This is a genomic window from Arthrobacter sp. B6 (genome assembly GCF_001663775.1).
Classification (GTDB): domain Bacteria; phylum Actinomycetota; class Actinomycetes; order Actinomycetales; family Micrococcaceae; genus Arthrobacter.
This window is the reverse complement of the sequence record NZ_KV467168.1, coordinates 1,924,268-1,978,874: the sequence shown is the minus strand read 5'-3', so window position 1 is coordinate 1,978,874 and position 54,607 is coordinate 1,924,268. Positions and strand designations below refer to the sequence as shown.

Sequence of the window (54,607 nt, the reverse complement as noted above, 5' to 3'; positions counted from 1 at the left end):
ACCGTCAGCGCACACGCGATCTCCGAGACGACGGCCATCTCCTGGGCGGTGTGCTGGCCCGGGTCCGTCGCCGGGGCGGCCAGGGCTTGGGACTTCGCGGCAAACCCGGCGGCGAAGCGCACTTTCCTGGCGGCCAGCATGGCCTCCAGCCGGGCCGTCTCTTCAAGCCCGTCCAGGCACGCCTCTGCCTGATCACGAAGCGGGTTAAGACCGGTGGATTCAGGGCGGCCCTCGCTGCGGTCCACCAGCACCGCAAGCGCAGCCGTGGAAGCCAACATGGCCTCCAGGGAATCCACTCGTGCTTCGCTGTCCATACCCCCATCATCCAGCGAGGCACGACAAAACCCGCGAAGCAAAAGGCCTATGTGGATAACCCGCGGACACCTTCCCTAAAGCACTCCCCACAAAGCTCCCAGCCGCGTCAGCAGGGGCCTCAAGTGTACGTTCGCGCTGCTCGTGGCTGCCGGTAGGGGCCTCAAGTGTACGTTCGCGCTGCTCGTGGCTGCCGGTAGGGGCCTCAAGTGTACGTTCGCGCTCTGTGGGGGGGCCGGTCAGCCGAAGACCAGGTGCGCCGCGCTGAAGATGGCCAGCCCGGCCAGTGAGCCCACCACCGTTCCGTTGATCCGAATGAACTGCAGATCCTTGCCCACCTGGAGTTCGATCTTTTGCGACGTCTCCTCGGCATCCCAGCGGGCCACGGTATCGGTGATCACTCCGGCGATGTCCGAGCGGTATGTCCGCACCAGGTAACCCGCCGCGTCGCCGATCCAGGCGTTGACCTTGCCGGCAAGTTCGGCGTCGTTGACAAGGCGTGAGCCAAAGTCCCGGACTGCCGCCTTGAACTTCACAGTCAGCTCGCTGTCAGGATCGTCCACCGCGGTGAGCAGGGCGTTCTTCACGGTGCCCCAGGTTCGGGAAGCCAGTTCGCGGACCTCCGGATCTCCGAGGACCTGGGCCTTGATGTCCTCCGCGCGCGCGATCATCACAGGATCGTGCTGGAGGTCCTGCGCAAGGTCGTTAAGGTACTTGTCGATCGACTGCCGCACCTGGTGGTTGGGGTCGGACTGCACGGCGCGGGTGAACTTGAGGATCTCCACGTAGACCTTGTCGCCAACGAGCCCGTCAACAAACTGCGGAACCCAGGTGGGGGAACGGTCCGAGACCAGGCGGGTAACGGTTTCGTGGTTATCGTCCACCCAGTCGGCGGCGCGGTCCACCAGCAGATCCACCAGCTGGTGGTGGTGGCCTTCGGCGAAAATCCGCTCGGCCATCCTGCCCACGGGAGGTCCCCACGGCGGAGCCAGCAGATGCTTGCGCACCATTCCTTCAATAACTGCCTGGACGTCGTCGTCGTTCAACACCTTGAAGGCGCCGCGGATGACGGCAGCACCCTCCTTCGCCACCCGTTCGGCGCCGCCGGGACCGGACAGCCATTCGCCTGCCTTGCGGGCGATGTTCATGCTGGCCAGCTTGTCCTGCACCACCTGCTCGGACAGGAAATTGGTCTCCACGAACTCGCCCAGCGATGCCCCGATCTGGTCCTTCCGCCGCGGAATGATGGCGGTGTGCGGAATCTTGATCCCCATCGGGTACTTGAACAGCGCAGTGACGGCGAACCAGTCAGCCAGTGCGCCCACCATGCCGCCCTCCGCGGCCGCCCGGACGTACTGCAGCCACGGATATTCTTTTTGGAACGCGAACGCGAACACAAAAATGACCGCCATGGCGATGAGCAGGCCCAGTGCCAACAACTTCATTTTCCGCAGCGCTGCCGCCTTTTCGGCGTCACCGGCACTCAGTTTATGGCCGACGACGGCGGCGCCCCTTTGGGCGGGCTCGTCGGGCCGGGCGGGGTCCTGCCGGGTAATTGGCTCAGAGTTCACCTGCATGTGCCAAGCCTAGTCCCGCATACGATCCTCCGGTCCGCTACCGTGTCTGCATGACCATCGACGAGTCTGCACCCCACCGGCCCCTGGTCTTTGCCCACCGGGGCGCCAGCGCCGCCTTTGCTGAACACACGCGGGCCGCCTACCTCCAGGCACTGGCCGACGGCGCCGACGGCGTTGAGTGCGACGTCCACCTCACCAGGGACCAGCACGTTGTCCTGCTTCACGATGCGAACCTGGACCGCACCTCGGACGGCACGGGCCCGGTTGCAGAGCGTACGCTCCGGGAGTTGAGGCAGTTGGACTTCTCGTCCTGGAAAGGCGTTCGGATCCCTGAGGAATACGGAGCCCGGTCGGCGCAGTTCCTCACGCTCGCTGAGCTCCTTGGCCTCCTCCGCACCGCCGGACGGCCCGTGGGGCTGGCCATTGAGCTGAAGCACCCCAGCCCCTACCAGCTCAAACTGGAGGACCGCGTCCTGGGCGTGCTCCGCAGTGAAGGCTGGGACCCCCGGACTTCAACGGTGGACAACGTCCGGGTGACCTTCATGAGCTTCAGCCCGGATTCGGTGAAGCACCTGCTCCGCACGGTGCCCGCGGAGTTCATCTGCCAGTTGGTTGACGAAATAGACGTCAACGAAATCCGCGAGGGGCTGGGCCTGGGTCCACTCACCGGCGGGGCTATCGCCAACGTCATGAAGGCAGCCCAGCTGGAAGGCGAACGTATCCTCGATGACTGCGAAGTGAGGCTGGCCGGGCCGGGCATTGATTATGTTCGCCACCATGCCCGGACTGTGCAGCGCTGGCTGGACTCGGGCCGCCGCTTCCGGGTGTGGACTGTGGATTCCGAGCGGGACGTGGCGCTCTGCCAGGGCCTTGGCATTCACGAGATCACCACGAACATGCCCGCCCGGGTGCTGTCCCAGCTTTAGGCTGACCGCCACGGCCGGTTCCGCCGCGGACCCGGCCGAACGGGCCCGCGTGGCTGTGGTTGAGTGGAACCATGCCTTTTTACTGGCCCGGCGCCGTTCATTGGTCCGGCGCAGCCACCCAGAGCCTCTCTGCGGCAGCCCTGAGCGCGCTGCTGCTGTCCAGCGCCGTGAAGCATTTCCGGGACCCCGGTTTCTACCGCCAGGTGGTCCCGGGCTACCTTTGCCGCCTTGACGGGCAGGGCTCTGCTGGCGCAGCAGGCGGAAAGCGGCCCCTGGCGGTGATGACCCGGGAGGAGTGGATCGCGCTGAGCGGCCTTGTGGAGGCCGGTGCCGCCGTCGGACTTCTTATCCCCGCGGCGCGCCGCGCCACGGCCACCGGTGTTGCCGTTCTCCTTGGCGTGTTCCTGGCTGGACACGTGGAGGCAGTCCGCCGTGCGTATGGTCCGAGTGGTTCGCCGGCCCAGCGCAAGGTCCACACCGTCCGTTTGCCCCTGCAGGTGCCGCTTATTTTGTGGGCGTGGAGTGTCCGGAACGCTGGCCGGCGGCGGAGTGCATGAAACTCCTGACTTCCCCGGCAGTCCGCGTGGGACTCTCCATCAGCATCGCCACCGGACTTTACGGGGTTTCCTTCGGCGCGTTATCTGTGACCTCGGGACTGGACTTTTGGCAGACCATGGCGCTGAGCCTCCTGCTGTTCAGCGGCGGGTCGCAGTTCGCGTTTATCGGAGTGGTTGCCGGCGGGGGATCCGGCGTCGCGGCCATGAGTGCAGCTACCCTCCTGGGCATGCGTAACGGCATCTACGGCATGCAGCTTAACGCACTCCTCCACCCCACGGGCTGGCGCAAGTACGTGGCAGCGCAGCTCACCATCGACGAGTCGACCGCAACCAGCACAGGCCAGACAGATCCGGACGAACAGCTGCGCGGCTTCTGGGCTGCAGGAATCGGCATCTACGTGCTGTGGAATCTCTTCACCGCCGTGGGAGCCCTCGCCGGGGCGGGGCTGGGCGATCCGAAGCAATGGGGGCTGGACGGGGCCGCCGTTGCAGCCTTCCTGGCTCTCCTGTGGCCTCGGCTGAAGGGCCGGGAGCCGGTGGCCATCGCCGTCGCCTGCGCCCTGGCTACGGTGCTTGCGGTGCCCTTCGTGCCAGCTGGGGTGCCCATCCTGATCGCTGCCTTGGTGGCCGCCGTGATCGGCTGGTTCAGCCACGGCCGCAGCGACGAGGGCCTGGAACCCGACGTTGACCCCTACGCCGAGCACCACCACGGCTCGCACGGACACCACGGCTCCCACGGACACCACGGCTCCGCCGGTCCTACGAAGGCGGGCGCATGAGCCTCTGGATCTGGTTGCTGCTGGCGTGCGCCCTTGCGTATGCGTGGAAACTGGCGGGCTATTTTGTTCCGGCGAGGCTCCTCAAAAACCCGCGCATGTCCCGCGTGGCAGGCACCATGACCATCGGCCTGCTTGCTTCGCTGACGGTGGTGAATGCGGTGGCGTCCGGCCAGTCCCTGGCGGCAGATGCCAGGCTGGGAGCCCTTGCTGCGGCCGCCGTCGCGCTTGTTTTGAGGGCCCCGTTCCTGGTGGTGGTACTGGCCGGTGCCGGAACCGCCGCGGTCCTTCGGCTCATCGGATGGAACTGACAGGCGCCTTTCGAAGCAGTGGGCCTCTGTGACGCGGAATACGGCGGCGGTATTATGGGGGTGGCTATGCAGCTGGCCATGGACCTATCTTTGGAGCGGAAACCATGGAAAACCCCCTGCACACAGCCGGCAACAGACCCGGGGCGCAAGAAAAATTGGCATCCCCCAAACGACGCGCGGGATTACCTGTGAAAAGGTTCTTCTCCCGCTTCAGGTCGCTGTCAGACGTCCCCGCGTCGGACTTGGAGTTGCTCTCAGAGCGCATCACCCTGGCGCTGGACCTGGGGCATGAGCCCGACGTCTCGGCCCTCCATGCAGCGGTACGTCATGAACTGCGTAACCGGGATGCAGCGCTTAACGATTGACCTTTTCGGGACTGATGTATGGTCCACTGAAGAGGGCCGCCGTCCAGTCAGGCGGCCGGAAGGAGGAACATCATGAATGAACAGCCGCATGAAACGGCCCAGGATGATGGCGCCGACGCCACGACCACCAGCAGCCACGCCAAGGTGCGTCCCGCCTATTATGAGTCCGGCGGCTCAGAGTCCACCCGGGAACTTCGCGACCAGTCGCGGCGCCGGCGGGAGGCCGAAGAAAAGCTTCAGCAGCACCTGCTTGAAGCCAAAGAACATACGCCCCATTCCGATACTCACCCGGGTTCTTCCCCGGACGACGACGCCAAACCGGACGACGACGCCAGCTAGAAGAATCGGGAACTGACGCCTTGCCTGCGCCGTCCGCTTAGACCCGCCAGGCTCAGTCCCGCGGGCCTGCATGTGCGGTCAGGCTACCCCGTGGGCAGCGTCACCGACCGAGCCTGCCCGTCGGCCGCTTTCTTCAACGGCGAGTTCATACCAGACCTGGGCGCCGAATTCCGGAGTTTCCGTATCAAGGTTTTGGAACAGCGCGTCCAGCAGATTGGCCAGTTCTTCGGCCGGAAGGTTCGGGAGTACTTCTTCCGGCCCGCGGGGGTCGTTGATGAAATGGGACAGCTGTGGCCCGTTCATCGCGGCGTGATTTCGTCGGGTCGGATACGCAGGAATCTGTTCATGGGTCGCTCCATCTGGGACTTCAGAGGCTGGCTGCGTAACCCCACTTGAGTCTATTCCAACGAATGGATGGCCACAATGGCTCGAGCAGCGCCTAGCTGAATGGGCGGCCCGTGACGTACTCGCCAGGCAGCTGGCTGGACGGCAGTTGGGCTGCGGGCAGCGGGACGTGTGCCGGAAGTGGCCGGTGCGGCCGCTCCGCGCGGATGGCGTCCTCAATGAGCGCCACTGGTCGGCGCCAGGCGTCCGAACCCGGCTCCATCGTGTCCACGACGCCGATCAACATGGCGAGCAGCCGGAAGATGTCAGTCATGGAGATGTCAGGGCGGAGCGTGCCCTGCCCTTGGCCTCGTCCCAGCAGGATCCCGATGGAATCGATCAGGGATCCGGTGATCCCGGTGAGGAGCTGCCGGCGCCCTGCCACGGCGCCGAGCAGGTTCGCGTCCGTGCTGGCTGCAGCCATGATCGCTTCGATGACCCGGAACAGGCCCGCGGCCGCGTCGATGTCCGCCAGGGCGTCGTCGATGACCGGATCCACCGTCAGCCTTAGCTGCCGATTGAGGGCCGCCAGGACCAGTTCCTCCTTGTCCGCGAAGTTGCGGAAGAGGGTTGCAGGTCCGACACCGGCCGTGGCGGCAATGGTCTGCAGCGGCACTTCCGGGCCAAATTCCTGGAAGCATTGCCGGGCCGCTGTGATGATCTTGTCCACGTTGCGCGCGGCGTCTGCGCGGAGTGGTTTGCGGGCGACTGCGATGCTCATGCGATCAGGTTAGCAACGCTGCCGGGGGTGATCACCGTTACTGGAGGGTAGGCGGATTTGTGACGTTCGCGGGCGGCGCGGGCCAGTTTCCATCACTTCCGCCGTGGCACACTGGCTGTATGTTGCTTGCATTTTCTGTTGCCCCGTCCGGCACGCCCAGCAGCGGTGCCCGCCCCACCGATGCGTCAGTGCACGACGCCGTCGCCGCCGCCGTGAAAATCGTTCGGGAGTCGGGGCTGCCCAACCGGACGGATTCCATGTTCACCACCATCGAGGGCGAATGGGATGAGGTTTTCGACGTGGTGAAGAAGGCCACCGAGGCGGTGGGCCAGTTCGGCAGCCGGGTCTCCCTGGTCATCAAGGCGGACATCCGGCCCGGCTACACCGGTGAGCTGACCGCCAAAGTGGATCGGCTGGAAAGCGCCCTCGCAGCCGACGACTAACAGCGTTAGTGCCCGTCAGCTCAGGGAGTCTCCTTGGCAGCACACCAATGGCCGGGCGGTTATGTCTGGACCCACGCCTGCCCCCATGCCAGACTGTGGCCATGTTTGAGCACAAGCCCCAACCCGGCTGGATCGCAGTGGAGGAATACCTGACCGAGGCAGTGGTCCATCCCAACGGATCGCTGCAGCGGGCGGTGCAATCCGCCGTCGACGCCGGCATGCCGCCGATCGAAGTGGCGCCCAACGCCGGGAAGCTGCTCAAGCTTCTTGTCCAAATGTCCGGGGCGCGGCGGGTGTTGGAGATCGGCACACTGGCGGGCTTCAGCACTATCTGGATGGCCCAGGGGCTTCCCGACGACGGCCGGCTGGTCACGTGCGAATATCTTCCCAAACATGCGGACGTGGCCAGGTCCAACCTGGACGCCGCCGGAGTGGGCCACAAAGTGGACATCCGGATCGGTGCCGCGCTCGATTCGCTGGCCGCATTGGAGGCAGAAGGCCACGAGCCGTTCGATTTTGTCTTCATTGATGCGGACAAGGAGAACGACTCCAGGTACCTCGACTGGGCAGTCCGGCTGGGCCGCCCGGGCGCCACCGTGATCCTGGACAATGCCGTATGGGAAGGGGCCGTGCTGGAGCCTTCCCTGGACCCGGTGAACGCGCCGGGGATCATCGGCGCGCTGGAACTGCTGGGGAGCCACCCGAAGCTTGACGCCACGGTGATCCAGACAGTCGGCTCGAAGGGGTGGGACGGGTTCGCCCTTGCCGTGATCCGCTGACCGCGGGGGGCTGAACTGCGCCCTCAGGAAACTGCTAAGTATGCTTAGAACAAGTTCCCGTCCGGATCCCCGGACGGTCCGGAAAGCCTGCAGCGGAGGTATTTGATGAAAGCGTCACCCACCCTGGCCAGCAACCTTCAGAGGGTTCTCACTGACCTGATTGAACTGCATATGCAGGGCAAGCAGGCGCATTGGAACATCGTGGGAACCAACTTCCGCGACCTCCACCTGCAACTGGACGAGATCATTGAGGCCGCCCGGCAGTTTGCGGACGATGCGGCGGAGCGGATGCGGGCCCTGCATGCCCTTCCGGACGGCCGGAGCGCAACCGTTTCCGGGGACACACGGCTGGACGAGTTCCCCGCAGGGCTGATGTCCACCAAGGACGCCGTCAAGCTGGTCACGGCCAGGCTGGAACGGACGGTCCAGACCGTGCGGGATGTCCACGACGAAGTGGATGAGGAAGACCCCACCAGCGCGGACCTGCTTCACGCCGTCATCGAACGCCTGGAGCAGCTGGCGTGGATGGTCAACGCGGAGACGATGACGCCGTCGGCCAAAGTCACCGAGCCGGCCGACAAGTAGGGGTGCAGGCAGGCCGGCGCCCATGAAGGAAAACATCACACGGACCGATCCGGAGGCGACCGTCCGTCCACGGGCTGTCAGCTTCCCTTCGCCCCGGACCGGAGAAGCGCAGGGCGGATTGAAGCCGCGGGGTTCAAAGCATGGCGGTCCCCAGCCAAGCGGATCCGAGCCGGATCCCGGCCCCGGCATAGTTCCGTTGCTCGACGCCGTGGCTTCGGCAGTGGGGGACGTGCCGGCACTACTGGAGCTGGCCCGGGCCGCGGGACGTGCCTGGCCGCAGCCGGGCCAGGGCAGCACCGCCACGCACTGGGAGTTGCTGGCCTCCGTCGCCGCAGTGGATGTCGCCGCGGGACGGATCTTCGAACCGCACCTGGATGCGATGGCCATCCTCGCCCAGTCGGGCAGGGACCCGGGCCGGGTTGACGGCGCGTGGGGTGTGTTCGCCGCCGAAGGCCCCGGCGCCAGGCTCGAGGCCAAAGAAGGTGATTCCGGGATCCTCCTGGGCGGTTCCAAACCGTGGTGCTCGCTGGCACCGCTGCTGGACCATGCCGTGATTACCGCCCACACCGAAAACGGCGGCAGGGCTGCCTTCGCCGTGGACCTGCACCACCCGGGCGTGACCTGCGAGGAGCCGGCCTGGGTTGCCCGCGGGCTGCAGGAGATCCCCAGCGGGACCGTGCACTTCAGCCAGGTACCGGCAGAACAGCTGGGTGGAGACGGCTGGTACTTCAGCCGTCCTGGCTTCGCCTGGGGCGGTATGGGCGTGGCCGCGTGCTGGCTCGGCGGGGCGGTAGCCGTCGCAAGGGACTACAAAGAATCCCTGCGCGACGCTGCGGACCGGGGCCGTGAACCGGACCAGATAGCGCTCGCCTGACTCGGCGAGGCGGACCGCATCCTGACGTCCACGCTCCAGTACCTGGCTCAGACAGCGGCTCTGATCGACGACGGCGGACTGGCCGGCGGTGACCACTCCACGGCCGGCGGTGACCACCACGCAGGCGCGGATCGGAGCGCGTGGAGCGAAGCGCTGCGCGTCCGCGGTACGGTGGCTGCCGCCGTCGAACGCGTCCTGTCCCTCGTCACGCGGAACCGCGGACCGGCACCACTGGCGTTCGAAGAACCGTACGCAAAGCGGATGGCCGACCTGGCGCTTTACGTGCGCCAGCACCACGCCCAGCGGGACGACGCGCAGCTCGGGGCGCTGACCCTCAAGGGGGAGCAGCCCTGGTGACGTTCTCGCACACCGACGAGGGGACGGCAGAAGCCGACTGGGCCGGCAGCGGGCTGGCTGCCGTCGCCGAATTGCCGCTTGCACCGGAGGAGCTGGCCGGGCTGAGGTTTGTGGTCCTGGCAGCCCATCCCGACGACGAAACGCTGGGGGCCGGCGGGCTGCTGGCGAAGCTGCACAGCGCGGGAGCCGACGTCGAAATTCTGTTGTTTACCGCGGGAGAGGGCTCGCATCCCGACTCCATGACCGTCTCGCCGGGTCAGCTGGGAACCACCCGCGTCAACGAATTTGGCGCGGCCCTGGCGGCCTTGGGCCACACCGGTAACTGGCGTTTCCTGGGACTCCCGGACAGTGGGTTGGCCGGGCACGCTGCGGAGATCGCCGCCCATCTGGGTGAGGCCGCCAGCCGCCATTCCGGTCCGCCGGACCAGCTGGTGATTGTGGCTCCGTACCGCAACGACGGCCACGCGGACCACGACGCCCTCGGCGCTGCCGCGGCGCAGGTTGCCCGCGACGGGGGTCACGGACTGCTGGAATACCCCATCTGGTACTGGTTGTGGGCAACGCCTGCCCACCCCGAGTGGGAGTCCTGGACCCGGTTTCCGCTGGACCCGGCAGCACAGGCCGCCAAGGCGGCTGCGATGCGCGCCCATGCCAGCCAGGTGCTCCCGTTATCACCCCTTCCGGGGGACGAAGCCTTGTTGAGCGCGCACTTCCTCCGCCACTTTGAGCGCTCCTTTGAGGCGTTTGCGTGGACGCCCGCCCAAACCAGTGCTGCCGCGCCGCACAGCAGCGCCGACGCCGAACGTATCTTTGACGGGGTCCATTCGGCCGCTGATGACCCGTGGAAATACACCACCAGCTGGTACGAACACCGGAAGCGCGCCCTGACCCTGGCCGCGCTGCCCCAGGAACACTACCGCTCCGGCCTTGAGATCGGCTGTTCAATCGGCACACTCACCGTTGAGCTCGCCGGCCGTTGCGCAAGCCTCCTCGCCGTGGACGCCAGCAGTGCCGCCCTTACTCGGGCCGCAGAACGGCTGGCCACGTTCCCTGGTGTGACACTGCGGCAACTCACGCTCCCCGGGTCATGGCCGGACGGCACCTATGACCTGGTGGTCGTTTCCGAGGTGGGCTATTACCTGTCGCCGGCCGAGTTCGGGCTGCTCCTGGAACGCATTGAGGACTCCATGAAGCCGGGCGGCACCCTCCTGCTGTGCCACTGGCGGCACCCGGTCTCCGGCTGGGAGCTCGACGGCGAGACGGTCCACGCGCTGGCACGGGACCATCTGCGCTGGCCCACCGCCGGCCTGTACCGGGAGCGGGATTTTGTGCTGGAAACGTTGGTGGCGCCGGGTGCCCGGGAGTCTCCGGGGGGTCCTTTTGACTGACTTGCCGCGGGAACCGTGCATGGACCGCGTCGAGCAGGTTGCCGTAGTGGTGCCGGTCCATAACGAGGAGCAGTACCTGCCCCGGGCCCTCACTGGAATCCGGACGGCGGTCAACGCGCTGCAGGCGAACCGGCTGCACGTCACCGCCACCATTGTGGTTGTCCTCGACAGCTGCACCGACGGCTCCCGCGGGATCGCGGCCCGGTTCACGGCAGTGGATACGCGGTTCAGGGCGCTGGAGGTTGACTTCCGGAGTGTGGGCAAAAGCCGTCGCGCAGGCGTCGAGGCGTTTCTGGCTTCGTATCCGCGGGCCGCAACGCCACCACCCGGGACTCCTCGATCCTCCCGGTTGTGGCTGGCCAACACGGACGCCGATTCGTGCGTTCCCGTGAACTGGCTGATACGCCAGGTCGAGCTGGCAGATGCGGGCGCGGACGCCGTGCTCGGTTCAGTGGAGCCGGATCCGGAGGGCACGGACCCCGAGATATTGAAGCGCTGGCACGCCAGGCATCCCTTTCAGGAGCACCATCCGCACGTCTATGGAGCCAATTTCGGGGTGCGGGGCTCGGCCTACGAGCTGTCCGGCGGGTTCCCGCGCCAGCGATCGCACGAGGACCGGGCTCTCGTGGAGCAAGTGCGCCGCCACGGGCTCATGGTCCGGGCGACCGACAGCATCAGGGTACTGATCTCGGGCCGCATCCATGCCAGGGCGCCGCACGGTTTTGCCGCCTATCTTTTCGCCTTGGGACTGGAGCCTGCCTTGGCAGTGGAGGGGTGAAGCGGTCGGCGGATCCACGGGCGCCCCGAAAAACAATGGGGCCGGGACAGCAGGCTTGCCCGCTGTCCCGGCCCGCTGTCCCAGCCCGTGGGTCGGGTAATTAGAAGGATCAGTCCTTCTTGAAGGCGTCCTTGACTTTCTCACCGGCCTGCTTCAGGTCAGCCTTGGACTGGTCCGTCTTTCCTTCGGCCTCGAGGCGCTCATCGTCTGAGGCCTTGCCTGCAGCTTCCTTGGCCTTTCCGCCCATCTTCTCGGCGGTGTTTTCGATCTTGTCATCCAAACCCATGGTGATTCTCCCTACGGTTTGTTGCGGCGGCGGAATGCCGCCGGTGGTAATTCAATGCTAGCCAGCAATGGCAGCGGCAAACAGTCCCGGGAACGGCGGGAGGACAGCAACAAACGGGAGGAATCGAATCGAGGGGGCCGACGGCGACTGGGGGGACTGGCCTCGGTCTCAGAAGAGGCCATCTCACCGCCGACCCCGCTTCACGCCCGCGCCACCAAAGACCCGGGCAAACTAACAGGACCTGTTCACTCTGATTTTCCTCCAAGTTGGGACGCCTGCCTAGCCCCGCCGTTTCCCGTCGCCGGTCCCGTCCTCGGTGCTGCCCCTACGCCCGGAGCGCTCTTGCTGGCCGGCGTCCCTGTCGCGGTCCTGGCTGTCCCCGGCGTCGCCATTGTGGCTCTCACGGAGTTCGCGGCCGTGGCGGATGTCTTCCTCCTCCTGTTTCTGCATCTTCTCGCTCTTCTTGGTGTCGCGGGGAGGCAGTTGGATGGTTTCCTCAGCCTCGATGCCGGCCTGGAGTTGGCGTCCGCGTTCCATCTCGGCATCGAACTCCGCGCCGAACAGCAGCGACATGTTCAGAATCCAGAGCCACAGGAGCATCACGATCACGCCGCCCAGTGCGCCATATGTCTTGTTGTAGTTGCCGAAATTGGCCACGTAGAAGGCGAACCCCAGCGAGGCCAGAACAAATATGACCAGGGCGATAAAGGAGCCCATGCTCATCCACCGGAACTTGGGCTGCTTCACGTTGGGGGTGGCGTAGTACAGGACGGCGATGATCACGATAACGAGCGCAACGATCACCGGCCACTTCGCAATGTTCCAGATGGTGAGTAAAGTCCCGCTGAGCCCGATGGCGCCTCCCACGGCCTCCGATACCGGTCCGCTCAGGACCAGCATGCCGGCGAGCAAGGCCACAATGACCACCGCAAGCAGGGTGACCGCAAGCATTGTTCCGCGCAGCTTCACGAACGGCCGGCCCTCGTCCACTTCGTAGATGCGGTTCATTGCGCGGCCAAACGCGCCGACGTACCCGGAGGCCGACCACAGCGCGGTGGCGAGGCCGAGGAACAGCGTGAGGCCGGCTGCGGGCGAAGCGGCAAGTTCCTCTACTGGGCCGCTGACTGTATCAACAGTGTCCGCGGGGGCGATGCCGCGGACGATCTCCAGAAGGACCGCTGTCGTCTCTTCCGGGTCGCCAAAAATCCCCACCAGCGAAACCAGTGCCAGCAGTGCCGGGAACAGGGACAGCACGGCAAAGTAGGTGAGGGCCGCGGCAAGATCCGGGCACTGGTCCTTCGAGAACTCCCGCAGGGTCTTCTTGGCGATGTACTTCCAGGACGGTTTGCTGACGTCAGTGGGACTGTCCGCCTTGCGCGGATCGTCCGGTGCAGGGGCTTTGGATGCCTTGGCAGTGCTGGTTTCGGGGGCATCATGAGTTGCCATGGGTGAGTCCTCTCCCGCAGTGAAAAGCGGAGGTGAAAACAGACAGGCCGGCGCCGCCGGGGGAGGCGGCAACCGGCCTGTCTGCTGCTAGTAGTCAGGCGTTTTGGACGTGGTCTTTGGCGTCTGTGGCTTTGTCGCGGACGTCGGCTGCTGCGCCTTGGCCTTCGGCTTTGACGTGTTCGGCGGCGTCGGTGGCGGTGGCTTTGACGTTTTCCATGGCTTCCTGGGCGGGTTCCTTCAGTCCCTGGGCCATGTCCTTGGCGGCGTCGGTGAGTTCGGTGGTGAGTGGTTCGGCCGCGGTTTTGAGGGCGTCGGCTGCTTCGCGTTCCTTTTCGCTGGCCGGGATCAGGGAGGACAGCAGCATGCCGGCGCCGAAGGCGATCAGGCCTGCGGCCAGGGGGTTGCCCTGGGTTTTGGCTTTGACCTGCTGGGGTGCCTCGCCGATGGCGTGGCCGGCGTCGCCGAGGGTGGAGCCGACGGCGTCTCCGGCGTTGGTCATGGCGTTGCCGGTGTTCCCGGCCCGGGTGTGCAGGGTGGTGGTGGCGTCGTCGGCTGCTCCCATGATTTTGTCCTTCACTCCGAAGACGGCGTCTTTCACTTTGTCGGTTTGGCGGTGGACGATGTTGGAGGGGGTGACTTTGTCGGCCACGGCGTCCACGTTGGTGCCCAGCCGGGCTCGGGTTGCTTCAATGTCTGAACGGATTGCGTCCGGGTTTTCGCTCATCGTTTTACCTCACCGGGTTTCAGGGTTGGGGGGATTTCTGAGAGGGTTTCCCCTGTTTGGGGCATGCCTTTGATTTGTTTGAGTTCCTTGCGGCCGATGGAGGCCAGGATGGCGGCGATGATGCCCCAGATCACGGCGACGACGACGGCGGACCAGCCCAGTCCCATCAGCTCGCCCAGGGCGTACCAGAGGGCGATGGAGAGGAAGAGCAGGACGAAGTGCCCGGCGACGCCGGCGCCGGCGAGCATGCCGCCGCCTTTGCCGGCCTTGGTGGCGGACTGCTTCAGTTCGGCCTTGGCGAGTTCCACTTCCTGGCGCATCAGCGTGGACAGGTCGCGGGTCACCTCACCCAGCAGATCACCCAGGGACGTGTTGTCCGCCTTCTCATGAGCCGCCGAAGGGGGAGTTTCCGGCATCTGCGTACTCATCACGGCCTGCCAGTCTGGCCGTCCGTGGAACGGTCCTTGGTCAGGGGGTCGGTGCCCAAGGGGTCATCGGCAAGGTCCTGGTCCCGGAGCGGATCGTCGGCGAGCCGGTTACCTGACCACGGTTCCTCCACCAACTGAGGGCTGTCCAGCGGGCTGGCGGCGCTGGAAGCGCCGGCGGGGCTGTATTGTCCGGCACTGCCGGGAGCGCCGCCGTCGTACCCTGCGGTTGTGGTGGCCGGGCCGGGAACCTGGACCGGAGGCGGCGGTACGGCGCCGCCAGACGGGGTGTAGCCGCCCGGGCCGCTGCTGTAGCTGTCGGTCCCGTACTGGCTGGCCGCGCCGTTGCCGCTGGGCCGGTAATCGCCGGCGCCGCGTGCCGCCGTCGTGCCTGGCTCCGGTGCACCGGCGCTCAGGCTGCGGGTGAGCCGGCCGGCGAGGACTCCGGCGCCTGCCGCAAGGAGAAGGAAAGTGCCGGGACGCTGCCGGGCGAAGGACTTGACTTCGTTCAGGAGTGATCCCGGATCCCGTCCGTCCAGCCAAGACGCCACGGATGAGGACCGGTCAGCCGCCTGTCGGACCAAGTCGCTGGCGACGCCATTCTGGTCGGACGCCTGGGCCATGGCGCGCAGTTCATCCGAGACGGAACGGAGCCCGTCCGCAACTTTCTGCTGCTGGGTGCCGGCCTGTTCCGTAAGGTCGGTACGTGCCTGGGAAAGGAGGTTCTTGGCGTTGTACTTGGCCTCTGAGGCCACATTCGCAGCCTCCGTCTTGGCCGTTTCGGCGACGCTCTGGGCCGAATCCTTTGCGGTGCGGGCGACGTCACCGGCCTCGCCCTTCACAGCGTCCTTAACGGCGTCCTTGCGGGACGATCCGTCGGCGTCGCCTGAGGCGGAAGAGGGGCTGCCCGTCGGAGGAGTGGGCTGCGCAGCGGCGGGGAAGGTGGTAGCGCTCCGCTCTCCAGTGCTCATTGGATTGGCCGGAGGGACCGGGTTGGTGGTGTCCTCAGGCCATTGGTTCTCTGTCATCTTTGCTCTCTCTTTCCAAGAAGGCGGGTTGTTGATCAAGAACCAGCGATACTGGCCGTAAAATAGTAAGCATGATTACTAACATAAGGTAAGTACCCTTGGTAAATAACTTTATGCAACTTCCGGGGCGCCATCTTGATTCGGTTGCTGCCGGGCTGTCGTAACAACAGAGGAAGAGGTGGGTGGCGTTGGAACCATGGGTTTGGGTGGTAGTTGCAATTGTTGTGGTGGTGCTTGTTGTGCTGCTTCTGGTGACGGGGCGGCGCCGTAAGGCAATCCAGCAAAAGCGGGACGAGTCGCACCGGGAGAAGGCGGCCGAAATCCGCCGCAAGGCCGAAAATATTGAACTGGATGCGCGCGAAAACGAGGCCCGGGCCACGCGTGCCAGGGCCGACGCCGAGCAGGCCCAGGTGGAAGCCGCCAGGCTGCGCCAGGAAGCGGACCTGCGCGCCACCGAGGTGAAGTCCCTGCGGGACGACGTTGAACAGCACACCCGGAAGGCCGATGAGGTCGACCCGGATGCTGGAACCCGCAAAGCGCGCGAGGGTGCCGTCCCGACGCGCGGGGACGTCCGCGACGACCGCGCTGGGGACACCCACGCTGAGGGGGCGCGGACGGCTGACACCCGGACTGGCCCGGCGCCGACCCGCGACGCCGACAGCGACGGTGTCCGCACCGACGGGGCGCGCGCCGATGAAGCCCGCAGGGACCGGGAAAACCCGCGTTCGGGAATCTAGCCCGGGGGCAGTTGGTCCGGGCCAGCTAGTCCCGCGGCTTCAGGACGGGGGAAGGGGCAACCCCTTCCCCCGTTGCCATGCCGTCCAGGACCTGCGCGATGGCGTCGATGGAGGAAACCCGGGGTTCCCAGTCGAGCAGCCGGCGGGCCCGTCCGGTATCCATGACCGGCGCGCCGGCGGCCATGTCGATCCAGCCCGAATCCGACGGCTGGATGTGGAGCTTCCACGTCAAACCGACCAGCCGGTGAAGCAGGGACATGGGGATGGGCAGGATCCGGCGCGCGTGCAGGAGCCTGGCCAGCTCCTGCGGCGTGATGACGGGTTCGGCGGCGATGTTGAAGGCCCCCGACTCGCCGCGGACCAGCACGCGCCAATACGCCTCGGCGGCGTCGTCCCCATGGACGGCCTGGAAGATCAGGTCGTCCGGGGCCGGCAGGATGGGAACCTTAAGACGCCGGGGCAGCAGCCGGGGGATGAGCGGCCCCAGGAAATACCGTCCGATCTCGCTGCCGGCATTCCGTTGGAAAATGAGCGCCGTCCTGAGCCGTGCCACCCTGATGCCGGGATGGTCCGCCTCGAACTGGTCAAGCAGGCGTTCCTGTTCGGCCTTATGCCTGCTGTAGTGCGAACCGGGAATCCCCGTGGCCGGCCACGATTCGTCCGTTCGCCGGTCCTTGGGGGCCCTGCTGTAGGCGCCCATTGATGAGGCGCACACGATCTGTCCCACACCGGCTTGGCCGGCAGCTTCCAAAACGTGGGCCGTACCGGTGACGTTCGTCCGGTGCAGCTGATCCAGGTCCCGGTTAGGCTGGATTTGCCAGGCCAGGTGCACCACCGCATCCACGCCCGCCAGTGCTGTGCGGAGAAGCGGAAGGTCCGATTCCACGCCGACGTCCAGGGTGTGCCATTCCACTCCCCTGTAGGGCGCCCGCGAGGTGTCCGGAACCCTCCGGGTGATGCCCACCAGTTCCAGGGATCCGGGTTTCGATTCGAGTTGGCGTTGGAGATTGTGGAGGAGCGCGGTCCCCACGTTGCCGCTGGCTCCGGTGACTGCAATTCGCATGAGGGGTTTCTCCTTCACTTGGCCGCCTGGGTGTGCAGGCACATCGAGCCTATCTACGGAAGCATTGTTTAATAAGCAGCCTTATGATTTCCTTCTTCTAAGTCTTGCCGCAGGCTTTCGGACCCAGACCGAGGGAACCAACGACAATGCCCGATTTTCTACCCTCATTTGCCTTGGATCAAGCCCCAATGCCGCCACAAGGCGGCCCCCGGGGGCTGGCTCCGAGGGGCGGACAACTCCGCGAGACCTTTGAGAATGAGCTGGTTCTTGAATACCTTGACCTCGCCGAGGCCCTGGCTGCCCGCTTTGAAGCCCGGGGCAGGGAGCGCGCCGACCTGAACCAGGTCGCGTACCTCGGGCTCGTCAAGGCCGCGAGGGGGTTCGATCCGGCCAAGGGAGACAGCTTCCCCGCCTACGCGGCCCCGACAATCAGTGGGGAACTGAAGCGGTATCTCCGCGACCGCAGCTGGGTGGTCCGCCCACCCCGGCATATCCAGGATCTCCGCACGCGCCTGTACCGGGTGGAACCGGAGTTGGCCCAGGCCCTGGGCCGGACACCCAGCATCGCAGAACTCGCACAGGAGCTGGGCACGGATCCCGGCGACGTGCTGGAGGCGTTCTGTGCCTCCAGCAGCCTGCACCCGGACTCCCTCGACGCCGTCAATCCCCACAGCGATTCAGTGCCGGTAGCCGAAATGCTGGCCGCGCCTGATTCGCCACTGGACCGATTGGAGGAGTTGGCCTGCCTGCGCGAGGCAATGCAGGACCTCGACCCTGCGGATCGCGAATTGTTGTATCGGCGCTACTTCTGCGAGGAGACGCAGGTGCAGCTGGGGGAGCGCCTTGGCATGTCCCAGATGCAGGTGTCCCGCCGGCTTGCCCGGGTCCTGGTTGCGCTGCAACGAAGGCTGCAGGAGGGCAGCTACGCGGAGTCCAGCCTTTCTGCAGCCGCCAGCACGTCGTCGGCCGAGACAGCGAGAAGGGCAGGATCCGGCCGGTCCGCGAAAGGATCCCCCAGCCGCACTTCCGGTCGCGTCAAAACCAGGTGAGGTCCCGGCGGGGGTCCCCACCGTTCAGGTCCAACCGGCCCGAACAGTACGACGGAGGGCCGCCGGTAGGCGGACGCCAGATGGGCAGCGCCGGTGTCGGCCGAAATCACCAGTCGCGCCCCGGCCACGCATGCTGCAAAAGCCTGCAGGTCCACGCGTCCGGCCAGGACCGCGGTTTCGGGAAGGCCTGCCCGCCGGCAGACCTCAAGGGCCCGGTCCCGCTCCGGAGCGCTCCCGGTAAACACCACACGGTGCCCGTCTTCTGACAGGTGCCTGGCGACGTGGGCGAACCGGTCGGCAGGCCAGAGCCTGCTTGCAAAAGCGGCGCCCACGTGGATCACCGTGGCGCCGGGGAACTCCGTAGGCCGCGCAGGGGTGAGCAATCCGCATTCGAGCGGATCGGCGTCGATCCCGTGCCATTGCAGGAGCCGGGTCCAGCGCTCCCGCTCATGCATGTCCTCGATCCATTCCGGTCCGTCGCCGAAACTTCCGTGGTGCTGCAGGACAGCACGTGCCCCGATGGCCTGCAGGAGTTGGCTGCTCTGCGGGCCCTTGCCATGGAGGTTCACCGCAATGTCCACGTTGCCCGGGTTACAGGGAAGAGGCTGATCCAGGCCGGGTACCGGCAAGAGCTCCACACCGCCGACCAACTCCACGACGCCGGCCAGCCACCCGGGGGCCGCGTACACAAGTCGGTGCCCCGGATAAGCCCTTCGCAGGGCATGCAGCGCGGGTACGGCGACCAGGAGATCGCCCAAAGCCAGGGCGCGCAGTACCAGCAGCTGGGGGCGCCCGTCAGGTGCCGCCGTCGGCATGGTCAATCCTCCACCTCCCCTGCAGCCCCTAGACCCGCGCAGTCCTGCCAGGGCCACCGCCGATCAGCGCGAACGTACACTTGGGGCCCTTGGCAGCGGGGCCGCAACTGTACGTTCGCGATGCCGTGTCAGAGGAGTCTAGCCCGCGGAAACGGACTCGGTTGTTTAGGAGCAGCGGCCCGGGGGAACAAGGTGGGTATGGGAAGCTCCGAAACCCCGCAGCTCAAGGCTGTCCTGTTCGACCGGGACGGGACCTTGGTGGTTGACGTGCCCTACAACGGCGACCCTGCCCTGGTCCAACCGATGCCGGGAGTCAAGGACGTCCTGGACGAAGTCCGCCGGCAGGGCCTGGCCACGGGTGTGGTCAGCAACCAGTCCGGGGTGGGCCGCGGCCTCCTGGACCGGGCGCAGGTGGACGGGGTCAATGCCCGCGTGGAGCAGCTCCTGGGGCCGTTCGACGTCTGGGAAATCTGTCCGCATGTGGCAGAGGACGCGTGCACGTGCCGTAAGCCCGCTCCCGGAATGGTACACAGCGCCTGCAGCAAACTGGGACTGGAAACCTCTCAAGTAGCACTGATCGGGGACATCGGCTCAGACGTCCAGGCTGCGGAGGCCGCTGGGGCTGTCGGCGTCCTGGTTCCCACTCCCGTGACGCGCCCCGAAGAAGTGGCCAGCGCCCGGCTGGTGGCGCCGGACCTTGCCGGAGCAGTCCGCCTCCTGCTGGAGCCGGCCTGATGGCCCGGGTCCTGGTGGCGCGCCTGGACAGTGCCGGCGACGTCCTGCTCGCGGGGCCGGCCGTGCGCGCTGTGGCAAACGGCCGGCGTCCCGACGCCGGACCGCCCAATGACGTAGTGATGCTGTGCGGGCGCCAGGGCGAAGCGGCAGCGGCACTGCTGCCCGGAGTCACGGAGGCCTATACCTGGGACAGCCCCTGGATCATGAATCCAGCCCCCGCCATGACCGGGCCGCACGCTGACCGCCTGATTGACTATGTCCGGGATTCCCGCATCACCCAGGCCGTGATCCTGACGTCCTTCCACCAGTCCCCACTGCCGCTGGCCCTGCTGTTGCGGCTGGGCGGCGTGGAACACATCACCGGTGCGTCCACGGATTATGCGGGCTCGCTCCTGGACGTCAGGCTCCGGCCGGGCGAGGACTTTCCGGAGGAACAGCCGGAGGCCGAACGGGCTTTGGGGATCGCCCGTGCCGCCGGCTACCGTCTCCCGCCCGGGGATGACGGCAAACTGAAGGTCAAAACCGTCCCCGAGGTCAAAGACCTGGTGGGCGCAGGCCCCTATGTGGTGGTCCATCCCGGCGCCGCCGTACCCGCCAGGGCCTGGCCGCCCCTTCACCACGCCGCCGCCGTCGAACTCCTGGAAGGTGCGGGACACCGCGTGGTGGTGACCGGCGGCCCATCGGAAACGTCACTGACCGCAACTGTTGCGGGCCCTTCCGCCCTTGACCTGGGCGGCCGCACCGATTTGTCCACGCTTTCCGGTGTCCTCGCCGGGGCGGACGCCGTGGTCACGGGCAACACGGGTCCTGCCCACCTCGCCGCAGCCGTGGGGACCCCGGTTGCGTGCCTCTTCGCACCGGTGGTTCCGGCCGTGCAATGGGCACCGTACGGTGTCCCGCTGGAGCTTCTGGGGGACCAGCACGCACCCTGCCGGCTCACGCGCGCACGGGTCTGCCCCGTACCGGGCCACCCCTGCCTCAGCTCGGTCTCACCCGAGGACGTGGTCCAGGCAGTGGAACGGCTGATCGGCGGAGTGTCGTCCTTCAGCACCCACCTCAGTACGCGCAGAAAGGACCGCAGCTGATGAGGATACTTCTGTGGCATGTCCACGGGTCCTGGACTGATGCGTTTGTCCGCGGCCGTCATGACTACCTTGTGCCGGCCCTGCCCGAGGGCGGGCCATGGGGCCTGGGACGCGCGGGCCGGGACTGGCCGGCCTCCGTGCGGGAGGTGGCACTGGCCGGTCTCGACGCCGACGCGGTCGACGCCGTCGTCCTGCAACGGCCCGAGGAAATCACCGAAGTGGCCAAGGCCCTGGGGCGGCAGCCTGGGGTTGAACTGCCGGCAGTGTACGTGGAGCACAACACCCCCAAAGGCGACTTCCCCTTCACCAGGCATCCGCTCGCCGACCAGCGCGACATCCCCGTGGTGCATGTGACGCACTTCAACCGGCTGGCCTGGGACAGCGGCAGCGCGGCTTCCGTGGTCATCGAACACGGCATCCCGGATCCCGGGCACCTGTATACCGGCGAACTTCCGGAACTAGGAGTGGTCGTCAACGAACCGGTGCGAAGGGGGAGGGTGACGGGGACGGACCTGCTTCCGGCCTTCGCGGCGGTTGCGCCCCTGCAGGTCTTCGGCATAAAAACGGAGGGCCTTGCGGCCGCGATTGGCGTGGAAAGCGCCCGGCTGACGGCCCGCGGCGATCTGCGGACGCGTGAACTGCACCGCGAACTGGCCCGCTGCCGTATCTACGTGCACCCCATGCGGTGGACCTCCCTTGGCCTGTCCCTCCTGGAGGCCATGCACCTGGGCATGCCGGTCCTGGCCCTGGCCGTCACCGAAGCTCCCCGCGCGGTGCCCCCGGAAGCCGGTGCGGTGTCCGCCGACGTCGACGAACTGCTCCGCTGCGCCCGTCGCCTGATGGCCAACCCGGAAGAAGCACGACGGCGGGGCCTCGCCGCCCGCGAGGCGGCGCTGGAGCGCTACGGCCTGGGCCGCTTCCTGGACCGCTGGGACGAGGTCCTCGCGGACCTGCACGCCCACCCTGCACATAACGGGCAGCGGCCGCACACCACACGCCTGGACGAGCAGATCCTTATTCCGGCGCGAGAGAGGAACATCCGATGAAAATCTCGATGGTATCCGAGCATGCCAGCCCGCTGGCCGCATTGGGCGGGGTGGACGCCGGCGGGCAGAATGTCCACGTTGCCGCACTGTCCGATGCCCTGGCACGGCGTGGCCACACCGTGACCGTGTATACGCGGCGGGACGCGGAGGATCTGCCGGCACGCGTGAACGTGGGGCCGCGGCTGGAAGTGGTGCACGTGGACGCCGGACCTCCCGTCCACGTCCCCAAGGACGAGCTTCTCCCCTATATGGGAGACCTCGCGGAAGGCATCGCCAAAGACTGGGGGCAGCGGCCGCCGGATGTGGTGCACGGGCACTTTTGGATGTCCGGGCTGGCTGCCCTTGACGCGGCCAGGCAAGCCGCCCGGCGGGACGACCCGCAGGCCGGCCCGGGGGACGATGCCGGATATAGGATTCCAGTCATCCAGACCTTCCACGCGCTGGGGACTGTGAAGCGCAGGCACCAGGGCAACGAGGACAGCAGCCCGCCACAGCGGCGCTGGCTGGAACCTGCGGTTGGCAGGTCCGCGGACAGGATCATTGCCACCTGCTCCGACGAAGTGTTCGAACTAAAAGCGATGGGAATCGACACCGGCAAGGTATCCATCGCCCCGTGCGGGGTGGACCTTGGCCTCTTTTCCGCGGACGGTCCGCCGGCACCGAAGCCCCGGACACACCGGATCCTGTCCGTCGGCAGGCTGGTACCACGCAAAGGCGTGGACCTGGTGATCCGGGCGCTCCCGCACCTCGCGGCGGCGGGATTCCACGACGTCCAACTCCTCATCGTCGGCGGCGGCGCCGAGCCCGGGGTGCTCCACGCCGATGCGGAAGTCCGCCGCCTCCTGGAGCTTGCCCACGAGCTGGGTGTTGCCGGAAAAGTGACCATTCAGGGGCAGGTGCCGCGCGGCGGGATGCCCGGGATCTTCCGCAGCGCCGACGCCGTGGTGTGTACCCCCTGGTACGAACCGTTCGGCATCGTTCCGCTCGAGGCCATGGCCTGCGGGGTGCCGGTCGTGGCCGCAGCCGTGGGCGGTCTCCAGGACACCGTGCTTGACCACGGCACCGGGCTGCACGTGCCGCCGCGCGATCCGGAAGCCATTGCCGAAGCCCTGGCCATCCTGCTTGGCAACCCGGGCCTCCGCGCGGAAATGGGGGCCGCCGGGCAGGCCCGCGCACGGACGCGGTATTCCTGGGACCGGGTAGCCGCGGAGACGGAGAAGGCCTACCAGCTGGCCATGGCGGAACAGCCTGCCACCTTGGGTATGGAAGGGGCAGCACTGTGACCGCCGAATGGTCCCTCCGCGAAGCCGACCTTCAGGGCATCGCCTTTTCAGCCGCCCTGCCGGGACTGGAGGCGGCGGACCTCGAAGCTGTGGATACCGTTGCGCTGGATACGGAGTCCGCGGACGTCGTGCGGCGGCACCTGGACAACGTACTTCCGGCACTGGAATCCCTCCGCGCGCAATCCGGCAGGCTCGCTGCCTGGGGCGTGGACCTGGCGCAGCGCCTCCTCAGCGGCCAGCGGCTCCTGGCAGCCGGAAACGGCGGCTCGGCCGCGGAGGCCCAGCATCTGACAGCCGAACTCGTGGGCAGGTTCGACGGCGAGCGGGCCCCCTTTTCGGCCATCTCCCTGCATGCCGAAACGTCGGCCCTGACGGCGCTCGCCAACGATTACGGCTTCGAGCAGGTGTTCGCCAGGCAGGTCCGGGCCCACGGCCGAACCGGCGACGTGCTGCTGCTGCTTTCCACCAGTGGCCAGAGCCCCAACCTGCTGCGGGCGGTGGAAGCGGCCGCCGGCCTTAACGTCACCACGTGGGCGCTCACCGGCCCCGGGCCCAATCCGCTGGCCAACGCCTGCGACGAGGCGGTGATGCTCGATGCCCTGAACGCCAATGCGCAGGAGGGCCACCTGATCGCCCTGCACGCCATCTGCCGGGCTTTTGACCTTGAGGTCCGCCGGCGGAGTTCCGGGATCCAGGATGGACGCACGGACGTGGAATGGGGTGCCGAGCGATGAGGATCGTGGTGGTGGGCGACGTGATCCTTGACGTTGACCTGTCCGGGGATGCGACCCGGCTCAGCCCCGACGCGCCCGTTCCGGTAGTCGACGTGACCGGCGTGAAGCGCCGCGCGGGCGGAGCAGGGCTGGTGGCCCGGATGCTTGCGGGGGATGGCTGGCCGGTCACCCTGGTCACCGTGCTGGCAGACGACGACGCCGGGCGGCAGCTGGAGGCGGCGCTCGCAGGGATCCGCCTTGTGGCCGGTCCAAGCACCTTTCCGACGCCGGTCAAGACCCGTGTCCGGGCTGGAACCCATCCCGTGGTCCGGTTCGACCAGGGCTGTGGGCGGGTGCCTGTGCCGGACGTCACGCCGGCCATGCTGCGGGCACTGGAAAAGGCCGGCGCCATCATCGTTGCCGACTATGGCCGTGGCGTGGCGGCCAACCCCCAGCTCCGGGAACTCCTGGCCAGGCTGGCCGAGGAGGTGCCGATCGTGTGGGATCCGCACCCGGCGGGCGCGCATCCCGTGCCGGGGGTCGCCGTCGTCACTCCCAACCTGGCCGAGGCGCACAAGGCGGCTGGGAGCGGCGGCGACAAATTTGTGGGATCTGCCTCCGCCGACGGGGCCGCCGAGGTGGCCGGCATCCTGCTGGACCAGTGGAGCAGCCACGCCGTTTTGGTGACCACTGGCGAACACGGGGCAACTCTCCTTCGGCAGCGTGACCGGATGCCGCGGCCGATTGCGGCGCCCCGGGTGGAGGCAGGCGATCCCTGCGGGGCGGGGGACCGGCTTGCGGCAAGCCTGGCCGTGCACCTGGTCGCTGGACGGGACCTGGAGGACTCCGCCGTCCTCGCTGTCCACGAGGCCGCGAACTTCCTGGCCGCCGGAGGAGTAGCGTCTTTGCCCGAGCCCGGCGTGCCTGCCAAACGCAGGCACCGCACCACCGAGCCCCTCCTGCTGGCCCGCAGCGTGCGGGAAAACGGAGGAACTGTGGTGGCCACCGGCGGCTGCTTCGACCTGCTGCACGCCGGCCACGTCAGATCGCTGACGGCTGCCAGCGAACTGGGTGACTGCCTGGTTGTCTGCCTCAACTCGGACGCCTCCGTACACCGGCTCAAGGGCGAACAGCGGCCCATCATGAACCAGCAGGACCGGGCCGAACTGCTGCTGGCCCTGGAATGCGTGGACGCCGTCATGATCTTTGACGAGGACACCCCTGAGGCCGCGCTGGACCGCCTGCGGCCGGACATCTGGGTGAAGGGCGATGACTATAAAGGCGCCAAGCTTCCGGAGGCCGAGCTCGTGGCGGGCTGGGGCGGGCGCTGCATGACGGTGCCCTACTATCCTGCGCGTTCCACCACCGGACTGGCCGAGGCCCTGCGAAAGGTCAGCTGAAGGGCCGGGCCAGCCAAAAGGCACGGTCAGCTGAAGCCGATAGGCATCCGTAATTCTCAACCGAAAGGAACACCATGAACACAGAGACACCCTGGCCTGGCCGCGTCCTGGTCACCGGAGGAGCCTCCGGACTGGGGGCCGCCGTCGTTGACGCTGTGCTGAAGGCAGGCGGAACGCCGGTGGTCCTGGACCGGGACATCAGTACCGTCTCAGCAGTGAAGGCCTTCGAGGTTGACGTCGCTGACCGGCTTGCCGTGGAGCAGGCGGTGCGGGAGGCCGCGGAGTCCCTGGGCGGCCTGGAGGCGGTGGTCACGGCCGCCGGCATCGACCGCTGCGGCAAACTGGCCGACGTCGCAGCCGATGAGTGGGAGAAGGTGATCGGCGTCAATCTCCTGGGCACGGTCTCTGTGGTCCGTGCCGCCCTGCCCTACCTCGTGGAATCACGGGGGAGGGTTGTCACGGTGGCCTCCACGCTGGGAAAGAGGGCAGTGGCCGACGCCACGGCCTATTGCGCGTCCAAGTTCGGCGTGGTGGGCTTCAGCCACGCCCTCGCCGCGGAAACCGGCGGCCGGATTGGCGTCACCACCATGATCCCGGGCGGGATGAACACCCACTTTTTTGACGACCGGACCGAGCAGTACAAACCCCAGGACGACTCCAGGCTCAACAGCCCGGGCAACGTGGCGCAGGCCATCCTGTTCGTGCTCTCCCAGCCACCCGGCTGCGAGGTGCGCGAGATGCTGATCTGCCACGCGGAGGAGGGTTCCTGGCCCTAGGCCCGAGTGGCCGGGACGGGCTGGCCTTCCAGCAGGCTCCTGACGTCCTGGTACACGTCGGCCGGCCGGATGCCCGCCACCAGGCAGTCATCGTGCGGACAGCGGGGCGCGGTCCATCCCACCTGCGTCACGTCCGCGCCGCACACCGGGCAGTTTGTGGTCCAGGACAGCTGGAGCCGGTGCCTGCCGCGGCCCAGGGGAGCGGAGGTCAGGGCGTTCCCCGCCCAGTAGATCCCCACCGTGGCTGTGCCGAGTGCCTGCGCGAGGTGCCGCGGACCGCTGTCGTTGGCCAGCACCAGATCGGCGCGGGCCAGCAGGGCCGCCAGTTCCCCAAGCCCCAGCTTCCCGGCCACTGAGGCCACGGGGACCACTGGGCCTTCTGAGGCCACTGAACCGGGACCTGTTCCGGCGGAAGGCCCGACGGCGGCGGCCACCACTGCTTCCGCCAGCCCGGTTTCGCTCCGGTCACCGACCACCAGGACCCGGCAGCCGTCGTCGGCCGCTGCCCGGGCCACAGCGCCGAAACTGGCCGCCGGCCAGCGGCGGCGGGGATCGCTGGCGCCGGGGTGGATCACCAGCAACGGACTGCCCTCCGGCGGCAGGGCCGCGCCGAGGGTCGCAGGCAGTTGGGCCGCGAACCTCCCCTGCGGCTGAAGCTGCGCTTCGAGTGCAGCCGGCGGGGCTCCGGCCAGGCCCGCGACTTCAAGGGCGCGCATCGGCTCGTGCTGGTAATAGCTGTAGGGCAGGGTCCGCTCCAGCGGCACGGCGTCCGGCGTCGCGGAGCCCACCGTGTGGCGGGCCTGCAGCCGCAGCAGGAACGGGTTGGAAAACCGGCCGCCGCCATGCAATTGGACGGCCAGGTCAAACTTCCGGGCGCGGGCGGCGAGGACGAACCGCTCGACGGCGGACGCGTCCTCGGGGCCCGGACGCACCCCCTCGGCGAAAGGCAGCACCATCACGTCGTCCACCGGGCTCCGCACCTCCGCCAGCAGGGACTCCTGCAGCGGCGTCCCCAGGAGCGTCACCGTCGACCCGGGATACGCCTTCTTCAACGCGGACACCGCCGGAAGCGCAAACATCAGGTCACCCAGGCCGCCGCCGCGCAGCACTGCGATCCTGGCGACTCCGGAAAAGGCGTCCAGCACCGGTCCGACGCCCCGGGTGGTCTCTTCCATGCCTTGCTCGTTCACTCCGGCCTTCCTTCCACACCGTGCGCCCCCGCCTGCGCCTTCCGCGTGGTGCCACCCTACGGACGCGCTGCCCCGCTGGCTAGGGGCGTATTCTGCCCCAGCATCCAACGTGTAAACATCCGCTGCCGGGGTACGGGACCCCAAGGAGAAGTACGTACGGAGGAGTTCCATGCATACGACCACCACACCCACAACGTCCGTCGACCAGCCGCTTAACGGCTCCGGACTAACCATCAGCGATCCCCGCACCGGGGAATATCTGTGGTCCGTTCCGGAAGCCGGACCCGAGGCGGTGACCCACGCCGTCGAGGTGGCCCGCAGCGCGGCCGTCAGCTGGGCCGCCGTCGCACCGGGGGAACGGGGTGCGGCCCTCCGGACCGCTGCCCGGGCGCTCGACGCCGCCGCACAGGAATTGGCCGGCCTCAACAGCAGCGAAACCGGACGCCCCCTGGAGGAAGCCCTGGCCGGGATCCAGGCCGGAGTCTCCACCCTGGAGCAATATGCCGAAGTGGGCCCCTTGCACCGCGGCCACAGCCTGCTCGGCAACAGGTCTGCCTCGGACTACACGGTGGCCGAACCCCGCGGCGTGGCCGTACTCCTCACCCCGTGGAACGATCCGGTAGCTGTGGCGTGCGGACTGATCGGCGCAGCCCTGGTCACCGGCAACACCGTGGTCCACAAGCCCAGCGAGCGCTGCCCACGCCTCGGCGAGGCCCTGGGTGAAGTGCTGGCGCCCGCCTTTCCGCCGGGGGTGCTGCTCACCGTGTCCGGCGCGGCCGGAGTGGGAGCCCTCCTGGCCCAGTCAGCCGTCGACGTCATTGCCCATGTCGGCGCCAGCGCGTCGGGGGAACGGATCGCCCGTGCCGCGGTCCAGACCGGGGCCCACGTGATCCGGGAGAACGGCGGGAACGATCCCCTGGTGGTGGACCGGGATGTGGACCCGGGATGGGCGGCCGAGCAGGCTGCCGTGGGTGCCTTCAGCAACAGCGGACAGATCTGCACCTCGGTGGAACGGATCTACGTCCATGAGGCCGTTGCGGCCGAATTCTGCGCCGCCCTGGAAGCCGAAGCGGCGCTGCGCAACAGTAACGGCACCGTGGCGCCGCTGGTGGACACCAAACTGCGTGACGTTGTACATGCCCAGGTGTCGGAGGCGCTGAAGCTGGGGGCTCGCGCTGTGGAAGGCGGGGGTGTACCGGAAGGGCCCGGGGCCTTCTACCCGGCAACCGTCCTGCTCGGCTGTACCGACGCCATGCAGGTGATGACGGAGGAAACCTTCGGCCCGGTTGCCGCGGTCCGCGTGGTCCGCAGCTTCGACGAGGGGCTGCAGCTTGCGCGCAGCGGCCGGTACGGGCTGGCCGCCACGGTCCTGACGGGGAGCGTCGCCCACGTGCAGCAGGCCATTGCGGCGCTGCCAGTGGGCACCGTAAAGATCAACGAAGTGTTTGGCGGCGCACCCGGCGGATCGGCCCAGCCCCGGGGCGCCAGCGGTGAGGGTTTCGGCTACGGTCCGGAGCTGCTGGATGAATTCACCCGCGTCAAGGTGGTGCACGTGGCGGCCCCGCCTCCGTTTGCCCTCCACCTGCCCGACGAGCCGCTGCCGGAACCGGTGCCGGCCGAACAGGTGCTGGCGGAGCAGGTCCAGCGCGAACGGGAGCTGTCTGGGGAGGGACAGCCATGAGTCCGGCGGACGACGGCGCCTGGGACCTTTCCAGCCAGCGGGGACTCTCCGAATGGCTGCCTCGCCGCCTCGCGGCTGAACGGCCGGCCATCACCGTGATCGGCGACGTGATGCTGGACGGCTGGTGGAGCGGGACCATCGAGCGGCTGTGCCGGGAGGCGCCGGCACCCGTGGTGGAGGTGGCCACCCGGGACTTCGCCCCCGGAGGGGCAGCCAATACCGCCATGAACCTCGCGGCGCTCGGGGCCCGGGTTTCGGTGGCCGGCATCATCGGAACGGACGACGCCGGGAATACGCTTCAAAGGAAGCTTCAGGATGCCGGGATCGACGTCCGCCACCTCCACACCCATCCGGGCATGGTCACCACCACGAAAATCCGGATCAGCAGCGGGGGGCAGGTGATGCTGCGGATCGATGATTCAGCGAAAGCCATCCCGGCCGAGGCGCTGGCCGCGCTCGCCGCGTCGGTGCGTGACGCCGTCGGGCATCAGGACGCGGTGATGGTGTGCGACTACGGAACCGGGGTCCTGGCCGGGCCGGTCCGCGAGGCCCTGGTCGAGGCGCTGGCCGGGCCTGAAGACCACCCTGAGCCTGCGGAACCGTACGGAGGGCAAGGAGAGTCCGGCGGCCTGCAAACCGCCGGACCCCGGCCGCTGACGGTGGTGGACGCCCACGATCCCCTGCCTTGGGCGCTGTTGCGGCCGGACCTGGTCACCCCCAATGCCCAGGAAGCCGCCCGCCTGCTGGGCCTGCGCCTGCCGGATGGTCCGGACCGGGTGGCTGCCGTCAGCCGGCACGGGGACGCCCTGTGCGCTGCCACCGGTGGGCGGGCCGTGGTGGTGACCCTGGACCGGGACGGAACGGCACTTTTCTCGGCGGACGGCGGCACGCACCGGACGTGGGCGCGGCCGGCCGCGGAGAAGCAGGCCTCCGGCGCCGGCGACACGTTTGTCGCAGCCCTGGCCCTGGCCCGCTCGGCCGGACTCCCGCTGACGGCAAGCCTGGACCTGGCCCAGGCCGCGGCGGACGTGGTGGTCCACCAGCCGGGCACATCGGTCTGCAGCACCGCCCAGCTGAGCCGGTACCTGGCGAGTTTCGCGGACACGGCGCTCAGCATCGACGAGCTTGCCCTGGAGCTCGAGGCGCACAAGGCCCAGGGCCAGCGGATTGTGCTGACAAACGGCTGCTTCGACGTGCTGCACAAGGGCCACACCCGCTACCTGAACCAGGCCAAACAGCTGGGCGACATCCTGGTGGTGGCGCTGAACAGCGACGACTCAGTCCGCAGGCTGAAGGGACCGGACCGGCCCATCAACACCGAGGCGGACCGGGCGGCGGTCATTGCTGCCCTGAGCTGCGTCGACTACGTCACGGTCTTCGACACCCCCACGGCCAGCCCGCTGATCCGGCGGCTCCGGCCGGAGGTGTACGCCAAAGGCGGCGACTACACGCCGGACATGCTCCAGGAATCAGGGGCCGTGGAGGAATACGGCGGACGGGTGGCCATCCTGGACTACGTGGCGGAACACTCCACGTCGGCCGTGGTCAATCGCATCAGGGCGGGCGAGGGAGCAGGGCAGGTCCACTAGGAGACTGCTGAATTAGCGGGATGTTGGGGCGGGCGGAACGCCGCCAATGGCCGTCTAGCGGCGTGTTCTGGTCAGCACCCTTGGGTGCGACAACGGGGTCGTTCCGCCCGCTTGCGTACATTCTGCCGCAGATCTGGGGTGTCATCCAGCGATTTTTACCGATGGATCCGGTCCGGCGGGCGGTTCATCCCAGCGCCCATGATCCCTTGTTCGTGGTGAGTCCGAGGGCCAGCAGGCGTCGCAGGTTTAGTCCCGCGATTCGTAGGTGCAGCCAGGCGTTGTTCCGTTTGATGCCGCGGTGGGGAACGCGTCGGTTGCCGCGGGTGAGCCAGGCGATGGACCGCTCGACCATCGGGCGGTGCCTGCGGTAAGCGTCCCGGAAGGCCGGGTCCGCGGCGCGTTGACGGTGCTCGCGCTGCAGCGCGTCGTGTTCGTGGAGATCGAGCTTGCGTCCCCGCGGTGAGGCGGTACACCGGTGCCGGAGGGGGCAGCCGGTGCAGGCGGCGCCGAACGTGACCCGCCGTTTGGCGGTGATGTTCCTGGTGATACCGTTCGGGCAGGTTGCGGTGCCGGCTGCTTCATCGACGGTGAAGTCATCGAGGGTGAACCCGCCCTCGACGGCAGGGCGAAGCGGCCACGGTTTGATCACCGGGGTATGGCCGGTGCGGGCGAGAGCGGCGAGCATTTCCCCGGAACCGTAGGCCGAGTCGGCCAGGACGTCCACGCTGGTGCCGGCGATCGTGGGATCCATGGAGATCAGCCGGGCACCAACGGTCCCGTCACTGTTCTCCGGCCCGGAGGCCTTGGTCAGCTCCACGGCGGTGATCAGTCCGGTATCGGGCTCGATGACAAGATGGGCCTTGAATCCATCCTGCTGCCGGGACTGGGTTTTATGCGCGTGCCGGGTCTCCGGATCCACGGTGGAGATCATCCGGTCCGGGGCGACCTTGCGGGCGATACGCCACCGCCCGTCGGTCCCGTCCGAATCCTCGGCCGGTTCCACGTCCTGCCCGGCGACCAGTGCGAGCAGCGCGTACGCATCGGCCGCCCTGCCGTCCAAGGTCTCGGGATCGACCGCGGCCAGCAGCGCCAGCGCGTCGGTGACCAGCGCCGAAACCAGCCCTTCCTTGGCATCCTGGTCATCCCAGGCGATGTCCGGTTTGCCGGTGCGCGTGTAGTCATAGCCTGTGGCCTGGCTGGCCAGCAGTTCCCGGCCGCCGGGGAGGTCACGGCCGAAGCGGCGGATCCCCGCGATCAGCTGCGTGATGGTGTCCTGCCTCGCGACCGCGTCATCCAACACTGTTGAATCCACAGCCCGCCGGCGTTTGCCCTTCAGGACCCCGGTCTCCGCGACGACCTCGGCGATAGCTTCCATGATCCGGTGCGGGTTCCCGGAACCGGCCAGACGCCTGCGCCAGTACGTCAGGGTGCTCGGGTGGAACGCGGTATCGGTCAGCCCGTACCCGCACGCGGCTTTCCAACGCAGATCAAAGGTTAAAGCCTCGGCTGTTTCCCGGTCAGAGAGGCCCTGCAACGACTGCAACACCAGCACCGAGCCGATCACCGGAGCCGGAACCGAAGGCCGGCCCCGCCGCGACGGAAACAGGTCCTCCATCATCGAATCCGGAAACAACCGCCCCCGATGCTTGGCCAGAAAAGCGAAGACACTGCCCGGAGCCAACAACTCTCCGGCCAGCGCCTCCACATCCAAATACCCGCGTTGCGCGTCCTCGCGTCCCTGCATAAGACCAGTCTTAACCACCAGACACGTGAGTCCAGCCGACGCGCCCCAACCTTGACTAATTCAGCAGTCTCCTAGGCAACACCTCCCGATGATCCCTTTAGAGAATCCGGCCCGGCAGCTCGCCGGGTCATCCCGGCGGCAGGCCACCCCGCGTGGTTGCCGTCAACTAATGTTGAACCATGACTGAAGCGGCACACGGATAATGGCAAAACGCGGAAAGTCAGGCAGCCGGAACACCCAGCGTCCGGCGGCGGGAGTCATCGAGGTGCCCAAGGGGACCCGGCTGGACGGGCCCGTTGAAGGCGTCTACTACATTGATACCGGCGACTGCGAGCTCATCGCTGACCAGGACAATTCCAACGGCTGGCTCCTGAAGATCAACGGCGTCATGAGCTCCCACATTGACCTCGCCGATCCGCTCTTCCTCGATTTTGAGTACATGCGCTGGATGGCGGCACTGATCGAGTCACGCTGGCCTCCGACGTCCGGAAAGGGCGGGTCAAAGGACAGCGGGCCGCACCGGCTGCGCGGGCTGCACCTCGGCGGCGGGGCCTGTTCACTGGCCCGCTACTTCCACGCCGCCTACCCCGATGCGCGGCAGGTGGTGGTGGAGCTCGACGGCAAGCTGGCCGAGTACGTCCGCGGCTGGTTCGACCTCCCCAAGGCGCCGCTGCTCCGGATCCGCGTGGGGGAGGCCCGGGAGGTCACCGAGACGCTCACGCCGGACACCCGCGACTTCATCATCCGCGACGTCTTTGCCGGCTCCCTGACGCCGCGGGCGCTCACCACCGCAGAGTTCAACGCCCACATCAGGCGGGTCCTGGCACCGGGCGGCATCTACGTGGCCAACTCCGGCGACGCTCCGGACCTGAAGAACGCGCGGGAGGACGCCGCCACCATCGCGGCAGCCTTCGAGCACACGGTCATCATCGCCGACCCCGCCATGCTCAAGGGCCGGCGCTACGGAAACATGGTGATGGCAGGCAGCGACACCCCGTTCGACGGCGACCCGCAGCTGGCCCGCAGGCTCCTGGGCGGTGCCGTCCCGGCCCACATCTGGAACGACACCCAGGTCCGCGCCTTCGCGGCCGGTTCCCTGGTCCGCCACGACCCGGTTGCACCATCGATCGCTCCGTAGCGGCCCTTTTGGGGCACCTAAGCGGCCCTTACGGAGCAGTCGATGGGGTTTTTCCCCTGCCCAGCAGCGCCTCCCGGTGCGCTGCCGTCTGGTCCCGCAGCGCCTGCACGACGGCGGCCACGGCCGGGCGGCGCATGGAATCCGGCCGCAGGACCATCCAGTAGGGGAGCAGTTCCGCGAAGTCTTCGGGCAGCAGCCGGACCAGGTCCTCGTGCAGATCGCCCATAAAACAGGGCAGGAAACCGATGCCCGCGCCGGCACGGGTGGCCTCCACATGGACAAAAACGTTGGTGGACGTCAGCCCGTCCCGCATAGCCGGCACCAGCCGCCGGGGAGCGTCGAGGTCGTCCACCTGCAGCATCGAGTCCACAAAGTAGACCAGCGGGTGCTCCGTCAGTTCCGCCACGCTGGCCGGTGTGCCGTTGTCGGCCAGGTATGCGCGCGAGGCGTACATCCCCAGCATGTAGTCGCCCAGCCGGACGGCTTCGGCCCGGTGGACCTGGGGTTCGCCCACCACCACTTCGATGTCCAGGCCCGAGCGCTGCTGCAGTGCCCGCCTGGTCATAGTCACCACTTCCACGGTGAGGCCGGGGTGGTTGCGGCGCAGCCTGGCCACGGCAGGGGCTGCGATGTAGGCGCTGAAGCCGTCAGTCGCCGTCATGCGTACGACGCCGGCAACCGGGTCGGGTGCCTTCCCTGCCGGTCCCAGCGCACTCACGGCAGCCTCAACCTGTTCGGCGACCCGGACGGCCTCGGTTCCGAGCTCCGTGAGTTCCCATCCGCCGGCGGCCCGGGCGAGGACGCGGCCGCCCAGCGCCTTCTCGAGCGACGCTATCCGGCGCGAAACAGTGGTGTGGTTGAGGCCCAGGGCCTGTGCCGCCGTCGTAAATTTGGCGGACCGCGACACTGCGAGCAGGACCAGCAGGTCATCAGGATTGGGATTCATATCTGCAATTGTGCACATGATGGGTGCTCGATTGGTCATTGAAGGTGCATGTTTGTGCAGTAATACTCAGTGGAGCCATTAGTGCTGTGGACCACAGCACGTGTCAATGTGGACACTAAGGAGAAACCCATGAGCGTAGAGCAGCGCTCGGCAGACAACGCCGCCGGATCCGCACCTAAAGGATCCGGACTGAAGAAGATTGTGGCCGCCTCCATGGTGGGCACGGTGGTGGAATGGTATGAGTTCTTCCTCTACGCCACGGCCGCCACCCTGGTGTTCGGGAAGTACTTCTTCCCCGCCACCGGAAACGAGCTGGATGGCATCATCCAGGCCTTCATTACCTATGCAGTTGGGTTTGTGGCACGCCCGCTCGGCGGGATTGTGTTCGGGCAGATCGGCGACAAACTGGGCCGGAAGCCCACGCTGCAGCTGACCATCGTCATTGTGGGCGTGGCAACCTTCCTGATGGGCTGCCTGCCCGGGTTCGCGGAGATCGGCTACCTGGCACCGACGCTGCTGGTGGCACTGCGCTTCATCCAGGGCTTCGCGCTGGGTGGTGAATGGGGCGGCGCCGTGCTGCTGGTTGCTGAGCACAGCCCCAACAAGTCCCGTGGCTTCTGGTCCAGCTGGCCCCAGGCCGCCGTGCCGGTGGGCAACCTGCTGGCCACGCTGGTGCTGTTCATCATGTCCACTGCCCTTAGCCCTGACGCTTTCCTTAGCTGGGGCTGGCGCGTCGCGTTCTGGCTGTCCGCGGTGATCGTCTTCGTTGGCTACTACATTCGCACGCACGTCACGGAAGCTCCCATCTTCCTTGAGGCCAAGGCCCTGGTGGAGAAGGAGCAGGCCGTCAGCTACGGCGTCTTCGAGGTTGTCCGCAAGTACCCCAAGGGCATCCTGCAGGCCATGGGCCTGCGCTTCGCCGAGAACATCATGTATTACCTGGTAGTGAGCTTCTCCATCGTTTACCTCAAGAGCGTGCACCAGTACGACACTTCCTCACTCCTGCTGGCCCTCCTGATCGCGCATGTCATCCACTTCCTGGTCATCCCGCAGGTGGGGCGCCTGGTGGATTCACTGGGGCGCAAGCCGGTGTACCTGATCGGCGCCATCTCCGGTGCCGCGTGGCCGTTCTTCGCCTTCCCTATGTTCGACACCCGCAATGCGGTGGTGATCGTCGCTGCCGTGACCATCGGCCTGTGCCTGCATGCCTTTATGTACGCCGGCCAGCCCGCCATCATGGCTGAGTTGTTCCCCACCCGGATGCGCTACTCGGGTGTTTCGCTGGGCTCGCAGGTGACGTCCATCTTCGCCGGTTCGCTGGCCCCGCTCCTGGCCACCCAGTGGCTCAAGGACACCGGCTCCTGGGTCCCTACCGCCATCTACCTGGTGGTGGCGTGTGCCATCACCACCGTGGCGGTGCTGAGCCTCAAGGAGACCAAGGGCATCGCCCTGGAGGAAGTGGACAAGGCCGACGCCGCCCGCGAAGGACTCCTGCCGGCCGGCTCACGCTGAGCTGCTTGGGTGACTGGCACGCAGGCTGACTGGCACACGATGGGAATTGCAATGGAAAACAGTTTGAACGGCCGCAAGGCCCTGGTGACCGGCGGTGCCAGCGGGATCGGCGCTGCGTGCGTGCGGGAACTGGCTGCCCGCGGGGCAAAGGTGGTGGTTGCCGACGTCGACTCCGCCGGCGCCGCCGCGCTCGCCGACGAGGTGGGTGGCACCTCCTGGGCCGTCGACCTGCTGGACGTGGACGCGCTCGCCACCCTGAGCCTGGACTGCGACATCCTGGTGAACAACGCCGGGATCCAGCGGATCAGCCCAATCGAGGAGTTCGATCCTGCGGAATTCCGCCGGATCATCGCCCTCATGCTGGAGGCCCCGTTCCTGCTGATCCGGGCAGCCCTGCCCCACATGTATGCCAACGGGTTCGGACGCATCATCAACGTGTCCTCCGTGCACGGAATCCGTGCTTCCCCGTTCAAGAGCGCTTACGTTTCCGCCAAGCACGGCATGGAAGGGCTGAGCAAGGTGACGGCGCTGGAGGGCGGGGAGCGCGGGGTCACGTCCAACTGCATCAACCCGGGCTATGTCCGCACGGCGCTGGTGGAGAAGCAGATCGCGGACCAGGCCCAGGTGCACGGCATCCCCGAAGCCGAGGTCCTGGCCAAGGTGATGCTTACCGAGTCCGCGATAAAGCGGCTGGTGGAACCCGGGGAAGTTGCCTCGCTGGTGGCCTGGCTGGCGTCGGATCACGCAGGCATGGTCACCGGGGCCAGCTACACCATGGACGGCGGCTGGTCGGCGCGGTAGGCCCGCCGGAGTTTTTGTCCCGATAACGCGCCCAAAAGGCCTTCTATCGCGCGTTATCTGGACAAAAACTCAATCCTGCCGCCTCAGGTGGCGGTGGTCGTAGAAGAACACTCCCGCCGCGGTGCCGAGCTCCACCGAAGAACCGCGGCGGGACATGACGATGCCCTCGTGCCGGCCGTTGAACGGATCGTCTCCCACCACGGCATCCCCCACACGGTAGGGGCACTTCGGGCCGAGGGACGCCAGGAGCCGGTCCCAGGCGCTGACAATGAGGGAAGAAAAGCTGACGGGCTGCCCCATGCCGGCCAGGTCCTGGACATGTGCTTTCACCATGCGAACCACTCCTTGAAAGCGGCGTAGAGCCGCCCACTGCGGTGCGGTTGCCGGAACACTCCCAGCAGGGGATGGTCCCCTTATTCCAGGCTGGCACCTTACAAATACGCTAGGCGCTATTCACACCAGTCACACCAGTAACATGTACTCGCTTTTGCGGAGGCCCACTACTTGGGTCCCTTCCTCACGTCGCCGGGGAGTTTTTGTCCACTTATGGCGACTTTGAGGGTGCGAAAGTCGCCATAAATGGACAAAAACTCAACACTTGGAGGTGGGTCAGCGCTGGCCGCTGAGGATGTCGTCAGCGTTTTCATAGGCCCAAGTGACCAGCGGGACCAGCAGGGTAGCCAGTTCGTAACCGCGGTCCGTCAAGCTGTAGTCCACATGTGGCGGAATCACGGGCCGGGCCTTGCGCAGCACCAGGCCGTCACGTTCCAGGGTCTTGAGGGTCTGCGCCAGCATCTTCTCACTGACGCCCTCGGCCCGGCGCCGGAGCTCGCTCCAGCGCTGCTCACCTTCCGATAGTGCCACCAGGATGAGCACTCCCCATTTGCTGGTGATGTGGTCCAGGACCGTCCGGCTGGGACATCCGGCCGGGAACACGCCGTCGGCAAAGTCCTCCCGCAGCTGAGCCAACTGTGGGGCGGGCGACTGGGCAGGCAAGGTTTTCGCGTCCATAGCTTATATCTTACCAAAATGTCAGTACCTTACCTCAAAGTGCGTACTCTCTTTCAGGAAGTAATCCGTCGTGTACCCGGTTGTTGATGATGACCCCTTACGGATGATGAAAGGACACGCCCATGAGCATCGTGATCACAGGAGCCACAGGACAGCTTGGCCGCCACGTCGTTGAGGCCCTGCTTCAGCGCAACGTTCCGGCAGCAGAGATCGTGGCCACCGGCCGTTCCATCGAAAAACTCTCCGATTTCGAGGCCCGCGGTGTGCAGGTCAGGCCGATGGACTATTCGGATCCCGCGTCCGTGGCCCAGGCACTGAAAGGCGCCAGCAAAGTCCTCCTGATTTCGGGCAGTGACGTAGGCAAGCGCGTGGACCAGCACCGCACAGTGATTGAAGCGGCCAAGACCGAAGGTGTGGAGCTGCTGGCCTACACGAGTGTCGCCAACGCTGACACCACTGGCATGAAGCTGGCTGCAGACCATCAGGCAACCGAATCGATGCTGAAGGACTCCGGCGTCCCGACCGCCATCCTCCGGAACGGCTGGTACCTCGAAAACTACACGGACCAGCTGCCGGGCACACTGGCCCAGGGAGCCCTTGCGGGAAGTGCCGGCGAGGGCAGGGTGAGCGCTGCGTCCCGTGCTGACTACGCAGAAGCGGCGGCGGCGGTCCTGCTTGCCGATAACCAGGCCGGCAAGGTCTATGAATTGGGCGGGGACCACGCTTTTACGCTTTCCGAACTCGCCCGGGAAATCAGCGCCGCCGCCAGCAGGCCGGTGACGTACCAGGATCTTCCGGCAGAGGACTACGCCGGACTGCTGGCCGGATTCGGGATTCCGCAGCTCTTCGCCGACATCCTGGCTGACTCGGACCTCGGAATCGCCCGTGGCGACCTTCTGGTCAGCGGTTCCGATCTCCGCACGCTGATCGGCAGGCCCACGACGCCGATGCCGGCTGCCGTGCGGTCGGCTGTATCCGACGCTTGATCACTCTTGGGTGCCCGGCCCGCCCGGGCACCTAGGACTTGCTGCCGGTTAGGGCCAAGGTTCCCCCGAGGCCGATCATCAAGGCCCCGCCCGTCGCCTCCACCGCTGAGATCCGGCCCGGAGACCGGGCAAACCACTGGCGGGCAGAACCTGCGGCGATGGCCCAGATGCTGTCCGAAACCAGGGCGATCAGCAGGAATACGGCACCCAGAAGCGCCAGCTGGAACGGTATGGCCCCAGCTGGGTAGTCCACAAACTGCGGCAGTACGGCAACGAAGAACACCACCGACTTGGGGTTTGTGGCACCTACAACCAGCCCCTCAGCCACCAGCCGCCGTGGCGAGGAAGCCGTTGGTTGACGCTCGGCGTGGTGGATCCGCCGGTTCCGGATGGCTTTGATGCCCAGATAGACAAGGTAGGCAGCGCCCGCCAGCTTCACGATGCTGAAAAGGACCGCCGACTGTGCCACCACGATGCCGACGCCGAGCGCGACCGCGGCCACCTGCACCAGTTGCCCGGCCGCATTGCCCACTACGGTCAGGACGCCGCCTTTCCAGCCGAGCGCCAGGGAACGGCCGATCACGAACAGGACGCTGGGTCCCGGCACGGCGATGAGCAGCACAGATGCCAGCGCAAAGGCCAGCAGGTTGGAGAGCGGAACCATGCCTGATCTTAGCTCTGGCCGGGGCAGGACGGCATTGGTTGCGGCGGAGCCGGCCTTAGTGGCGGCTGCGGGCTGTTTAGAAGTCTTGACATCATGTCTAGTTTTCTTTACTTTGGTGATGTCAGGTTTGTTTTACATCCTTGGGAAGATGGCGGAATTGGAAATGTCCTTCGAAGAGAAGAGTGCATGGATCATGGGGGTGGTGGCTGTGGGCTCCTACGGCGTCTACTTGGCCATCGTCCTGAGCCGGGCTGGGACCATGCCACTTGCTGACGTGCCGTATGTTGCGCCGCTGCTGTGGACCGTGGGGGGCTCCATTGCTTTGTCCATAGTCCTGCACGCCTTGATTGGCATTTCCTCGCCCAGGGACGCCGGGAAGAAGGACCAGCGGGACCGGGAAATCTACCGCTTCGGCGAGTACATCGGGCAGTCGTTTGTGGTCATTGGGGGAGTGGCCGCGCTGCTGATGGCCATGACGGAGACGGACCATTTCTGGATCGCCAACGTCATCTACCTGACCTTCGTCCTGTCCGCGATCCTTGGCTCGGTGGCCAAGATTATTGCTTACCGCAGGGGGTTTCAGCCGTGGTGAAACCAACGCGGGTGACCAACTCGATCCGGCGGCTCCGTTTTGAGCGCGGCGAGATGACCCAGGCCGAACTGGCCGAGCGTGTGGGCGTCACCCGCCAGACAGTCATTGCGATCGAACAGGGCCGGTATTCGCCGTCGTTGGAGATGGCCTTCCAGATCGCCCACGTGCTCAGCGTGCCGCTCGAAGACGTTTTCCAGTACCCGCACCATGAAGGAGACGCATCGTGAAAGCCATCGTGCAGGACGTTTATGGGAGTGCGGATGTGCTCCAAATCAAGGACATCCCGAAGCCGGCGCCCGCCATCGGCGAGGTGCTCATCCGGGTCCGTGCCGCCGGCGTCGACCAGGGCGTGTGGCACCTCATGACCGGGCTGCCGTACCTGGTCCGGCTCTTCGGGTTCGGGCTGATGAAGCCCAAGGTGCCGGTCCGGGGGCGGGAGGTTGCCGGCGTCGTGGAGGCAGTTGGGGCGGCCGTTACCCGCTTCCAGCCCGGCGATGAAGTCTTCGGTACTTGTGAGGGGTCTTTCGCGGAATTCGTCTGCGCCAAGGAGGGCCTGGTGGCACGGAAGCCTGCCAACCTCACGTTTGAGGAGGCAGCGGCCGCGCCCATTTCCGCTGTGACTGCTTTGCAGGCCGTTCGCGACGCCGGGCAGGTGGTTCCAGGTCAGAAGGTGCTGGTCATCGGGGCGGGCGGAGGCGTGGGTTCCTTTGCCGTCCAGCTGGCCAGGGCGTTTGGGGCAGAGGTCACCGGTGTCTGCAGCGCGAGCAAGGTGGACCTCGTCCGGTCCCTCGGCGCCGACCACGTCATCGACTACACCCGCGACGATTTTTCCCGGACCGGCCTGCTGTACGACGTCATTCTGGATACCGCCGGCAACCGGCCGCTGGCTATATCGCGAAAGGCACTCACGCCGCACGGAACGCTGGTGATCGTCGGGGGCGAAGGCGGCGGGAAGCTGACTGGAGGGTTTGAACGGTCCCTCGGTGCGACCTTTGTGTCCCTGTTCTCCGGGCAGAAGTTCAAGGGGCTCGTCTCGACCGAGAATTACCGGGACCTTGAGGCGCTGACCTCTTTCCTGGAAAACGGACTCGTCAAACCCGCTGTGGATAAGGTCTTCCCGCTGGCGGACGCCCCGGCAGCCGTCGCGTTCCTGCACGAGGGGCGCGTGCGCGGCAAGGTGGTCGTCAGCATCTGACCGCCCGCTCGTGGCCCAATTCTTCGGCGCGAACGTACATTTGTGGCCCCGCATGGTCGCGGGTTATCCACACAGCGCATGGCAGGGGCGTTTAGGACTTGGCGGACCGCGCCGCGTTTTCTGGCGCTGTATTGGAGGCAGCCCGCGCGGCATCCTCGATGGCGGCACGGTGGGCAGCCCATTCCTCCGTACTCCGCGGTGTCAGGTTGGGATCAGCGGGACGCTGCCCGGCACTCCCGTCGACAAGTTCGCGCAGGATGTCGGCATGGCCCAGATGCTGGGACCTTTCAGCCAGCATGTGGACGAGGATCTGGTGCAAGGTGACGTGACGCCGTTCCTCCGGCCACCACGGCACTATTCCAGCGGCGTCCGGCGGGAGGGCCTCGATGGTTGCGTCGCTGTGCGCGGCGGCGAACCGGTGGAGCTCAAGAATCTCCTCGCGGGTTTCGTCGGCTGTTGCCCACATGTCGGCATCGGGGCTGGCATCGCCGCCCAGCCATCGGAGGTGCCGTCCGCTGGGGCGGCCGAAGACCTCGCCGAAATAGCCGAGCTCCACACTGGCCACGTGCTTGACCAGGCCCAGCAGGTTGGTGCCCGTAGGTGTGACCGGCCGGCGGACGTCGTACTCACTTAGGCCATCCAGCTTGCCCAGGAGGTTTTCCCGCCTGACGCGTAGATAGTGGTGCAGTGTCTCTTTTTCGCCCATAGCGGGCACTCTATCCAACTGCGCAATCAGTCAGTGCAAGGGGCCAGCAGAACCCGTGAGTCTGCCCCGCAGCCAGTGAATGACCGCTTCGCCCTGCTGCTGCTGGAAAGCCCGGACAGTTGGGAGGCCGGGTGGTGGGGGTTGCCGGGCGGCGTCTATGAAGTATGCGGCCAGGCCGGAAAGAAATGCGTTGACGTTATCAGCGCTGGCGGCACTGAACACGTCGTGGGTTCGCAGGAGTGCATCCACGTCGAAGCCAGGATCGAAGACATGAACATTCACGAGCACCGAAACGGCGTCCACCCACGGTGCGCCCACTGCAGCCCAGGGCCAATCCACCAGGACCGCCCCGTTCGTGGCGGTGATGATGATGTTGTCAGCGCGGACGTCTGTGTGGGCCAACGAATCGCCGGTCACATCCTTGAGTCCCCGCTCTGCCAGTTGCCCGAGCATGTCGAGGTTCCGAAGGACCCATGGATCGCAGTCCTCCGGCGGATCGCTCCGGATGCGGGTCCAGCCTCGAAACGGATCGGTGAGTTCCGCCTCAAGTGGGGGCAGCCCACTGAGTTCCGGTGGGAGCGGCGTGCGGGCAATCTTCAGTAGGGCGTCGAGGACAAGGTGAAGTTCGACGGCGTGCCAGGGGATGTGGGGATGCCTGCCTTCCACATCGCTGAGCACCAGGGCGACCCATTCGCCGTCGTCGTAGGTGCCGATCAGTGATGGCGCCGGCACTCCGGCGGGCAGCGCGGCCGCGATGGCTGCCTCTTTCCGGTGGATAGCGGGCGAGTGCTCGTTCAGTTGAGGACTGACGGCCTTGATGAAGGCGCGCCGGCCGGCAGCGGTGAGGACGCGGTCGGCTGTCCCCGGGGAAAAGCCTCCCTGCTGCCCCGTCGCCTCAACCACGCGGGAGCCAAGGATCTGTTCGACGCCGGCCCGCACCTTGCCTGGGAGCTCAGCCCAGCCGATCCTGGGGCTCCACTCAGGTTGCACTGGAATCGCCACTTCCGGGCGGAGTCCAGACAAAAGGCGTGGCGGTGGTGATCGCCGGGAATCCCAATCTTCGCAGAATCGGCTTGCTGTCAGCGGAGGCAATCCGTTCCAGACCGGCACGTTCGAGGAACGCCAGCCGGCGGAACTGGCCATCATGCGCGGCAAGGGAATCGGTGGTTGAAACCATGCGACTCAGCCTATGACCTTCATCCGCCCAAGCATCCCTAATTGGACCGTGTCTGGTATCCGGGACACTTGCCGTGTTCTGATGGCCATGCGGACACCTTGAAGGGCGCAAAGTTAAGTACGGGATCCCGGACATGGGTGGAAACCCGCGAGATTGACGGAGGACATCATAGTGGCAAGCACGGAAGCCAGGCCACTGGCCGGCAGCGAACCCAAGGTGGCGTCAAAAGTCCCCGCCGCCGAGAACACACTGCGCATCCTCAAACTGCTTGCCTCCAAGCGGGGGCCCATGGCGGCGTCGAGCATCGCCACGTCCCTTGGGCTGCCCCGGTCCAGCGTTTACCACCTTTTGGGCGTGATGGAGGCCAACGGGTTTGTCCTCCACCTCCACGAGGAGCAACGGTACGGCCTGGGAATCAGTGCGTTCGAACTGAGCTCGGCCTACTCGCGGCAGGAACCGCTGTCGCGCCTGGGCAGGCCGCTGCTGGCGTCGCTCGTGGACGTGATCGGGGAGAGCGCGCACCTGGCGGTACTCCACGGCCGCGACGTGCTCTACATCGTGGAAGAGCGGGCGAAGAACCGCCCGTCCCTGGTGACCGACGTCGGCGTGCGGCTTCCGAGCCACCTCACCGCCAGTGGCCGCGCCATTCTCGCTGCGCTGCCGAAGTCACAGGTCCGCGCGCTGTATCCGAACGCGGCAGCCTTTACCGCCCGTCATGAGGTGGTAGGCGCCATCATGAAATACTCGGCGCTGTCCTCCCACCTGGACCAGGTCAGGCAACGCGGCTACGCCACGGAACACGGCGAGGTGACGCCCGGCTTCGGCTCGATCGCCGCCGCCGTCACGGACCACGTGGGATGGCCGACGGCGGCGGTCGCCGTCACGTTCCTCGAGGACAAACTGCCGGCGGACCAATGGCCGGCACTCGCGGCACGGGTCCAGAAAGTGGCGGACGAGCTTTCGGTCCGCATCCACGGCCGCCCCGCCAAATAGCCCCCCGTCCTGCCCAACCAGGTCGCAGCAGATGTCGGTATGAGCGCCCAAAACGACATCAACTGCTACTTAGTTGGGGGACCATGCACCGGTCTGGGATTCCGGACAGTACCCTCCTGAAAGCCCTGTCCGGCCCGGCCGGGAGGCGCTTTAGTTGATACAGAACCTCTTCGCACCACCGCGAACCATACGCCCAGAACAAGAAGGAGCCCCTCATGGCACCCGCCGATTTCACCACCGGTGCCCGCCCGGTCAAAGCTGCCCGCGGTACCGAGCTCACCGCCAAGTCCTGGCAGACGGAAGCCCCGCTGCGCATGCTGATGAACAACCTGGACCCTGAGGTTGCCGAACGCCCGGATGACCTGGTGGTCTACGGCGGCACCGGCCGGGCGGTCCGCAGCTGGGCCGCGTTCGACGCCATCACCCGCACGCTGGAAACCATGGAAAAGGATGAGACCCTCCTGGTCCAGTCCGGCAAGCCCGTGGGCGTGTTCCGAACGAATGAATGGGCGCCGCGCGTGCTCCTCGCCAACTCCAACCTCGTGGGGGACTGGGCCAACTGGCCCGAGTTCCGCCGCCTGGAGGCGGAGGGCCTGATGATGTATGGCCAGATGACGGCCGGGTCCTGGATCTACATCGGCACTCAGGGCATCCTGCAGGGAACGTTTGAGACGTTCGCCGCGATCGCCCGAAAGCTCACTGGGGACGAAAACGGGACCCTCGCGGGCACCCTGACCCTGACCGGCGGCTGCGGCGGCATGGGCGGCGCCCAACCGCTCGCAGTCACGCTGAACGACGGCGCCTGCCTGATTGTCGACGTCGACGAGACCCGGCTGCGCCGCCGCGCCGGCAAGCGTTACCTGGACGAGGTGGAAACCGATCTTGACGCCGCCATCGCCAAGGTGCTCAAGGCCAAGGAAGAGCGCCGCGGCTGGTCCGTCGGATACGTGGGCAACGCCGCCGAGGTGTTCCCCGAGATCCTGCGCCGCCACAAAGCCGGCGAGCTCACCGTGGACATCGTCACCGACCAGACCTCCGCCCACGATCCGCTGTCCTACCTGCCCGAGGGCATTTCAGTGGGAGAGTGGCACCGCGAAGCCGAGGCTGACCCGGAGGGTTTCACCAAGAAAGCCCAGGCTTCCATGGCCCGGCACGTCCAGGCCATGGTGGAATTCCAGGACGCCGGCGCCGAGGTCTTCGACTATGGCAACTCCATCCGTGACGAAGCCCGCAAGGGCGGCTACAACCGTGCCTTCGAGTTCCCCGGCTTCGTTCCGGCCTACATCCGGCCGCTGTTCTGCGAGGGCCTTGGCCCGTTCCGGTGGGTGGCACTGTCCGGTGACCCCGAGGACATCGCCGTCACGGACAAGGCCATCAAGGAGCTCTTCCCGGAGAACAAGCACCTGCACCGATGGATCGACGCCGCGGCGGAGCGCGTCGAGTTCGAAGGGCTGCCGGCCCGGATCTGCTGGCTTGGCTACGGCGAACGCGCCAAGGCCGGCCTGCTTTTCAACCAGCTGGTCAAGGAAGGCAAGGTCAAGGCGCCCATCGTGATCGGCCGCGACCACCTCGATTCCGGCTCCGTCGCCTCACCGTACCGCGAGACCGAGGCCATGGCCGACGGCTCCGATGCAATCGCCGACTGGCCGCTCCTCAACGCCCTGCTCAACACGGCCTCCGGCGCCACCTGGGTCTCGATCCACCACGGCGGCGGCGTCGGCATCGGCCGCTCCATCCACGCCGGCCAGGTTTCGGTCGCCGACGGCACCGACCTCGCCGCTGAGAAACTGGAACGCCTCCTGACCAACGACCCCGGCATGGGCGTCATCCGGCACGCCGACGCCGGCTACGACCGCGCCGTCCACGTCGCCAAAGAACGCGGCGTCCGCATCCCGATGCTCCCCGAGGTCCCGGAGACCCGCTGACCAAGGTCCCGACCATCGATTGCTCCGTAAGTGCCGTTTTGAACCACCAAAAGGGCACCTGCGGAGCAATCGATCCCCACGAAGTAGGAATAATGACCATCACAGCCAATGCACCAACCCAAGCACCGCTCACCGTCACCCTCGGCTCCAGCGGCGTGACCCCCGAGGACGTTGTCGCCGTCGCGCGCCACAACGCCAAGGTGACCATCTCCCAGGACGCCCTGGACACGGTGGCCAAGGTCCGTGCCCATATCGACGACCTCGCCCACAGTGAGACACCGGCTTACGGCATCTCGACCGGTTTCGGCGCCCTCGCCAACCGGCACATCCCCGGCGAACTGCGCACGCAGCTGCAGAAGTCCCTCATCCGGAGCCACGCAGCCGGCATGGGCCAGGCTGTCGAACGCGAAGTGGTGCGCGGCATCATGTTCCTGCGCGCCAAGACCCTCGCCTCCGGCCGCACCGGCGTCCGGCCGGTGGTCCTGCAGACCATGGTGGACGTGCTGAACGCAGGCATCACCCCCGTGGTCCGCGAATTTGGGTCGCTCGGCTGTTCCGGCGACCTCGCTCCGCTGTCCCACTGCGCACTGGTGCTGATGGGTGAGGGCGAAGCCGCCGGACCCGACGGCGTGACGTACGGCGGGCGCGGCGAACAGCCTGTCGCCGTACTTCTTGCCGAGCACGGCATCGACCCGGTGACCCTCGCCGAGAAGGAAGGCCTGGCGCTGGTCAACGGCACCGAGGGCATGCTGGGCATGCTTCTGATGGCCATTGCGGACCTCCGGCACCTGCTGACGACGGCGGACATCACCGCAGCGCTGAGCGTTGAGGCGCTGCTGGGCACGGACCAGGTGTTCCTGCCGGAGCTCCATGCTGCCCTGCGTCCGCACCCCGGCCAGGCCGCGAGTGCGGACAACATGCTGCGCGTGCTGTCAGACTCCCCGATCGTGGCCTCGCACCGGGTTGGCGACTCGAAGGTCCAGGACGCCTACTCCCTGCGCTGCGCACCCCAGGTTGCAGGCGCCGCCCGGGACACTGTGGACTACGCTGCCTTGGTGGCATCCCGTGAACTCGCCGCCGCGATCGACAACCCGGTGGTCCTGCCGGACGGCCGGGTGAGCTCCAACGGCAATTTCCACGGTGCGCCGGTGGCCTATGTGCTGGATTTCCTGGCCATCGCTGTGGCGGACCTCAGCTCCATCGCGGAGCGCCGCACCGACAGGATGCTGGATCCGGCGCGGTCCCACGGCCTGCCGGCATTCCTCGCTTCAGATCCGGGCGTCGATTCCGGCCTGATGATCGCCCAGTACACGCAGGCGGGGCTGGTCTCCGATAACAAGCGGCTGGCCGTCCCGGCGTCAGTGGATTCCATTCCGAGCTCAGCCATGCAGGAGGACCACGTCTCCATGGGCTGGCACGCGGCACGAAAGCTCCGCAGGGCCGTGGAGAACCTCCGCCGCGTCCTGGCAATCGAACTGGTGACGTCGGCCCGGGCACTCGACATCCGGACCCAGCTATCCGGCGGGGAGCTCACGCCGGGTCCTGCCGGCACCGCCGTGATCGCTGCGCTGCGCAACGTTGTGGACGGCCCCGGCGCCGACCGGTTCCTTTCCCCGGAACTGGAAATGGCAGACCTTCTGGTCGCCTCGGGGGAGGTGGTTTCAGCGGCCGAATCCGCCGTCGGGCATCTCGCCTGACAGGGAATATTGTTCAGTCAGGCTTAGCTTTCCGGTAGCGCGGCGAAATATGTGGCGACACGTACATTCCGGCCCCGGGAAGTGTAGTAGAACTGAAGGTGTAGTAAAAGTCACATCAAAGAGGCTGTGGCGGCAGAACATATACAAAGGGGTAGAAGTTCACATGAAAGCACGTGGGTCAGTCCTACACAGGCGCCATGCCCATTCGGCCACCATCTCAGACTGGGGAACATTCCGGCCTGGGGATCGGGTGGAAATTCTCAAGCACGCGCATGTCATTGCGACGGGCGAAGTCGAGGAAGTGTCGGAGAGCGGAAACGTTCTTTGGCTGGTGCCGGCCGGTCCGTCCGGAAAGCAGCTCTTCCTGAAGTCTGACGGAGTGCAGGTGCGAAGGAGCTAAACCCCGACGCGACGAAGTCCCCGCCGTTTGGCAGTCCCTGGAGACAGGGGCAGGCCAGAGGGCGGGGACTTTTGTGTTCGCGGTGGCCGCACACCTGCGGAAACACCGCGGCGGACGCGTAGCGCCAACCGAAAGAACCGGCCGCCTAGGCCGCGCTGCTCTCGTAAATTTCGCCGAACGGAACCGATTCGTCGAGGGCGACGGTGTAGCGGCCCGGGTGCAGGCGGGTAACCAGGATGCCGCAAGCGGCATCTTTTGCGGCGGTCTCAATCAGTACGGCGACGGCGTTGTCCAGTCCTTCGTGGACCTCGTCCACGCTGGAAAAGTGCAAGTCGACGGCCGGGAATTCTGGTGTTTTGAGAGCCGGCGTAGCGGCCACGGGGCGATCCAAGGTGATGGTATTCATGTGCTGGACTTTCTGTGATGCGTGCCGGAGAGTCCCCCCAGTGTACTGGCCGGCCCCGGCTAAATGTAAGATGACTGCTATTTCATCGCCTGGAGGGGCGGCCGGGGACCCACGTCGCGTGCAAAGGGCCTGAACCAAAAAAATCCGAAGCTTGTCCGCGGGACCGCACCGTGAAGGTGGGGAACCGCGGACAAGCCCCGGACTTTCGGAGCGGGCGGCCTTAGCTGGCCTTGACCGCCAATACCGGGCAGTCCGCCTCCAACAAAATGCGCTGGGACGTGCTGCCCATGATCAGCTTGCCCACCGGGGTCCGGCGGCGCAGGCCGATCACAATCAACTCGGCATTGTGCTCCTCTGCGGCATCGAGTACCTCCGCTGCCGCATCATGCCCACGGACCGGCTGCTTGATCACGTGGTCTATTCCCTGGGTCGCCAGGCGGTCCTCAATGCTCTGGATCTCCGGCTCCTGGGCGTATCTGTTGTCCACCAGGGCATCGCCCTTGGACGAGTTGATGACCAGCAGGGTGGTGTTGGTCTTCCGGGCCTCGGCGATGGCCTGAGTCAGCGCGGCCTCGCCTTCCGGTGTGGGGACGTATCCCACCACAATCGTCATGTTTGCTCCTTATGATCTGTACTTTGATGCTCATCTGCGGGGTGGGCGGTGCCCAGGGTCCTGGGCTAATTAGCCGTTGCCGTCGCCCCCATCGCCGTCGTCCCCGGCGTCGCCCTTAGATTTGCCGTCGGCCCGGTGACTGCCATGGCTGACGGTGCCGCGCGCCACGTCCGTCGGTTCATTTCCGCGGGTGGCGTTTGCGGACAGGAGGGGGGCCGGACGGTTGCGGCGGTACAGCTTGAACAGCAAGGGCCACATGAGGATGATCGCCAGAATGATATAGATGACGACGGCGATCGGCTCGCTCAGGAGGCCGGCGGGGTCACCCGCGCTGAGCTGCAGGCTCTTGCGAAGCTGGCCTTCGATCCGCGGCCCAAGGATTACGCCCAGGATAAGCGGCAGCACAGGGAGTCCGAAGCGTCGCATCATGAACCCCAACGCGCCGAGCACCAGCAGGAGCAGCAGGTCGAACGCCTGCAGGTTCACCGAATAGGCGCCCAGCGTGGCGAAGAACAGGATCCCTGCGTACAGGTACGGCCGCGGGAGCTGCAGGATTTTTGCCCACATCGGTGCCAGGGGCAGGTTGATGAGCAGGAGCAGGAAGTTGCCGATGAAAAGGCTCGCGATCAGGGCCCAGACCAGCGGTCCCTCGTTGGCGAACAGCAGGGGTCCAGGCTGAATGCCGAACTGGACAAACGCTGCGAGCATCACGGCGGCGGTGGCGTTGGTGGGCAGGCCCAGGGCCAGCAGCGGCGTCATGGTTCCTGCGGCTGCCGCGTTGTTGGCTGCTTCCGGCCCGGCAACACCTTCGATGGCGCCCTTGCCGAATTCCTCGGGATGCTTGCTGAGGCGCTTCTCGGTCACGTAGGAGAGGAACGTGGGGATCTCCGCTCCACCGGCCGGTAGTGCACCGAAGGGGAAACCAAACGCCGTTCCGCGGAGCCAGGGCTTCCAGGACCGTTTCCAGTCCTGTTTTCCCATCCAGGGACGGCCTACCGGGATGACGTACAACGGCGTGCGGCGCATATGGGCAGCCACCCACAGCGCTTCACCCACTGCGAAGATGGCCACTGCCACCACCACGATGTCCAGGCCATCGGCCAGCAGGGGCTGGCCGAAGGTGAGGCGGCGCTGGCCGGTGACGGAGTCCATGCCCACGAGGCCGATTGCCAGACCGAGGCCCAGCGAGGCGAAGCCCCTCAGGCGAGACGATCCAAGGACGGCGGTCACTGCCAGGAGGGCAAGCACCATGATGGCAAAGTAGCTCGGTGAGCCCAGGCTGACGGCGAACTCCACCACAATCGGTGCGAAGACGGCCAGCAAGGCGGTGCCGATGGTGCCGGCTACGAACGAGCCGATGGCTGCGGTCGCCAGGGCCTGGGCGGCCCTGCCGGCTTTCGCCATCCTGTTGCCCTCAATGGCGGTGACAACAGAAGACGATTCCCCTGGCGTGTTGAGCAGGATGGACGTGGTGGAACCGCCGTACATGCCGCCGTAGTAGATGCCGGCGAACATGATGAAGGCACTGGTGGGTTCCAGGACGTAGGTGACCGGGAGCAGCAGGGCAATGGTCATGGCCGGGCCGAGGCCCGGGAGCACGCCGACGGCGGACCCCAGGATCACGCCAATGACGGCGTAGAGGAGGTTCATGGGGGTCAGGGCGGTGGCAAAGCCGTCCATGAGGGAGGAGAAGACATCCATCAGAGAATCCCTTCCAGGAGGCCGGCGGGGAGCGGGATGCCGAGGCCAAGGTAGAAACCGTAAAAGGTGAGGACGGAAAGGGCCACGGAGATCAGGCCGTCACGGACATAGTGCCGGCTGCCCAGGGCCCAGGCGCTGCCCCAAAACAGGATGGTTCCCGAGACCACCCAACCGGCCCAGTCGATCAGCAGGATGTTGGCCACGAAGGCTCCCACCAACGGCAGGATGGTCTTCCAGTCGGCGGGGTGTGAGAGATCCACGTCCTCGCCGCCTTCGGCCTCGCCCTGTCCGCCGCGGAGCACGTTGACTGCCAGCAGGACGGCGCAGGCCAGGAGCAGGCCCGCGATGATGTACGGCAGGGTCTTCGGTCCCACCGGATCCGACTGGGAGTACGGGGTGACCAGGGCAATGGCGTCGACGAGGACCACGACACCCACCGCCCCGAGCAGGAGGGCTACCCCCAGCTCGGAGCGGCCTTTGAGCCTGGAGGCCCAAGTTGGTGAAGTGCTCACGCCAGGCCAAGCTTCGTGAGGACGTCCGCCACCCGCTTGTCCTGCTCGGTCAGGAAGCTGGCGAATTCATCGCCCGTGAGGAACGCGTCGGACCAGCTGTTGGCCTTGAGGGCTTCCTTCCAGGCGTCGGTGCCGTGCATCTCTTCGAGGGCGCCGATCAGCTTGGCCTTGTCGTCATCGCTGATCCCCGGAGGGGCGACGATACCGCGCCAGTTGGTGAACACCAGGTCGATGTCGGATTCCTTCAGGGTGGGCGCATCCACGCCTTCCAGCCGCTCTTCGCCACTGGTTGCCAGGACGCGGACCTCGCCGGACTGGATCTGCTGGAGGTATTCGCCGGCGCCGGAGGCCGCGAAGCCCACCTTGTTGCCGAGGATGGCCGGGAGGAGGTCACCGCCGCCGTCGTAGGACACGAAGTTCACTTTGGTGGCATCAATTCCGAGGGCTCCTGCCAGCTGCATGGGCAGGAGGTGGTCCGGGCCTCCGGGGGAGGAACCGCCGCCAACGCTGATGGAGCCGGGGTCTGCCTTCCACGCGGTGACCAGGTCATCGATGGTCTTGTAGGGCGAATCCTTGTTGACCATGATGGCGCCGGGCTCCTCGATGAGCTTGGCCAGCGGAGTGGTCTCCGTCAGCTTGGACTCTGACTTGTTGGTGTAGCTCGCGCCCACCACGCCCAGGCCCATAAGCATGGTGAGGTCGCCGTTGCCCTTTTCGTTGACAATCCGGGCCAGGCCAACGGTTCCCCCGGCGCCGGCCAGGTTGAAGACCTCGGTGTTGGTGGCGACCTTCTCGTCGTCGAGAACTTTCGCAGCAACGCGGGCAGTGGTGTCGTAGCCGCCGCCCGGAGTGTTGGGGACCATGATCTGGAGCCCGGTCACCGGGCCGGCAGCAGCGCCGGGGCTGGAGGTGTTGGTGGAGCTGTTGCCGGTGGCACCGCAGCCGGTGGCCATCAGGGCGATGCCGGCGGCGACGGCGGCGATTCGCAAGGCGCGGATCTGGCGCATGGTGTTCCTCTTCTCATCAAAACTGATCAGCAGGGCTGACTTGTAATTCCGATGCTAGGCCCGGGCGTGACGGGCATCACTCTTGTGTACGCAGAGAAAGTTAAGTTCATTGCGTTCACGTTTCCGGCGTACCACCGGACCATGCCAGGCGCCCGCCGGGCTGCAGGGTGCACCGGTGTGCTGGGGTATAGTTCCGGTACCCTGACCACCAGAGGCCACACCACCAGAGGAAAGAACCATAGTGACTCGACGAAGAGGAATGTCCCTCGCGGGGCAGTACTTGGTTCTGCAGTTGCTGATTGTCCTCGCGGTCCTCGTGGCAGTGGTGGCCATTTCGCTGGCGCAGTCGGCCGCGGCGTTCGAACGCACCGAGGGCCGCCGCGCGCTGTCCGCCGCGGAGGCGCTGGGCAACAACCCCACAGTCCGCGAACTTCTTCCCAACGCAGAGCCGCGGGCGGGGGCAGCCCTCCCCGCCGTGGCGGAGACGGTCCGGACCGTATCCGGCTCGTCCCATGTGGCCCTGGCCAAACTCGATGGGACCATTGTGGCGGCTTCCGATCCGCAACTGTTGGGGACGCCCATGGAGCTTGGCCCCAGCCGCGTGATGGAAGGCCGTTCATGGACCGGCGTGGTGGGCGGTTCCGCTACGGCGGCGCTGTCCGCCCACGTTCCGGTCCTGGACGACGCCGGAAAAATGATCGGCATCGCATCCATCAGCCGCAACTATCCCTCCACGCTCGAGCGGCTGGGGGATGCCGTGCCCAACCTCCTCACCTACCTGGGGGTCGCCAGCGTCCTGGGCGTGGTCGGTTCGCTGCTCCTTGCCCGCAGGGTGAAACGGCAGACCCTGGGAATGGAACCCAGCGAAATTACCGGACTGGTGGAAAACCGCGAAGCCATGCTCCACGGCCTGAAGGAAGGCGTGGTTGCGCTGGACCCGCACGAGCGCATCACCGTCGCCAACGACAGCGCCCGCGCACTGCTGGGCCTGCCCGCTGACTGCGTGGGCAAGAGGCTTGCCAGCCTCGCCGTGGAGCCCGCCCTCAAGGAAGTCCTCACCCGTGAGCAGCCGGGACCTGACCGGCTGGTGCTCGTCGGTGACCGCCTGGTGGTGCTGAACCGTGTGCCCATCCAGTCGCGCGGCCGGGACATCGGCTCCGTCACCACGCTGCGCGACCGCACGGAACTGTCCTCCCTCGAGCAGGAACTCGGCGCCACCCGGACGGCCACGGACACCCTCCGGGCACAGGCCCACGAATTCGCCAACCAGCTGCACGTGATCTCCGGCCTGATCCAGATCGGTGAATATGATTCGGTGGTGCAGTTCGTCAACGGCGCCACGCTGGACCGGACCCGGCTCAACGATGAGGTCACCAGCCGTATCCAGGACCCGGCGCTGGCCGCCCTCCTGATTGCCAAGTCCAGCCTGGCCACCGAACGCGGGGTGACGCTGCAGCTTGCCCCGGAGTCCGGGCTGGCCCGCGTTGATGATGAGCTTTCCCGCGATCTCACCACCGTCGTGGGGAACCTGGTGGACAACGCGTTCGACGCCGTCAGCGGGCTTCCGGAGGCAACGGTCAGGGTGCTGGTGGAGGACACAGCCGACGGCGTCACCGTCACCGTCAGGGATACCGGCCCCGGAGTGCCCGGCGGGGACATGGGGCAGATCTTCACGCAGGGCTTTACCACCAAGGCACCAGGGCCGGGCGGCAGCCGGGGCTTCGGGCTGGCGCTCTCTCGGGTGGTGTGCCGGCGCAGCGGCGGCGACCTCACGGTGGTCAATAACAATGGGGCAGTTTTCACAGCACGCCTGTTGAGGGCGGAGCCGAGAGGAATACAGCAGTGATCAAAGTCCTGATCGTCGACGACGACTTTATGGTGGCCAAGGTCCACGCGGGTTTTATCCAGCGCACTCCCGGGTTCGCCGTCGTTGGGGTTGCCCACACCGGTGCGCAGGCGCTGGCCGAAACCGGACGCCTCCAGCCGGATCTGGTCCTGCTGGATATCCACCTGCCGGATATCAATGGCCTGGACCTGATGCAGCAGCTGCGGGAGGTGGCGCCGGAGCTGGACGTGCTGGTGATCAGCGCTGCCCGTGAGGTGGACACTGTGCGCAAGGCACTCCGCGGCGGGATCGTGCACTACCTCATCAAGCCCTTTTCGCAGACGGACCTGCAGGAGCGGCTGGAGCACTACCGCAACGCCTATCAGGGCCTGGACTCCGCCAAGGATGTTGCGGAGCAGTCGGACGTCAACAGGGTGTTCGGCCTGGACCGGACCGAGCGGCCCCTGCCCAAGGGGTGCAGCGTGGAAACGCTCAAGCTCGTGGAGGCGGCGC

General features: G+C 66.7%; 59 protein-coding genes and 2 pseudogenes (2 of these 61 cut by a window edge). 36 read left to right on the top strand and 25 right to left on the bottom strand.

The annotated features are described in order from the left end of the window. Both AU175_RS08670 and AU175_RS08665 read right to left on the bottom strand, forming a co-directional pair. On the bottom strand, positions 1-314 hold the 5' end (the start) of the coding sequence (locus AU175_RS08670) for an HNH endonuclease signature motif containing protein (RefSeq protein ID WP_066287527.1). The gene continues 1,270 nt to the left of window position 1, outside the view; the window shows 314 of its 1,584 coding nt (coding positions 1-314); the start codon lies at positions 312-314; its stop codon lies off the left edge, out of view. Between the two features lie 237 nt (positions 315-551). Further along, on the bottom strand, positions 552-1,889 hold the full coding sequence (locus tag AU175_RS08665; RefSeq protein WP_066287524.1) for a DUF445 domain-containing protein: 1,338 nt from the start codon (positions 1,887-1,889) through the stop codon (positions 552-554). Positions 1,890-1,939: 50 nt separating this feature from the next. Between AU175_RS08665 and AU175_RS08660 the strand changes: the two genes are divergently transcribed. From AU175_RS08660 to AU175_RS08635, 6 genes are all read left to right on the top strand, one after another. Beyond that, positions 1,940-2,815, top strand: coding sequence for a glycerophosphodiester phosphodiesterase (locus AU175_RS08660; protein WP_066287521.1), 876 nt, complete (start codon positions 1,940-1,942; stop codon positions 2,813-2,815). Between the two features lie 71 nt (positions 2,816-2,886). Beyond that, a complete protein-coding gene (locus AU175_RS08655; RefSeq protein ID WP_066287518.1) occupies positions 2,887-3,372 on the top strand; it encodes a DoxX family protein in 486 nt (161 codons plus the stop codon). After that, on the top strand, positions 3,369-4,151 hold the full coding sequence (locus AU175_RS08650) for an AzlC family ABC transporter permease (protein WP_066287516.1): 783 nt from the start codon (positions 3,369-3,371) through the stop codon (positions 4,149-4,151). The genes AU175_RS08655 and AU175_RS08650 overlap by 4 nt, the downstream gene beginning before the upstream one ends. Beyond that, positions 4,148-4,459, top strand: coding sequence for an AzlD domain-containing protein (locus AU175_RS08645; protein WP_066287509.1), 312 nt, complete (start codon positions 4,148-4,150; stop codon positions 4,457-4,459). Before AU175_RS08650 ends, AU175_RS08645 begins: the two co-directional genes overlap by 4 nt. Before the next feature lie 188 nt (positions 4,460-4,647). Then, positions 4,648-4,824: a hypothetical protein gene (locus AU175_RS08640; protein WP_231938498.1), complete on the top strand. Its 177-nt coding sequence runs from the start codon at positions 4,648-4,650 to the stop codon at positions 4,822-4,824. 72 nt (positions 4,825-4,896) lie between these two features. Beyond that, on the top strand, positions 4,897-5,163 hold the full coding sequence (locus AU175_RS08635) for a hypothetical protein (protein ID WP_066287502.1): 267 nt from the start codon (positions 4,897-4,899) through the stop codon (positions 5,161-5,163). A 78-nt stretch (positions 5,164-5,241) separates the two neighbouring features. Here the strand turns inward: AU175_RS08635 and AU175_RS08630 are convergent, their stop codons facing one another. Further along, positions 5,242-5,466: a hypothetical protein gene (locus AU175_RS08630; RefSeq protein WP_066287498.1), complete on the bottom strand. Its 225-nt coding sequence runs from the start codon at positions 5,464-5,466 to the stop codon at positions 5,242-5,244. A 136-nt stretch (positions 5,467-5,602) separates the two neighbouring features. Next, the gene (locus AU175_RS08625; protein WP_066287496.1) at positions 5,603-6,268 is read right to left on the bottom strand and encodes a TetR/AcrR family transcriptional regulator; all 666 of its coding nucleotides are present in this window, start codon (positions 6,266-6,268) and stop codon (positions 5,603-5,605) included. A 119-nt stretch (positions 6,269-6,387) separates the two neighbouring features. On the opposite strand from AU175_RS08625, the gene AU175_RS08620 reads away from it, so the two are divergent. The 6 genes and pseudogenes from AU175_RS08620 (at position 6,388) to AU175_RS08595 (ending at position 11,472) form a co-directional block, all read left to right on the top strand. Beyond that, positions 6,388-6,711, top strand: a complete 324-nt coding sequence (locus tag AU175_RS08620; RefSeq protein WP_066287493.1) for a thiamine-binding protein — start codon at positions 6,388-6,390, stop codon at positions 6,709-6,711. Between the two features lie 101 nt (positions 6,712-6,812). Further along, positions 6,813-7,490 carry an O-methyltransferase gene (locus tag AU175_RS08615; protein ID WP_066287490.1) on the top strand — a complete coding sequence of 226 codons (678 nt, stop codon included), beginning with the start codon at positions 6,813-6,815 and terminating at the stop codon, positions 7,488-7,490. Between the two features lie 105 nt (positions 7,491-7,595). Further along, complete coding sequence (locus AU175_RS08610; RefSeq protein ID WP_066287488.1) at positions 7,596-8,075, top strand: Dps family protein; 480 nt, start codon at positions 7,596-7,598, stop codon at positions 8,073-8,075. A 187-nt stretch (positions 8,076-8,262) separates the two neighbouring features. After that, positions 8,263-9,306, top strand: a pseudogene (locus AU175_RS08605) (hypothetical protein). Continuing rightward, positions 9,300-10,694, top strand: a complete 1,395-nt coding sequence (locus AU175_RS08600) for a bifunctional PIG-L family deacetylase/class I SAM-dependent methyltransferase (RefSeq protein ID WP_066290815.1) — start codon at positions 9,300-9,302, stop codon at positions 10,692-10,694. The pseudogene AU175_RS08605 and the gene AU175_RS08600 overlap by 7 nt, the downstream one beginning before the upstream one ends. Before the next feature lie 19 nt (positions 10,695-10,713). Next, entirely contained in the window at positions 10,714-11,472 is a 759-nt protein-coding gene (locus tag AU175_RS08595) for a glycosyltransferase (protein WP_066287485.1), read from the top strand. Positions 11,473-11,581: 109 nt separating this feature from the next. Here AU175_RS08595 and AU175_RS08590 read toward each other — a convergent pair whose 3' ends face one another. The 5 genes from AU175_RS08590 to AU175_RS08570 form a co-directional block, all read right to left on the bottom strand. Beyond that, the gene (locus AU175_RS08590) at positions 11,582-11,758 is read right to left on the bottom strand and encodes a CsbD family protein (RefSeq protein WP_066287482.1); all 177 of its coding nucleotides are present in this window, start codon (positions 11,756-11,758) and stop codon (positions 11,582-11,584) included. 279 nt (positions 11,759-12,037) lie between these two features. Next, the gene (locus AU175_RS08585) at positions 12,038-13,204 is read right to left on the bottom strand and encodes a YihY/virulence factor BrkB family protein (protein WP_066287481.1); all 1,167 of its coding nucleotides are present in this window, start codon (positions 13,202-13,204) and stop codon (positions 12,038-12,040) included. Positions 13,205-13,298: 94 nt separating this feature from the next. Continuing rightward, on the bottom strand, positions 13,299-13,928 hold the full coding sequence (locus tag AU175_RS08580; protein ID WP_066287479.1) for a DUF3618 domain-containing protein: 630 nt from the start codon (positions 13,926-13,928) through the stop codon (positions 13,299-13,301). After that, the gene (locus AU175_RS08575) at positions 13,925-14,356 is read right to left on the bottom strand and encodes a phage holin family protein (RefSeq protein WP_066287477.1); all 432 of its coding nucleotides are present in this window, start codon (positions 14,354-14,356) and stop codon (positions 13,925-13,927) included. The genes AU175_RS08580 and AU175_RS08575 overlap by 4 nt, the downstream gene beginning before the upstream one ends. Next, positions 14,356-15,381, bottom strand: a complete 1,026-nt coding sequence (locus AU175_RS08570; protein ID WP_066287475.1) for a hypothetical protein — start codon at positions 15,379-15,381, stop codon at positions 14,356-14,358. The genes AU175_RS08575 and AU175_RS08570 overlap by 1 nt, the downstream gene beginning before the upstream one ends. A gap of 182 nt (positions 15,382-15,563) precedes the next feature. Between AU175_RS08570 and AU175_RS08565 the strand changes: the two genes are divergently transcribed. Continuing rightward, on the top strand, positions 15,564-16,118 hold the full coding sequence (locus AU175_RS08565; RefSeq protein ID WP_156642234.1) for a hypothetical protein: 555 nt from the start codon (positions 15,564-15,566) through the stop codon (positions 16,116-16,118). 25 nt (positions 16,119-16,143) lie between these two features. Here the strand turns inward: AU175_RS08565 and AU175_RS08560 are convergent, their stop codons facing one another. Next, positions 16,144-17,181 carry an NAD-dependent epimerase/dehydratase family protein gene (locus AU175_RS08560; protein WP_066287470.1) on the bottom strand — a complete coding sequence of 346 codons (1,038 nt, stop codon included), beginning with the start codon at positions 17,179-17,181 and terminating at the stop codon, positions 16,144-16,146. A gap of 188 nt (positions 17,182-17,369) precedes the next feature. Here AU175_RS08560 and AU175_RS21280 point away from each other — a divergent pair, with 188 nt between their 5' ends. Further along, positions 17,370-18,230, top strand: a complete 861-nt coding sequence (locus AU175_RS21280; protein ID WP_331711952.1) for a sigma-70 family RNA polymerase sigma factor — start codon at positions 17,370-17,372, stop codon at positions 18,228-18,230. On the opposite strand, the pseudogene AU175_RS08545 reads toward AU175_RS21280, so the two are convergent. After that, positions 18,116-19,045: pseudogene (locus AU175_RS08545) on the bottom strand (glycosyltransferase family 9 protein); the annotation flags it as partial. The gene AU175_RS21280 and the pseudogene AU175_RS08545 overlap by 115 nt on opposite strands. A 198-nt stretch (positions 19,046-19,243) precedes the next feature. On the opposite strand from AU175_RS08545, the gene AU175_RS08540 reads away from it, so the two are divergent. The 7 genes from AU175_RS08540 (at position 19,244) to AU175_RS08510 (ending at position 26,083) form a co-directional block, all read left to right on the top strand. Further along, on the top strand, positions 19,244-19,780 hold the full coding sequence (locus tag AU175_RS08540) for a D-glycero-alpha-D-manno-heptose-1,7-bisphosphate 7-phosphatase (RefSeq protein WP_066287461.1): 537 nt from the start codon (positions 19,244-19,246) through the stop codon (positions 19,778-19,780). Then, a complete protein-coding gene (locus AU175_RS08535) occupies positions 19,780-20,865 on the top strand; it encodes a glycosyltransferase family 9 protein (RefSeq protein ID WP_066287458.1) in 1,086 nt (361 codons plus the stop codon). The genes AU175_RS08540 and AU175_RS08535 overlap by 1 nt, the downstream gene beginning before the upstream one ends. After that, complete coding sequence (locus AU175_RS08530) at positions 20,865-21,911, top strand: glycosyltransferase (RefSeq protein ID WP_066287456.1); 1,047 nt, start codon at positions 20,865-20,867, stop codon at positions 21,909-21,911. Before AU175_RS08535 ends, AU175_RS08530 begins: the two co-directional genes overlap by 1 nt. Next, complete coding sequence (locus tag AU175_RS08525; RefSeq protein ID WP_066287453.1) at positions 21,908-23,194, top strand: glycosyltransferase; 1,287 nt, start codon at positions 21,908-21,910, stop codon at positions 23,192-23,194. The genes AU175_RS08530 and AU175_RS08525 overlap by 4 nt, the downstream gene beginning before the upstream one ends. 89 nt (positions 23,195-23,283) lie before the next feature. After that, positions 23,284-23,928: a D-sedoheptulose-7-phosphate isomerase gene (locus AU175_RS08520; RefSeq protein ID WP_442855312.1), complete on the top strand. Its 645-nt coding sequence runs from the start codon at positions 23,284-23,286 to the stop codon at positions 23,926-23,928. After that, positions 23,925-25,307: a PfkB family carbohydrate kinase gene (locus AU175_RS08515; protein WP_066287449.1), complete on the top strand. Its 1,383-nt coding sequence runs from the start codon at positions 23,925-23,927 to the stop codon at positions 25,305-25,307. The genes AU175_RS08520 and AU175_RS08515 overlap by 4 nt, the downstream gene beginning before the upstream one ends. 74 nt (positions 25,308-25,381) lie before the next feature. Next, entirely contained in the window at positions 25,382-26,083 is a 702-nt protein-coding gene (locus AU175_RS08510) for an SDR family oxidoreductase (RefSeq protein WP_066287447.1), read from the top strand. Here the strand turns inward: AU175_RS08510 and AU175_RS08505 are convergent. Then, entirely contained in the window at positions 26,080-27,258 is a 1,179-nt protein-coding gene (locus tag AU175_RS08505) for a glycosyltransferase family 9 protein (protein WP_066290812.1), read from the bottom strand. The two genes, AU175_RS08510 and AU175_RS08505, sit on opposite strands and share 4 nt — an antisense overlap. 184 nt (positions 27,259-27,442) lie before the next feature. Here AU175_RS08505 and AU175_RS08500 point away from each other — a divergent pair, with 184 nt between their 5' ends. Both AU175_RS08500 and rfaE2 read left to right on the top strand, forming a co-directional pair. Continuing rightward, positions 27,443-28,954, top strand: a complete 1,512-nt coding sequence (locus AU175_RS08500) for an aldehyde dehydrogenase family protein (RefSeq protein ID WP_082979065.1) — start codon at positions 27,443-27,445, stop codon at positions 28,952-28,954. Further along, entirely contained in the window at positions 28,951-30,543 is a 1,593-nt protein-coding gene (gene rfaE2, locus AU175_RS08495) for a D-glycero-beta-D-manno-heptose 1-phosphate adenylyltransferase (RefSeq protein ID WP_066287445.1), read from the top strand. The genes AU175_RS08500 and rfaE2 overlap by 4 nt, the downstream gene beginning before the upstream one ends. 184 nt (positions 30,544-30,727) lie before the next feature. On the opposite strand, the gene AU175_RS08490 is transcribed toward rfaE2, so the two are convergent. Continuing rightward, entirely contained in the window at positions 30,728-32,287 is a 1,560-nt protein-coding gene (locus AU175_RS08490) for an IS1182 family transposase (protein WP_066285291.1), read from the bottom strand. A 202-nt stretch (positions 32,288-32,489) separates the two neighbouring features. Between AU175_RS08490 and AU175_RS08485 the strand changes: the two genes are divergently transcribed. Next, positions 32,490-33,425 (top strand): spermidine synthase, encoded by a 936-nt coding sequence (locus AU175_RS08485; RefSeq protein WP_066287442.1) that lies wholly within the window; start codon positions 32,490-32,492, stop codon positions 33,423-33,425. 28 nt (positions 33,426-33,453) lie between these two features. On the opposite strand, the gene AU175_RS08480 is transcribed toward AU175_RS08485, so the two are convergent. Next, positions 33,454-34,371 carry a LysR family transcriptional regulator gene (locus tag AU175_RS08480; RefSeq protein ID WP_066287440.1) on the bottom strand — a complete coding sequence of 306 codons (918 nt, stop codon included), beginning with the start codon at positions 34,369-34,371 and terminating at the stop codon, positions 33,454-33,456. Between the two features lie 129 nt (positions 34,372-34,500). Between AU175_RS08480 and AU175_RS08475 the strand changes: the two genes are divergently transcribed. Then, entirely contained in the window at positions 34,501-35,883 is a 1,383-nt protein-coding gene (locus tag AU175_RS08475; protein WP_066287438.1) for an MFS transporter, read from the top strand. 51 nt (positions 35,884-35,934) lie between these two features. Next, on the top strand, positions 35,935-36,684 hold the full coding sequence (locus AU175_RS08470) for a 3-hydroxybutyrate dehydrogenase (protein WP_066290811.1): 750 nt from the start codon (positions 35,935-35,937) through the stop codon (positions 36,682-36,684). A gap of 69 nt (positions 36,685-36,753) precedes the next feature. Here the strand turns inward: AU175_RS08470 and AU175_RS08465 are convergent, their stop codons facing one another. Together AU175_RS08465 and AU175_RS08460 are read right to left on the bottom strand one after the other, a co-directional pair. Continuing rightward, entirely contained in the window at positions 36,754-37,017 is a 264-nt protein-coding gene (locus AU175_RS08465; RefSeq protein WP_066287436.1) for a hypothetical protein, read from the bottom strand. A gap of 276 nt (positions 37,018-37,293) precedes the next feature. Beyond that, the gene (locus AU175_RS08460) at positions 37,294-37,695 is read right to left on the bottom strand and encodes a winged helix-turn-helix transcriptional regulator (protein ID WP_082979064.1); all 402 of its coding nucleotides are present in this window, start codon (positions 37,693-37,695) and stop codon (positions 37,294-37,296) included. A 122-nt stretch (positions 37,696-37,817) separates the two neighbouring features. Between AU175_RS08460 and AU175_RS08455 the strand changes: the two genes are divergently transcribed. Continuing rightward, positions 37,818-38,681 (top strand): SDR family oxidoreductase, encoded by an 864-nt coding sequence (locus tag AU175_RS08455; RefSeq protein WP_066287433.1) that lies wholly within the window; start codon positions 37,818-37,820, stop codon positions 38,679-38,681. A 31-nt stretch (positions 38,682-38,712) separates the two neighbouring features. Here the strand turns inward: AU175_RS08455 and AU175_RS08450 are convergent, their stop codons facing one another. Further along, positions 38,713-39,345, bottom strand: a complete 633-nt coding sequence (locus tag AU175_RS08450; RefSeq protein ID WP_066287428.1) for a LysE family translocator — start codon at positions 39,343-39,345, stop codon at positions 38,713-38,715. 148 nt (positions 39,346-39,493) lie between these two features. On the opposite strand from AU175_RS08450, the gene AU175_RS08445 reads away from it, so the two are divergent. Genes AU175_RS08445 through AU175_RS08435 form a run of 3 tightly spaced genes read left to right on the top strand, consistent with a single transcriptional unit; the run spans position 39,494 to position 41,132 of the window. After that, positions 39,494-39,937 carry a hypothetical protein gene (locus AU175_RS08445; protein ID WP_231938497.1) on the top strand — a complete coding sequence of 148 codons (444 nt, stop codon included), beginning with the start codon at positions 39,494-39,496 and terminating at the stop codon, positions 39,935-39,937. Continuing rightward, positions 39,931-40,164: a helix-turn-helix transcriptional regulator gene (locus tag AU175_RS08440; RefSeq protein ID WP_066287424.1), complete on the top strand. Its 234-nt coding sequence runs from the start codon at positions 39,931-39,933 to the stop codon at positions 40,162-40,164. The genes AU175_RS08445 and AU175_RS08440 overlap by 7 nt, the downstream gene beginning before the upstream one ends. After that, entirely contained in the window at positions 40,161-41,132 is a 972-nt protein-coding gene (locus AU175_RS08435; protein WP_066287423.1) for an NAD(P)-dependent alcohol dehydrogenase, read from the top strand. The genes AU175_RS08440 and AU175_RS08435 overlap by 4 nt, the downstream gene beginning before the upstream one ends. Positions 41,133-41,223: 91 nt before the next feature. Here the strand turns inward: AU175_RS08435 and AU175_RS08430 are convergent, their stop codons facing one another. From AU175_RS08430 to AU175_RS21995, 3 genes are read right to left on the bottom strand one after another with little or no spacing between them, the layout of a single operon-like run. Continuing rightward, a complete protein-coding gene (locus AU175_RS08430; protein WP_066287421.1) occupies positions 41,224-41,838 on the bottom strand; it encodes a DinB family protein in 615 nt (204 codons plus the stop codon). 30 nt (positions 41,839-41,868) lie between these two features. Further along, complete coding sequence (locus AU175_RS08425) at positions 41,869-42,840, bottom strand: phosphotransferase family protein (RefSeq protein ID WP_231938496.1); 972 nt, start codon at positions 42,838-42,840, stop codon at positions 41,869-41,871. Beyond that, the gene (locus AU175_RS21995) at positions 42,818-43,015 is read right to left on the bottom strand and encodes a hypothetical protein (RefSeq protein ID WP_066287418.1); all 198 of its coding nucleotides are present in this window, start codon (positions 43,013-43,015) and stop codon (positions 42,818-42,820) included. The genes AU175_RS08425 and AU175_RS21995 overlap by 23 nt, the downstream gene beginning before the upstream one ends. A gap of 171 nt (positions 43,016-43,186) precedes the next feature. Between AU175_RS21995 and AU175_RS08415 the strand changes: the two genes are divergently transcribed. The 4 genes from AU175_RS08415 (at position 43,187) to AU175_RS22345 (ending at position 48,030) form a co-directional block, all read left to right on the top strand. Next, positions 43,187-44,008, top strand: coding sequence for an IclR family transcriptional regulator (locus tag AU175_RS08415; protein WP_231938495.1), 822 nt, complete (start codon positions 43,187-43,189; stop codon positions 44,006-44,008). Positions 44,009-44,223: 215 nt separating this feature from the next. Further along, on the top strand, positions 44,224-45,933 hold the full coding sequence (locus tag AU175_RS08410) for a urocanate hydratase (RefSeq protein WP_066287417.1): 1,710 nt from the start codon (positions 44,224-44,226) through the stop codon (positions 45,931-45,933). Between the two features lie 92 nt (positions 45,934-46,025). Continuing rightward, positions 46,026-47,630, top strand: coding sequence for a histidine ammonia-lyase (gene hutH / locus AU175_RS08405; RefSeq protein ID WP_066287415.1), 1,605 nt, complete (start codon positions 46,026-46,028; stop codon positions 47,628-47,630). 163 nt (positions 47,631-47,793) lie between these two features. Continuing rightward, positions 47,794-48,030, top strand: a complete 237-nt coding sequence (locus AU175_RS22345; RefSeq protein WP_066287413.1) for a hypothetical protein — start codon at positions 47,794-47,796, stop codon at positions 48,028-48,030. 145 nt (positions 48,031-48,175) lie between these two features. On the opposite strand, the gene AU175_RS08395 is transcribed toward AU175_RS22345, so the two are convergent. From AU175_RS08395 to AU175_RS08375, 5 genes are all read right to left on the bottom strand, one after another. Continuing rightward, entirely contained in the window at positions 48,176-48,436 is a 261-nt protein-coding gene (locus tag AU175_RS08395) for a hypothetical protein (protein WP_231938494.1), read from the bottom strand. Between the two features lie 220 nt (positions 48,437-48,656). Beyond that, on the bottom strand, positions 48,657-49,049 hold the full coding sequence (locus tag AU175_RS08390; RefSeq protein ID WP_066287412.1) for a universal stress protein: 393 nt from the start codon (positions 49,047-49,049) through the stop codon (positions 48,657-48,659). Between the two features lie 69 nt (positions 49,050-49,118). Next, a complete protein-coding gene (locus AU175_RS08385) occupies positions 49,119-50,750 on the bottom strand; it encodes a tripartite tricarboxylate transporter permease (RefSeq protein WP_066287411.1) in 1,632 nt (543 codons plus the stop codon). Next, positions 50,750-51,262, bottom strand: a complete 513-nt coding sequence (locus AU175_RS08380; RefSeq protein WP_066287409.1) for a tripartite tricarboxylate transporter TctB family protein — start codon at positions 51,260-51,262, stop codon at positions 50,750-50,752. The genes AU175_RS08385 and AU175_RS08380 overlap by 1 nt, the downstream gene beginning before the upstream one ends. Next, positions 51,259-52,269 (bottom strand): Bug family tripartite tricarboxylate transporter substrate binding protein, encoded by a 1,011-nt coding sequence (locus AU175_RS08375; protein ID WP_066287408.1) that lies wholly within the window; start codon positions 52,267-52,269, stop codon positions 51,259-51,261. The genes AU175_RS08380 and AU175_RS08375 overlap by 4 nt, the downstream gene beginning before the upstream one ends. A 259-nt stretch (positions 52,270-52,528) precedes the next feature. Between AU175_RS08375 and AU175_RS08370 the strand changes: the two genes are divergently transcribed. Continuing rightward, positions 52,529-54,115, top strand: coding sequence for a sensor histidine kinase (locus AU175_RS08370; protein WP_066287407.1), 1,587 nt, complete (start codon positions 52,529-52,531; stop codon positions 54,113-54,115). Further along, positions 54,112-54,607: the 5' portion of a response regulator gene (locus AU175_RS08365; RefSeq protein ID WP_066287406.1), read on the top strand. 170 nt of this gene lie beyond the right edge of the window; only the first 496 of its 666 coding nucleotides appear in the window; its start codon is at positions 54,112-54,114; its stop codon lies off the right edge, out of view. The genes AU175_RS08370 and AU175_RS08365 overlap by 4 nt, the downstream gene beginning before the upstream one ends.

Bases quoted from the DNA above. Each gene is read 5' to 3' on its own strand.
- AU175_RS08615 (WP_066287490.1), top strand. From the start codon at position 6,813: ATGTTTGAGCACAAGCCCCAACCCGGCTGGATCGCAGTGGAGGAATAC.
- AU175_RS08375 (WP_066287408.1), bottom strand. From the start codon at position 52,269: ATGCGCCAGATCCGCGCCTTGCGAATCGCCGCCGTCGCCGCCGGCATC.
- hutH (WP_066287415.1), top strand. From the start codon at position 46,026: ATGACCATCACAGCCAATGCACCAACCCAAGCACCGCTCACCGTCACC.
- AU175_RS08445 (WP_231938497.1), top strand. From the start codon at position 39,494: ATGGCGGAATTGGAAATGTCCTTCGAAGAGAAGAGTGCATGGATCATG.
- AU175_RS08665 (WP_066287524.1), bottom strand. From the start codon at position 1,889: ATGCAGGTGAACTCTGAGCCAATTACCCGGCAGGACCCCGCCCGGCCC.
- AU175_RS08625 (WP_066287496.1), bottom strand. From the start codon at position 6,268: ATGAGCATCGCAGTCGCCCGCAAACCACTCCGCGCAGACGCCGCGCGC.
- AU175_RS08630 (WP_066287498.1), bottom strand. From the start codon at position 5,466: ATGAACGGGCCACAGCTGTCCCATTTCATCAACGACCCCCGCGGGCCG.
- rfaE2 (WP_066287445.1), top strand. From the start codon at position 28,951: ATGAGTCCGGCGGACGACGGCGCCTGGGACCTTTCCAGCCAGCGGGGA.
- AU175_RS08535 (WP_066287458.1), top strand. From the start codon at position 19,780: ATGGCCCGGGTCCTGGTGGCGCGCCTGGACAGTGCCGGCGACGTCCTG.
- AU175_RS08395 (WP_231938494.1), bottom strand. From the start codon at position 48,436: ATGAATACCATCACCTTGGATCGCCCCGTGGCCGCTACGCCGGCTCTC.
- AU175_RS08525 (WP_066287453.1), top strand. From the start codon at position 21,908: ATGAAAATCTCGATGGTATCCGAGCATGCCAGCCCGCTGGCCGCATTG.
- AU175_RS08510 (WP_066287447.1), top strand. From the start codon at position 25,382: ATGAACACAGAGACACCCTGGCCTGGCCGCGTCCTGGTCACCGGAGGA.
- AU175_RS08505 (WP_066290812.1), bottom strand. From the start codon at position 27,258: ATGGAAGAGACCACCCGGGGCGTCGGACCGGTGCTGGACGCCTTTTCC.
- AU175_RS08500 (WP_082979065.1), top strand. From the start codon at position 27,443: ATGCATACGACCACCACACCCACAACGTCCGTCGACCAGCCGCTTAAC.
- AU175_RS08515 (WP_066287449.1), top strand. From the start codon at position 23,925: ATGAGGATCGTGGTGGTGGGCGACGTGATCCTTGACGTTGACCTGTCC.
- AU175_RS08540 (WP_066287461.1), top strand. From the start codon at position 19,244: ATGGGAAGCTCCGAAACCCCGCAGCTCAAGGCTGTCCTGTTCGACCGG.
- AU175_RS08595 (WP_066287485.1), top strand. From the start codon at position 10,714: ATGGACCGCGTCGAGCAGGTTGCCGTAGTGGTGCCGGTCCATAACGAG.
- AU175_RS08455 (WP_066287433.1), top strand. From the start codon at position 37,818: ATGAGCATCGTGATCACAGGAGCCACAGGACAGCTTGGCCGCCACGTC.
- AU175_RS08450 (WP_066287428.1), bottom strand. From the start codon at position 39,345: ATGGTTCCGCTCTCCAACCTGCTGGCCTTTGCGCTGGCATCTGTGCTG.
- AU175_RS08410 (WP_066287417.1), top strand. From the start codon at position 44,224: ATGGCACCCGCCGATTTCACCACCGGTGCCCGCCCGGTCAAAGCTGCC.
- AU175_RS08650 (WP_066287516.1), top strand. From the start codon at position 3,369: ATGAAACTCCTGACTTCCCCGGCAGTCCGCGTGGGACTCTCCATCAGC.
- AU175_RS08465 (WP_066287436.1), bottom strand. From the start codon at position 37,017: ATGGTGAAAGCACATGTCCAGGACCTGGCCGGCATGGGGCAGCCCGTC.
- AU175_RS08560 (WP_066287470.1), bottom strand. From the start codon at position 17,181: ATGCGAATTGCAGTCACCGGAGCCAGCGGCAACGTGGGGACCGCGCTC.
- AU175_RS08590 (WP_066287482.1), bottom strand. From the start codon at position 11,758: ATGGGTTTGGATGACAAGATCGAAAACACCGCCGAGAAGATGGGCGGA.
- AU175_RS08655 (WP_066287518.1), top strand. From the start codon at position 2,887: ATGCCTTTTTACTGGCCCGGCGCCGTTCATTGGTCCGGCGCAGCCACC.
- AU175_RS08490 (WP_066285291.1), bottom strand. From the start codon at position 32,287: ATGCAGGGACGCGAGGACGCGCAACGCGGGTATTTGGATGTGGAGGCG.
- AU175_RS08475 (WP_066287438.1), top strand. From the start codon at position 34,501: ATGAGCGTAGAGCAGCGCTCGGCAGACAACGCCGCCGGATCCGCACCT.
- AU175_RS21280 (WP_331711952.1), top strand. From the start codon at position 17,370: ATGCCGCCACAAGGCGGCCCCCGGGGGCTGGCTCCGAGGGGCGGACAA.
- AU175_RS08480 (WP_066287440.1), bottom strand. From the start codon at position 34,371: ATGAATCCCAATCCTGATGACCTGCTGGTCCTGCTCGCAGTGTCGCGG.
- AU175_RS08530 (WP_066287456.1), top strand. From the start codon at position 20,865: ATGAGGATACTTCTGTGGCATGTCCACGGGTCCTGGACTGATGCGTTT.
- AU175_RS22345 (WP_066287413.1), top strand. From the start codon at position 47,794: ATGAAAGCACGTGGGTCAGTCCTACACAGGCGCCATGCCCATTCGGCC.
- AU175_RS08585 (WP_066287481.1), bottom strand. From the start codon at position 13,204: ATGGCAACTCATGATGCCCCCGAAACCAGCACTGCCAAGGCATCCAAA.
- AU175_RS08460 (WP_082979064.1), bottom strand. From the start codon at position 37,695: ATGGACGCGAAAACCTTGCCTGCCCAGTCGCCCGCCCCACAGTTGGCT.
- AU175_RS08610 (WP_066287488.1), top strand. From the start codon at position 7,596: ATGAAAGCGTCACCCACCCTGGCCAGCAACCTTCAGAGGGTTCTCACT.
- AU175_RS08575 (WP_066287477.1), bottom strand. From the start codon at position 14,356: ATGAGTACGCAGATGCCGGAAACTCCCCCTTCGGCGGCTCATGAGAAG.
- AU175_RS08430 (WP_066287421.1), bottom strand. From the start codon at position 41,838: ATGGGCGAAAAAGAGACACTGCACCACTATCTACGCGTCAGGCGGGAA.
- AU175_RS08385 (WP_066287411.1), bottom strand. From the start codon at position 50,750: ATGGATGTCTTCTCCTCCCTCATGGACGGCTTTGCCACCGCCCTGACC.
- AU175_RS08470 (WP_066290811.1), top strand. From the start codon at position 35,935: ATGGAAAACAGTTTGAACGGCCGCAAGGCCCTGGTGACCGGCGGTGCC.
- AU175_RS08485 (WP_066287442.1), top strand. From the start codon at position 32,490: ATGGCAAAACGCGGAAAGTCAGGCAGCCGGAACACCCAGCGTCCGGCG.
- AU175_RS08570 (WP_066287475.1), bottom strand. From the start codon at position 15,381: ATGACAGAGAACCAATGGCCTGAGGACACCACCAACCCGGTCCCTCCG.
- AU175_RS08370 (WP_066287407.1), top strand. From the start codon at position 52,529: ATGTCCCTCGCGGGGCAGTACTTGGTTCTGCAGTTGCTGATTGTCCTC.
- AU175_RS08645 (WP_066287509.1), top strand. From the start codon at position 4,148: ATGAGCCTCTGGATCTGGTTGCTGCTGGCGTGCGCCCTTGCGTATGCG.
- AU175_RS21995 (WP_066287418.1), bottom strand. From the start codon at position 43,015: ATGGTTTCAACCACCGATTCCCTTGCCGCGCATGATGGCCAGTTCCGC.
- AU175_RS08390 (WP_066287412.1), bottom strand. From the start codon at position 49,049: ATGACGATTGTGGTGGGATACGTCCCCACACCGGAAGGCGAGGCCGCG.
- AU175_RS08660 (WP_066287521.1), top strand. From the start codon at position 1,940: ATGACCATCGACGAGTCTGCACCCCACCGGCCCCTGGTCTTTGCCCAC.
- AU175_RS08635 (WP_066287502.1), top strand. From the start codon at position 4,897: ATGAATGAACAGCCGCATGAAACGGCCCAGGATGATGGCGCCGACGCC.
- AU175_RS08620 (WP_066287493.1), top strand. From the start codon at position 6,388: ATGTTGCTTGCATTTTCTGTTGCCCCGTCCGGCACGCCCAGCAGCGGT.
- AU175_RS08580 (WP_066287479.1), bottom strand. From the start codon at position 13,928: ATGAGCGAAAACCCGGACGCAATCCGTTCAGACATTGAAGCAACCCGA.